Consider the following 56,026-nt stretch of genomic DNA (forward strand, 5'->3'; position numbering starts at 1 on the left):
CCGTGGAAGACGGAACCGAAGGCCGGGACGTTGGGCGAATGCAGCCCGACCACGTCGCCGACGGCGAGTCCGCGCGCTGCGAGAGCGCCTGCAACGCCGTTGATCTGTGCGATCAGCGAAGCGTATGTGGTGACTGCGCCCGAACTGCCCTCGACGAATGCCGTCTTGTCGAGGTCTGCGGGGTCGGTGTTTCCGAACAGGAAGTCGTAGACGCTGAGGTTGGGGATTTCAACGTCGGGGAACGGACTCTTGAAGCTCACTGTGCTCCTCGAAAAGTTGCGCGGCGGGGTGGTGTGACCAACTTACTGTGACTCACGGGAACAGTATTATTCCGTGACGACAGTCACAAGTAAAGGTCACTTTACGTGACACATCCGCGATGTGTCTCACCCCGCTCGATCAGCTCTGCGCGGGCTCCTCCTCGATGAGGTGCTTGAACGGTTCGAGATTCGCCAGCGACTCGCCTCGCGACACCCGCCACGCCCACTCACGCTTGATGGACGAGGAGAAGCCGAGTTCGAGGATGACGTTGAAATCGCCGTCGGCGGCTTCGAGAACCTGACCGAGCACTCGGTCGAGTTCATCGCCGGTCACGGCATGCTCCGCGATCTTGCCGACCAGGTAGATGTCCCCGACCTTGTCGAGTGTGTACGCCACCCCGTACAGACGGCGGTTGCGCTTGAGCAGGAACTTGTAGACGCCTTCGAAGTTCTCGTCCACCTTGCGGCACACGAAGGCCTCGACCCGCACACCGTGATTGCCAACGGTGAGCAGAGTCGACGTCTTGAGTTTGTGTTCACCGGGAAGTTCGACGATGAAATGCGCGTCGTCTTTTCTGGTGAAGTCGAGTTCACGCTCGGTGAGGGCCTGCTCGATGGTGTCCGAAATGCTGCTCATGTACGCACTCCCCCGGTCCGGCGCAGACGCCACAGACCCCGTGCACGGCGGGGCGAGAAGTCGCTGGGACCGGTTCCGTTGTTGTAGTTGACTGCGGCTTTGCGATAGCTCTCGAGCAAACCGTCCGCGGTGTGTTCCCACGAGAAATTTTCGGCGTGACGCGGTGCCTGCGCGGCGAGTTCGGCCAAGCGCGTCGGTGCTGTCACCAAAGATTCGAGGGCGCCGGCCCAGTCTTCGGTGCGGTGTCCTTGAACCAGCAGGCCTGTCTCCCCGTTGCGTACGGCTACTCCCAGTCCGCCGACGTCGGCGGCGATCACGGGAGTTCCGCAGGCTTGAGCTTCGATGGCGACCAATCCGAAGGACTCCGAATAGCTCGGCACCGCAACCAGATCCGAGGCACGGTAGACATCGGCGAGACGCTCAGGAGCCTGCGGCGGCAAGAACGTCACCTGCGCTGTGATGCCGAGTGAGCGTGCCAGTTCGATCAGCACGTCCGGCCGCGCGAGGCCAGTTCCGGACGGCCCGCCGACGACGAGGATGCGCAACGGCAACTCGGGGCGACGGCTGATCACTTCGGCGGCAGCACGCAGCAGAACGTCCGGCGCTTTCAGAGGTTGGATCCGGCCGACGAAAGTCACGACGACCTCGCCCGGGTCCAACCCCAACGACGCGCGGGCGGAATCGCGATCGCCCGGTCGGTAGCGGGTGAGATCGGCGCCGGGAGCCACGACGTCGATACGCGTGGGATCTGCGCCGTACAACTCGTGCAGCGCCTTGGCTTCGTCGGTGGTGTTGGCGACCAGGCGATCGGACTCGGCGACTACTTGCTGCTCGCCGATCTGACGTGCTGCCGGCTCCGGGGTGTCTCCCTCGGCAAGCGAAAGATTCTTCACCGCCGCGAGGGTGTGGGCGGTGTGTACGAGGGGCACGCCCCAGCGGTCGCGGGCCAGCCAGCCGACCTGACCGGACAACCAGTAGTGCGAGTGAATCAGGCTGTAGTACCCGGGCTCGTGGCGCGCTTCCTCCCGCAGAACTCCTGCGACGAAGGCACACAGTTGAGTCGGCAGATCCGCCTTGTCCAGCCCTTCGAAGGGACCAGCAGCAATGTTCCGAACCCGCACTCCGGGAGCGGCGTCCACCACGGGTGCGTCGGCCGAGGACGTCGCGCGGGTGAATATCTCCACCTCGACGCCACGTTTGGCGAGCTGAATGGCGGATTGCAGAACGTAGACGTTCATCCCACCCGCGTCACCGGTGCCGGGTTGCGCCAATGGCGAGGTGTGGACCGAGAGAACGGCCACCCGGCGAGGGCGCGAAATGTGCATGGGCGTCACGACTCCATACTGCCCCCTCACCGGGCGCGAACTCTAACCGAGGCTCGAGATGAACATTCGCACTTCGGACACGAATCGTGTCGGATCCTCCACGAACGGGCCGTGATTGCAGCCTTCCCAGTACGACGCCTGGGACTTGGGAATCAGTTCCTCGGCGTGCTTACCTGCACTCACGTCGACGACGGAGTCCTCGGTTCCGTGCAGAACGAGAACGGGGATATCCAGGTTGCGAAGCAACTCGTCGTGACCGACAGCACGGTTGAACAGTGCTGCGCGCACCCGCGGACGCGTCGAGAGGCTGTACCCGAACAAGGCCTGCGACGCTGCACCCTTGCCTTCGGGTGGGCCGGTGAGAGCATTGCCGAAAGCGCCGAGTGCACGGATCGCCTCGCGGGGATCTTCGGACATCGCGCCGGGAACCGCGCTACGCATCGCCGAGCCGACCTTGCCACCTTTTTCGCCGCGCCCGATGCTGGTGATCGCCCCGACCAGAACCGCACCCGCCACCGCGCCGGTTCCGTGCGCTGCCAGGTAATCGCAGATCACCAGACCGCCGTACGACCAGCCGAGCAGGATCGCGTTCTCGGTGACGCCTTCGGCCGCAAGAACAGCCGCGACGTCGCCGGCCCAGTTCGCGGAGTCGTCGTATCCGGATTCGGGCGCATCGGAGTAACCGTGGCCGCGCAGATCGACGGCGATCAGCCGATAGTCCGCGGCCAGGTCCGCGAGGACCTGCTCGCCCCAGCACTGCGAGGACTGAGCCCAGCCGTGCAGCAACACCAGCGGGGTCCCCGCCGAATTTCCGGTTACTCGATAGACGATGGACGTGCCGTCGACGCTGACGGCTTCACGAATAGACATGCCGTCACGATAGAGGCTGCGACTGCGGCGCCGACGGCGAGCATGTAGGCCGACGGGACGCCGTAGCGATCGATCAGCTGTCCGGCCAGTGCAGACCCGAGCGCCACGCCGACGCCGAGGCCGGTAACCGTCAGGGTCATTCCCTCGGTGAGCTTTTCCGGCGGGACGATCTGTTCGACCAGGGCTGTCGCGATGATGAGCGTCGGTGCGATGGTCGCGCCCGCCAGCACGTAGGCACCCGCAAGTGCGGCCACGTTTCCGACCAACAGAAGCGGGACGCTGAGAACGGCGACCGCCGAGGACGCGATCATCAACTGCCCGCGCAGCGATCGCGCCGGGTGCATCGACCCGAAGATCAGTCCCGCGATTCCCGAACCGCCGGCGAACAGCGCGAGGACCAGCGTCGCCGACCCCGGCGAATTCTGTTCCTTGGTGAACGCGATGGCGCCGACGTCGATGACGCCGAAGATCGTTCCGAGCATCACCATGATGACGATGACGATCCACATCACGTGGTTACCGAGAACCGATCGTCCGCGGCCGGGTCGACGCGGATGCACCTTCGGTTCGGTTCCGCGCTGTATGACCAGCAGCAGGGTTCCGGTGACCAGCAGGATCAACCCTGCCAGTGGTCCAGCCTCGGGGAAGAGCCCGATGCTCAGACCTACCGATATGACCGGGCCCGCCACGAAGCAGAGCTCGTCCACCACCGATTCGAAGGCGAAGGCGGTGCGCAGCTGAGGTTTTCCGACATAGATCGCCACCCACCTGGCGCGAATCATCGCGCCGATCGTCGGAGTGGCGCCGCCGGGGACGACCAGAACGAACAGCAGCCAGTCGGGAGCTTCCATCCGGACTGCGAGCAGGAGCGCCCCGATCGCGGTGACGCTCACGGCTGCGGCAATCGGCAGGACCGCTCGCTGTCCGAAGCGGTCGACCGCACGCGAGACCGCGGGCGCGATGATCGCCGACGAGAGCGCAAAAACCGCGGCGAGCGCGCCGGCGAGCGCGTAGTCACCACGAAGTTGCGAGATCATCGTCACGATTCCGATACCGATCATGGCGATCGGCAGCCTTGCGACAAATCCGGCGGCCGAGAAGGCGACCGATCCGGGGGCGGCAAAGATCTCGCGGTAGGCGCTCAGCAGGCCTTTGTTGGTGGATTCGCTCATGTCAGCTTCTCGTGCACTGAACAAGGTTCACAGAGCCGAGGCCGACTCGACAAATCGTTTTCACTGTGCGCTCGGGTTGACCTGTCGGTAACTTGCCTTACGATTGCGCGAATGAGTGTCCTGGTGTGTTTCCACGCCCATCCCGATGACGAAGTTTTCACTACGGGCGGCGTGATGAGAATGGCCGCCGACGCAGGTCACCGCGTCGTAGTCGTCACCGCTACCGACGGTGCTCTCGGTGAATTCCCCGACGGACTGTTGGACGAATACGAGACGTTGGCTCAGCGCCGCAGCCGTGAGCTCGAGGCGTCCACCGACGCGTTGGGTGCCAGTCGCGTCGTGTCCCTGCACTACCCGGATTCGGGGATGGTGGGTACGCCCGAGAACGAGAATCCGGAAGCGTTCTGCAACGTCGACGTCGAGAAGGCCGCCGAGCGTCTGGCCGAGGTTCTTCGTGAAGAGAACGCCGATGTCCTGACCATCTACGACCCCAACGGCGGATACGGCCACCCGGATCACATCCAGGTCCACCACGTCGGCGTTCGTGCTGCAGAACTCGCGGGCACGCCGTTCGTCTACGAGGCGTCCACCAACCGCGATCACATGAAGATGCTGATGCAGGCCAACCCCGAGTGGACCGAGGAGGCGCAGCCGCCGGACATCGAATCGTTCGGGCTTCCGGCTGACCAACTCACCACCGCGGTCGATGTCAGTTCGGTGATCTCGTCCAAGCGCGCGGCCATGTACGCGCACGCAACGCAGGTCGGCGATTTCGGCCCGTTCCTCGAAATGCCGACGGAGCAGCTCGCCGCGGCATTCGGCACCGAGTGGTTCCGTCGTCGCAACGCGCCGGAAGGGCTGTCGGAAACCGCCCTGCCCCTGTGAGTCACCGCCCTCGATAAACCGAAGTCCCGACGGAGGTTTCGGCGGCTCGTTAACATCGGTAGGCATGGACCTCGAACAACTTGTCGCGAGCATGCCTTTTGCAGTTCACACCGGAATTCAGTTGGACAGCGCGGCACCCGAACAGGTTGTCGGCCATCTGGATTGGGACAGCCACCGCACCACCGCCGGCAACGGAATGCACGGCGGCGCCTTGATGACGCTGGCAGACAGCGTCGGCGCCGTCTGTGCATTCCTCAATCTGCCGCCCGGCGCAAGTACGTCCACCACCAGTTCGTCGACCGTGTTCACCCGCGGGGTTCGTAAAGGCACGGTCACCGCAACTGCCCGTCCATTGCACGCGGGACGCAGCACCATCGCGGTCGTGACCGAGATTCGTGACGACGAGGGCCGCCTCGTCGCTCAGGTCACCGCATCACAGGCAGTATTGGGACCGTGAAGCGTCCCGCGTACCGCGCCTCGGGTGGCACCCTGCCGTACGGCAATCTGCTTGCCTCCCATGACGTTGCGATGGAGGGTTACTTCTGGCGATTCACGATGCCAGAGAGCGGGCGGGTGGTGATTGCGCTCGCCGGAATCAACAAGTCCGACGGCGGCAACTGGTCGACGCTCGGTCTCGCGGCACATCCAGGCGGATTCCTCCGTACTGCTGAGCACCCGAGCGGATCGGCCGATCCCCGTATCCTGGGGGCCTACGCCGACAACGCTTTCCGCGGCAATGCCGATCGACTCCAGGTCGATTTCGGCGACAGTCATCTCGACGTGCGGATCAGTAGTCAGCGATTCTGGCCGCACCGCCGCTTCGGGGGATCGAGTTACTTCCAATCAATTCCCGCACTCAATCAGTACTGGCATCCGTGGCTGCTCGGCGGCCGGGTCGAGGGAAGCGCCGTCATCGACGGGCAGAGCTGGGATCTCACCGGAGCGCAGGTGTACGGCGAGAAGAACTGGGGAAAGGGAGGATTCCCGGAATCCTGGTGGTGGGGACAGGCACAGGGGTTCACCGATCCTCGAGCCTGCGTGGCGTTTGCCGGCGGACAGGTCAGCGCCGGACCTCTGCGCACCGAAGTCACCGCCGTCGTTGCCGCGCTACCGGACGGAACGGTATTGCGGCTGGGTAATCCTCTGACGTCACAGGTGGAGACGACGGTGTCCGACGATCGCTGGACTCTTCGCGGCTACAGCCGGAAGTGGAGCGTCGACATCGACGGGACCGCGCCCATCGCCGACGCACACATCCTTCCTGTTCCGATACCTGCCGAGCGTCGAAACGTGCCAGGAGCGCTCGAGCATCTCGGTGGAACCATGTCGGTCATCGTCCGCCGGCGCGGCACCATCGTCTGGAAGGACAGGTCACGGTTGGCCGCTCTCGAGCACGGCGGATTGGATCGGGCGCAGGCCGAACTCACTCGGCGGGAACAGCTCTCGCAAGATCGATGAGAGCAGAGGCCGCCGGATTCTTGCCGCCCGACGAACGCCAGACCAATTCCAGCCGAGATCGTGCTTCCGGTTCGAGATCGATCCGATGCAACTCCCCCACTGTCGACTCCGGAAGCACGGCCATTCCCAGCCCCTGCGCTGCCAATGAAACGATGATGCCGAGGTTGCTTGCCTCGAGCGCAACCGTCGGCTTGGTGCCGGCTGCGGCGCACGCGAAGTCCAGACACGTTCTGATGCCGGTTCCCTCCGGCAGACAGATGACCGATTGCGTCGCGAGTTCGGCAAACGGCAGAGACGACACCTCGGCCAGCGGATGATCCGCCGCCACTCCGGCCACCAGTCGTTCGTCGGTGATCACCCTCGATTCGAGCCCTTCCGGCAGCTTGCCCGCCACCCCGATGACGGCTATGTCGAAGGTTCCGTCCAACACTCCGGCAAGCAAACTGCGCGAATCGTCCTCGGCCAGCGAAATGTCCAGTCCGGGGTGTTTGTTGTGCAACCGACTGAGCAGATCTGTGAGGTCGGCGGAAGCGCAGGCGGTAACCATCCCGACCGAAACGGAACCCCGAACCAGTCCGTTCAAGGCATCGACAGCGTCGCGGGTGCTCTGAACGGAAGCGAGTGCAGCGTAGGCGTGCGGGAGGACAGCTCGCCCGGCGTCGGTCAGACAAACGGTTCGACCACTACGATCGAGCAATTCCTGCCCCAACTCACGTTCCAGCCGTTTGACCTGCGCACTCACACCCGGTTGGGCTACGTGAAGCCGCTCGGCGGCGCGAGTGAAGTTGGCTTCCTCCACTACCGTGACAAAGTATTCGAGCTGCCGAAGTTCCATAACTGTTGATTCTAGCTGCGAGACAAACTAGATCTTGGACTTATCGCCGGTGCGGTAGAACGATGGAAGCATGACAACAACAGATGACGTTCAGAAGGCCGGAACCCCGGAAGACATCGCGAAGCTTTTTGTGCAGTTCGCCAACGCTGGTGACGCAGACGCCGTCGCCGCACTCTACGAGGAGGATGCGGTGATGGCCTTCCCGCCCGGATCCCTCACCGTGGGCCGCCAAGCCATCCGCGAGGTGATCTCTCAGATGCTCGCCGCAGCACCGAGATTCACCGTCGAGGAATCTCTACCGACGGTGATCAGCGGCGACCTGGCCATGACCTCGACCAAACCTTCCGACGGAACCGGCGGGCGCACGCAGGTCGCGCGCCGCCAGCCCGACGGATCATGGTTGCGAGTCTTGGATCGACCGGAACTCTGACTGCCCTCTTCGCAGTCAGACGGCCGACGCGCGGCGCATAGCCGCAGCGGGATCAGCAAACAGTGAGCTCAGTGACACGACCGTGGAAGCGTATTCCTGAACCCGATTGCCGAAACCGGTAATTCGAATGTCCTTACGCTCCAAGGAGGATGCCGTCGAGAAAGCCTCGGCGACATGGGGCACCCCGGCCGGATAGTCGGTGAATGCCTGACCACCCAGAATCACACGATCCGGGTTGAACAGGTCACGCAGCATCGCCACTGTCCGGCCGAGGACGCGTGCTCGATCAACCAGAAGCTCGTGTGCCGGAATGGAACCCGACGACGCGGCCCGGTAGACGTCCGCGATCGTGACACGCTCGCTGCCCTGGATCACGGCGCCCGAAGACAAAGCCTGCGCGACTACGGCGCGGTCACTGATCGTCGCTTCAAGGCAACCCACGGCTCCGCAGGTGCACCGTGCGGACGAACCGGTGGGGAGGTGCGCGATCGAACCGGGTCCGCTGGACGGCGTGTGCACTCGCCCTTCGAAAGTGATTGCGATGCCGGCAGTTTCACGAGCGTAGAAGTACAGGCCGGTAGTGCCCGGCGTCGGGGCTTCGGCACGGTCGGTGCTGAGCAGTAGTTCCGACGCGGCCATCGCCTCGACGTGGGCGGCTACCGATACAGGGAGATCCAAGCCGGCTCCGATGATGGACCCGACCTTGGCGCCCTTCCATCCCAGACGCGGGTGATCGACGACTCCGGTCGCTGAATCGACGCGACCGCCGATGGCCACGCCGACGGCGAGCGGACGACGCTTGTGCCACCGCGAGGCAAAGGATTTGGCCGAGCGCGCAATGGTGGCAAGCGCGACAGCAGAATTGGTGGCAGGCGTCGGAATCTCGACGGCGCCGAGCACCTTTCCACGAATGTCGCTGGCGATGATGCTGGTGACGACGGCACCGATGTGGATGCCGACTGTCAGATAAGGCTCGTGGTTGACCTCGAACGGAACTCGCGGACGCCCGATTGCTCCGGAGGCCGTCAGGTCCGCGCGTTCGCGCAGGATCCCGAGGTCCAGCAGGCTCGTGACCTGCCGGTTCACGGTGGCGATGCTCAGCCCTGATGCCTTTGCCGCAGTGTCACGTGAGAGCGGCCCACGGGATCGAGCAATGCGCAACACAGTCGCGGACGGACCGTCGGCGATGCGTAGTTCGGGCGCAACTATCTGGGTACGGGTCCGGGTTCCCGAGAGCGCGGTTCGCGATCGGATGTTCGGAATGGCGGAGATTGTGGGTGTCGACATGGCTGTCCCTTGCAGAAGGAGGAGAAGGCGCATATCTCTGTCGACCGAGAAATCAGCGTTTCCACTGGTCACACGAAGAAATAGACAGAAAAGGCGCAGAAATTAGCTGCAGAAAGAACGGCGGCGACAACACAGCTCTCGCGCCAGAGGCAGACGCGAACCAAGCGCAGCGGTCACATAGGTGACCCGCAAAGCGGCAGGCTGGTCGGTCGACATGGCTCCAAAAGTAGCAGCTTCACCGAGATTCACAAATCAGGTGCGGTAACGATCACACTGAACGCAACCCTGTCGGGGCGAAATCTCGCGTGTTTGGGTGGGCACACTCCCCACGAAAGGTGCACCATGTCTACAGCTTTCGCCAAGCCGACCCTCACGAATTCGGCATCAACGAACGGAGCGGCCGTTGACGCCGCTCGCGGCACTGTCACCACCCTCGGCGCGCATATCGGCGCCCGAATCGACGGAATCACTCTCGGCGGGCATCTCGACCCGGCGACGATTTCCCTCATCCGGCAAGCACTTCTCGAACACAAGGTGATCTTCTTTCGCGGGCAAGACCACCTCGACAACGATTCGCAGTACGAGTTCGCCCAGCTGCTGGGTACCCCGACCACTGCCCACCCCACCGTGAAGTCGCACGGCGCAAAAGTTCTGCCCATCGACTCGGACCTGGGCAAGGCCAACAGCTGGCACACCGACGTCACCTTCGTCGACCGCATCCCCAAGGCTTCGATCCTGCGCGCGGTGCAGCTACCCGAATACGGCGGTTCCACGACGTGGGCGTCGGGGGTAGCCGCCTACAACGGACTGCCGGATCCGCTCAAGGCGCTCGCGGAGAACCTCTGGGCTCGCCACACGAACGTCTACGACTATGCGGCAACCAGCGCCGAGCGGCTCACCGAAGATCGCACGGCCGCCTACCGCGAGGAGTTCCAGTCCACGTACTTCGAGACGGAACACCCGGTGGTGCGGGTCCACCCCGAAACCGGAGAACGCACGCTCGTCCTCGGACATTTTGTCAAGAACTTCGTCGGGTTGAGCACCGAACAGTCGAACGGTGTATTCAAGCTCTTGCAGGATCACGCCATCAAGCTCGAGTACACGACGCGGTGGAACTGGGAAGCGGGTGACGTCGCGATCTGGGACAACCGCGCCACCCAGCACTACGCGATCGCCGACTACGACGATCAGTACCGGCGTCTGGAGCGCATCACTCTTGCCGGCGACATCCCGGTCAATATCCACGGGGAACGAAGCCGCAGCATCGCCGGCGACGCTTCCGAATACTCGATCATCGAAGGCGCCTCGACTCTCCCATGACTTCACCGGATTCCGCCCCTCCTCCGCACGCCCGCGGATACGAAGGCTTCGAGGGTCGAATCGGCCGCACCGCAGCCGATTCGACCCCGTCGTGGCCCACCTCCACGACCCCGATTCCCGGATCACCCAACATCGTCGTGGTTCTGATCGACGACATGGGGTACAGCGACATCGGGCCGTTCGGCTCCGAGATCGAGACTCCCACCCTCGACCGCCTTGCCGCGCAGGGCATTCGGATGACCAACTATCACACGACGCCCCTCTGCTCGCCGTCGCGCGCAGCTCTTCTCACCGGCCTGAATCCGCACCGCGCCGGGTACGGCTTTGTCGCCAACGCCGATCCGGGCTACCCCGGACTGCGTCTGGAATTGGCCGACGACGTCCAGACACTCCCCGAAATCCTCCGCGGCGCGGGCTATGCGACCTATGCCGTCGGCAAGTGGCACCTCGTACGCGACGCCAACCTGGCCCCGGGACGAAGTCGTGACTCCTGGCCGACGCAGCGCGGTTTCGATCGCTACTACGGCTCACTCGAAGGCCTCAACTCCTTCTACTATCCCAATCAACTGATCTCCGACAATTCTGTGGTCGACGTGGACGAGTACCCCGAGGGGTACTACCTCACCGACGATCTGACCGACAAAGCGGTCGGGTACATCAAGGACCTCCGCGCCCACGATCAGGACAAGCCGTTCTTCCTCTACTTCGCACACGTCGCCATGCACGGACCGTTGCAGGCCAAGCCTGCCGACCAGGAAAAGTACCGCGGCCGCTACGACGAAGGGTGGGATCGAATCCGCGAGTCGCGGTTCGCCTCTCAGCTCGTGCAAGGCCTCTTTCCGGAAGGTACGCAACAAGCACCGCGAAACTCCGAACCCGGCTTCGACGTCCCCGAATGGGAATCACTCACGCCGGAAGTGCAGTCCAGGTTCGCCCGCTACATGGAGGTGTACGCGGCGATGGTCGACTCGATCGATCAGAGCGTCGGACGCATCGTCGACACCCTGGACGAACTCGGCGAGCTCGACAACACGATCATCGTCTTCACCTCCGACAACGGCGGCACCGCCGAGGGCGGTTCGGACGGGACCCGAAGCTACTTCGCACAGTTCGCGCATATTCAGGATCCGGACTGGGTGGGCGATGTCCCCCACGACGAATCCCTCATCGGCGGCCCTGAATTGGGCGTCCACTATCCACGTGGATGGGGACAGACGTCCAACACCCCGTTCCGGTTCTACAAAGGGCAATCCTTTGCCGGCGGGATCCGTGTTCCTTTTCTCCTGTCCTGGCCCGCTGGATTGAAACCCGGAGCAGACGACAACGGGATTCGCGACCAGTTCGCGTACGTCACCGACCTGACCCCTACGCTGCTCGAACTGGCCGGAATCGACGCACCCAGTGTGCGAAACGGGCTCCCGGTGAAAGAGTTCGACGGGGTGTCTTCCGCGTCCGTTCTGCGTTCGTCTGCCGCTCCGAGCACTCACACCGAGCAGTACACCGAGATGACCGGCAACCGTGGCTACTACAAGGACGGCTGGAAACAGCTGGCTCTCACCCCGGCGGACATCGACAAACCGCACTGGCAGTTGTTCGACGTCCGCACCGACCCGACCGAGCTCGACGACCTGGCATCACGGTTTCCCGACAAGGTTCGCGAACTCGCCGAGGCCTGGGACCACTCGGCGTGGGCGAACACCGTGTTTCCTCTACTCGGCAATACCGTCGGCGCGGTTCGCCGTCCGGAGGAAGGAGCACTCTCACGCCCGGTGCGACTACTTGCCGGAACGCCCCCGCTGGAGCGCTACCGCTCATCCAAGCTGATCGGGTTCCGCGACTTCGACATCACGGTCGAACTCGACGGTTACCGCGAAAGTGACGCCGGTGTCCTTGTCGCCCATGGCGATCCGCAGGGTGGGTACCTTCTCTACGTCGAGGACGGGCACCTGCATCTCGGGTACAACGCGTTCGGTTCCTACTCCGTTGTCGACGCCGGACCGCTGGCGCTCGGCACCGAACGCATCGAGCTGTCGGTGACGGTGGTACCGCGGCTGCGTTGGGATCTCCACGTCAGCGTCGACGGCATTCACGCGGGCCGGCTGCTCGGGCAAGTACAACTGGTGGGAATGGCGCCGTGGACCGGTATCTCGGTCGGTGTCGACGCCAGGGGACCTGTGTCGTGGGAGGTACGACGACGCCATGGTCCCTTCCGGTATTGCGGCGCGCTGCGCGCCGTCACCTACACACCCGGTCGGATACAAGTACCGCGTCGTCACATCGAATCCATCGAACGGGAAGCAGAGTATGCCGCCGACTAGCCCTACGATTGCATCATGACCATTTCTTCCGATGCCCGCATCGCCGTAGTCACCGGAGCCAGCTCCGGAATCGGTGAGGCCACCGCCCGCACCCTGGCAGCTCAGGGATTCCACGTCGTGATCGGTGCTCGCCGCGTCGATCGTCTCGAGAAGATCGCCGAGGAAATCGGTGGTACCGCTCTCGAACTCGACGTCACCGACGAGGATTCCGTCGACGCGTTCGCGGCCGTGGTCCCACGTGTCGACGTGTTGGTCAACAACGCGGGTGGTGCAAAGGGTCTGGCAACAGTCCTGGACGCCGATCTGGACGACTGGCGGTGGATGTGGGAGACCAATGTTCTGGGCACGTTGCGTGTGACGAAGGCACTGCTGCCCAAGCTGATCGATTCGGGTGACGGTCTGGTCGTGACCATCACCTCGGTGGCCGCGCTGGAGGCATACGACAACGGCTCGGGCTACACCACCGCCAAGCACGCTCAAGCCGTCCTTCATCGGACATTGCGTGGTGAACTGTTGGGCAAGCCCGTTCGACTGACCGAAATCGCGCCGGGAGCCGTCGAGACGGAGTTCTCACTCGTCCGGTTCGAGGGCGATCAGGACAAGGCCGACAAGGTGTACGAGGGAATCACACCGTTGGTGGCGCAGGACATCGCCGAGATCATCGGTTTTGTCGCGTCGCGGCCGTCACATGTGAACCTCGATCAGATCATCGTCAAGCCGAGGGATCAGGCAAGCCCCGGTCGGTTCCACCGCACCACCAGCTAGTTCGAATCGTTCTGACTAACCAGTGCGAATCACCCGGTGCAGGACGAGGCCGAGATTGCGTGCAATCTCGGCCTCCGTCATTTCCGTGGAAGCGCTACGGGCACTTACGGTTTCACCAGCGGTGACGATGTACCGACCATCTCCGGCATAGTCGTACCAGTGGAACGTTATTCCGTCGTCTGTCGGTCTGCTGTCCAGCGCTCCTCCCGGGTATGTGGTGACTTCACCTATCGAGGTCCGCTCTCGGCCGAAGAATCTGCTCACTTCCTCGCTCCCGCGCGCACCGGCAGCACTGCTCAGAAAGCTCGCTCTACCGGAAGTTTTCGGCCTTTCGATGCTCACACCACGCTCCGATCCAGCGGGGCAGGTCGGCAGGTGATCGACGAGCATCCGTGGAATTGCCGATGGGCGTACCACGGTGAAAACCACGTCGGAGCCACAGTCGACAGTTCTGCCGGGCAGTTGAGTCAGGAGCACCCCCAGGTCGCCGGCAACAACGCCGTGCAATCGCGTCACCGTACTCATGTTCTGCCCGTGAAAACCGGAAACCTCAACGCGAACATCAGGATTCGCAAGAGCACCGAGAACGTGATGCAGCCGATCGTCGAGCAACCAAGCCAGGTGTGCTCCCGCTCGACGTCGCTCTTCTGTCAGCTCGTTCATGGTTTCGGCCGTCGGACGAAACCGCAGCGGGTACGGGAGTCGGTCACGTCCGACCGCTTCCCAGAGAATCTGGAATTCGAGGCCGGTGAACTGCCACTGCATGGTGGTCATTCGCCCAGCACCGCCGGGGAGACCATCGGTAGGTCGCCGACCAGGGCATTGCCGTTCTCGACTGTGACGAGGTAGCCGGGGGTGTCGTGAACGTTGTCTTCGTCTTGCCCTTGCCCTCGTCCCGGTGCCATGCCGCCGACGCCACCCATCGCGCCCCGACCGCTCTGCGCGCCCGTCGCCGAGGTACCGCCAGTTCCGTTGACGCCCCCACGCCCGCCATTGGCGAGGCCGCCCACGCCGCCAGGGCCGAGGGCTCCGACTCCGGTTCCGCCTGGCCCGAAGCCTCCGGTACCGATTCCACCAGCAGGACCACCACCCGAACCGCTACCTACCAGGCCTGACGGCGTTCCGGAACCAAGCTGAGCGCCATTCGGAGTTGCACGAGCTAGGCCATCTGGCGCTGCACCGGCGGACAGTGGACCGGCATGTGCCGCCGTGGTCCCGGCCGGGTCGGAATCGGTTCCGGATCGAACTGCATCGACGTTCGGATTCCCTTGGGCATCAACGCCGCTACGGTTGTCACCATTTCCGGAATCGGTGCCGGATAGATTCTGACCGGAACCGTCTCCGGCCGGGTTTGCACCGCCGGAGTTTCCACCGTCCGCTCCCCCACCGACTCCGCCACCCGATGTAGATGGCGTGCCGAGCCCGTTTCCTGGACCCGAAAAGTTCCCGCCGTCGGCACCACCACCACCGAATGCACCGCCACTTCCAGCCCCGCCACTTCCAGCCCCTCCACCGCCGGTGACCGGATTGAATGCGGCCGGGAGGATCGGCACCTGATCGTCCGCACGCTTCATGGACGGCAGATACACGTCCTTCATCACCTGGCGCGCTTGACGTTCGGCTTCTTCCGCTTCGTATTGGGCCTGCTTCCATGTAGCCCCGGGAACCATGCTGAGAAACCTCTCGACCGTCGAGGCGCCGTCGGGTGCCGGAATCGAGCGTTTTGCCTCGTCGAGTGCGATCTTCGCCTCTTCGATCTTGTTCGAGATCAGATCGACCCGCACCTTCAGCTCACCCGCATCAGCCGAGTAGGCCAGCACTGCTTCCAGCGCAGCCGAGCCGCCGCGCCCCTGCCAGCCTTCGGTGATCGCACCGTTCACGTCGTTCTGGAACTTCCCGATGCCGGCTTCGACCCGGCCTGCAATGGCCTTCCAAGCCTCACCGATCGCACTCAGGGTTGCCGGATTCATCTCGTTGACGTGGTCGAAGATTTCGGAGTGCGACATCGCATCGAACGGATCGTCGTCCACGATTGCGTGTTCGCTGTACTCGAGCGACGACGTCTGGGCGGTGAGGGCATCGCGCTCACCCCAGGCTCGTGCGCGCTCCACATCGGCGTCGACGGTCGCAGCAGCCATCTCGTCGTCGAACGCGCCGCGGTCGTCGGTTATGGATTGCACCAGAGCAGATGTAGCGATTGCGCTCGCGATGGGAGTGCCGACAACTGGCAATGCCGCCACGCCAGGAGGCACGGCCTGCGTCGCTTCGGAGATTCTTCCCAGCACGTCTTCCAGAAATGGAATGCCCACCGCTGTCCCCCTGAAGTCGAAAACCCCCGTCGGACTCCCCCGAGCCGACAGCACTTACCTGTACAGACGCAAGCAGAGCCCGGACGGTTCCCTCATCCACGGATTTACCGCAGTACAGAGTTACGGCAGTGCCGACATCGACTTCCAGGTCGGCAGATCGATTGCCCAGTCGTAGATGTCGCCGTCCGCAGGAGACAGGTCGATCGACGTGCCGGTCACCTCGACGGGGTCACCGTAGAGGGCGGTTCCGAAGTATTCCTGCGCGTCGGATGTCGACAGGTTGATGCAACCGTTCGTGACGTTCGACGAGCCCTGCACCCCGGTGGTCTCAGGATTGGCGTGGATGAATTCGCCGTTGTTGGAGATGCGCACGGCCCAACGCTCACGCACGTTCTCGTAGAACGGCGGATTGGACATCATGAAGTCTTCGTACTTCTCCGTCACCATGTGAATGCCGCTGCGCGTGACGTTGCGAGGTTCGTTTCCCTCGCCGTAGCTGACGGGAATGTCCATGATCGTCTGACCGTCGCGCACCACCTGCATGCGGTGGCTGGGCGCATTCGCCTTCACGATCTGGCTACGACCGATCGTGAAGTCGAGCGTGAGATCCTGGTCGCCGAAGGCGCCACCGCCGTAGTTCAAGCCGTAGAGCTTGGCGTCCAGATGGACAGTCGTGCCCGGCACCCAGTAATCGGCCGGACGCCAATGGGCCCGCGATCCGCCGTTGTCGTCGGCCAGCCAAGCCCACGATCCGGCGGTGGGCGGCACGGTGGTCACGACAAGCGCCTTCTCGACGGCCGCCTTGTCGACGACGGAGTTGTCGAACTGCAACGTGATCGGTGCCGCGATGCCAACTTCTTGGCCGTCGGCGATGTTGAGGGTGGCGCCGGTGGTCGACTCCGGGGCAACCGTCGTAAAGCTCCCTTGGACTGGCACGGATTTACCGTCGGTTCCGGTTGCCGAGCCCGACCACGAATACGTGGTGCCGTAGCCGAGTGCCTCACTGACGGTGAACGATGTCTTGTCAGGCGACAATTGTCCTGCAACGGCTTTACCGGCTGCGTTGCTGAGGCTGACGTCGGACAGCGTTCCCTGGGTCACGGCTACCGAGACGGGGGCGACCGGGCTGACATCTTTGGTGCCGGGCGCCGGCGTCGACACCACGGTCGCCACCGGTGCTGGTTCGGCGGCCGCCGCGCCGCCCTGTCCGTCCTTGCCGCCGATCGTGCAGCCGACGACGGCCACCATCACAGCGAGCAATACAGCTACCAACGCAACAAGACGCGAACGACTTCTCCTACCACCCAGCTCATGCACTTCAACAGGCTACCTGCGGGCTCTGTCAGGAATCAGACGGTGCAGCCCACAGTTACCGGTTCCGGTTCCAGGTGCACACCGAACGCGGCTTCGACGCCGTCGCGCACTGTCCGCGCGAGCGAGACCACATCCGCGCTCGTTGCCGACCCTCTGTTGGTCAACGCCAAGGTGTGTTTCGTCGACAGCCTGGCCGGTGCATCTTCACCGGGATAACCCTTCGAGAATCCGGCCCGTTCGATCAACCATCCGGCCGAGAGCTTGGTTCCACCACTGCCCGGGAACTGCGGCACGGTGACGTCTCCGAGCTGTTCGGTTATTGCTCCGAGCACAGCGGGCAGCTTGTCGTCCGGCACCACGGGGTTGGTGAAGAAGGAACCCGCGCTCCAAGTGTCGTGGTCGTACGGATCGAGGACCATCGCCTTACCCGTCCGAAGACCCAGAACTGCCTCGCGGACCTGCGACGCAGGTAACCGCTCGCCTTCTTCGGCCCCGAGTGCGGTGAACAGTTCGCGGTACGCGAGCGGGGCACTCAGTCCGTCGGTCGACGCATCGAATTCGACGGCGAGAACCACTGCTGCATCGGAATGCTTGAGGACGCTCGACCGGTAACCCAATTCGAGTTTCGACGGTTCGACCCACGACACTTCGCCACTGCGTCGGTCGAGCAATTGAACCCGCCGGAGCCGCGAGCCCACCTCGACGCCGTACGCGCCGACGTTCTGCACCGGCGTCGCACCGGTCGAGCCCGGAATCCCGGACAGGCACTCGAGGCCACCCAGTTCCGCGGCGACCGATTGACCGACTACTTCGTCCCACACCGCGCCCGCTTCGGCGACGACGCGGTCCGTGTCGAGGCTCACGGTGGTGTTGGCCACACGAACGACAACTCCGTCGAATCCCGAGTCGGAGATCACGAGATTGGATCCGCCGGCGAGAATCAGCGTCGGGATCTGCTCGCGATCGAGCAGCGTCACGACGTCGATCAACGACTGCGTCGTCGGACATTCGGCGAGCAGCCGCGCCGGTCCCCCGATTCGGAGCGTCGTCAATCCCGACAAGTCAACGTTCTCGGACACGAAAGCGCCTGATTCCACGACGCGTCTGCCAATGGTTACGTCCCACACATCGATAAACGGTAGCCTCCACAATCGTGAGCCGTCGCATCGAGCATTCGTCGAAGTACACAGTCCCCGCCGAGAAGGTCCATGAGGCGGTGACCTCCGAGCAGTACTGGCGCGACCGAATCGTCGCTGTCGGTGGTCCCGGCGCAACGATCGAAGAGCTGACCGTTCGCGACGAAACCGTCGCGGTCACGATGTCGCAGATCATTGCCGCAGAGCATCTCCCCAGCATGGTGTCGAAAGTCGTCAACGGCGACATCGTCATCAAGCGCAGTGAAACGATGGCGCCTTTCAAGGACGGCAAGGCCACCGGCACCTTCTCCGCCCACGTCGACGGCGTTCCCGCCCGTGTCGAGGGCACGCAGGTGCTGACAGGTGACGAGAACTCCGCCACTCTCGAGATCGACGGTGAGGTCGAGGTCAAGATCCCGTTCCTCGGCGGAAAGATCGAAAGTGCGATTGTCGACGAGGTTGTCCGGCTCATCCAGGCCGAACAGGACTTCACCCGGGAGTGGATCGCGAAGTAAAACCCTGCGGGCGGCGGCAGTTGTGGATACAGCCGATTTGGCTTGTCACAGCGTGTAACCGGTATTCTTTTCGATCATGGCTCGCCGCATCGACTACTCCGCCCGCTATCAGCACTCCCCCGAGCAGGTCTATGCGGCGCTGGCGGACCGCTCGTACTGGGAGGCCCGTGTCGAGGAGATGCGCAAGCATTCCGAGAACCATGTGGAACATTTCGAGGTCACCGATTCCGGAATCGATCTCGTGCTCCACCACATTCTTCCGCGCACGGATTTGCCTGACATCGCTCAGACAGTGATGAAGAAGGATCTTGTCATCACTCGTAAGGAGTCGTACGGCGCCTTCGGTGACACCGTGACCGGAACGTACGAAGCGTCCATCCCGGCCGGGCCGGGGAGTTTGTCCGGCACCATGGAGTTGTTCGCGACCGATACCGGGTCCACGCTGCGAACCACGTCCGAGGCCAAGGTCTTCATACCGTTCATCGGCGCGAAGTTGGAGCAACTGATGCTCATCAACCTCGTAGATCTGTTCCGCACCGAAGCCCAGGTCACCGCGACCTGGCTCGCCGCACGCTGAACCCGGCGTGAAGAAAGCTCCACCCCCGAAGATCGAGGGGGTCATCACCCGTGGCACGACGGGAATCAACAGACTGCGACGTAGTGACCGGTGGATCGTGCACAACCGCACTATCGCGCACGCCCTGAACAACGCGACCGATCCGTTGATCGTCGACCTCGGGTACGGGGCGAGGCCGGACACCACCTTCGAGATGGCAAGCCGCCTCACCGCTGTCCGGCGGGATCGACGCGTCATCGGGCTCGAGATCGACCCCGCCCGCGTGGTCGAGAGTCGTGACGGTGTCAGCTTCGCCCGTGGTGGATTCGAACTTGCCGGTCTCACACCCGTCTTCGTACGCGCCTTCAACGTGCTCCGGCAGTATCCGGAGGAGGCTGTGGACTCTGCGTGGGCACACATTCAGTCCGGTCTCGCGCCGGGCGGGCTGCTACTCGACGGAACCTGCGACGAACTCGGGAGACGTTGCGCCTGGGTGCTTCTCGACGCTGATCGTCCATTGACCCTGACACTGGCCTGGGATCCCTTCGACATCGAGCGCCCTTCCGACATCGCGGAACGTCTCCCGAAGGCTCTCATCCACCGCAACGTTCCCGGTGAGCCGATCCACGCGTTGCTCAGCGCGGCCGATCGAGCCTGGGCCACCGCCGCGCCGCACGCCTCGTTCGGACCTCGCCATCGTTGGGCTGCCGCATTGGAAATACTTCGGGCGCAAGGAATTCCCGTGCAACCCGCGCGGCGACGTCTTCGTGACTGCATCCTGACCGTGCCCTGGCACGTCGTAGCGCCGAATCCCTGAACTCACAGACGGGAAACGCCCCGCCGCGGAGGTGTTCTCCGCAGCGAGGCGTCCGTGTGCAGGCGTCGGGCTAGGACCCGAAGATGTTTTCCAGGCTTCCCAGTGAACCGGTCGAACTGCCGCCGTTGCCCGGATCGCCGCCGTCGGACGCTGCCGTCACCTTGACGGTGACTGCGGCCTGGGTCTCGGAACCGAGATAGCCGTCAGTTCCACTGAACACCGCGGTGATTCGGCGATCTCCGAGTTCAGTGAAGGTGTGCGAGAGCGTGGCCTTACCGTTCACCACCGCAACTGGTCCACCGATCGGGGTGGTTCCGTCCATGAACTGAACCGTTCCTGCGCTGAGCGTAGGTACCACTGCCGCAACAAGATCGACCTTCGCGCCCTTGACCGCTGACGCCGGAGCGCTCACGGTGATGGACGTTTCCTGATCCTCCGCGGCCGGAGCCGTGACCGAAACCGACTGAGCAGCCGAGGTAGAGGTGAGGAATCCCGCGGCACCCGAGTACACGGCCGTGATGTCATGCGTGCCGACGCTCGCGAACTCGTGCATGATCGACGCCTTGCCCTCGACGACCGGCACCGGCGAGCCGAGATTGCCCGAGCCGTCCTTGAACTGCACTGTGCCGCCCACCGGCGTCGGCGTGACGGTTACCGACAGACCAACTGCCGTACCGGTTTTTGCATCCGCCGGAACGGTCAAGACCGTCTGGGTCTGCTGGTCGGTGGGAGCCGGCGCCTTGACGTTCACGGTCTGGGCGTTCGATGTCGAACCCAAGTAGTTACCCGAACCCGAGAACACTGCGGTGATGCTGTACTCACCCGCCACGTTGAAGGTCGGCGTGGTTGTTGCCTTACCTGAGGCATCCACGGGAACCGGGGATCCCAGATCCCTGCCACCTTCCTTGAACTGCACGGTTCCGCCTGCAGCACCGGTCGAGACGGAGGCAGTGAACGACAAGGCCTCCCCTGTCGAACCTGTCGACGGGCCGACGAGGGTAGTCGTTGTGTTCTCCTCGACCACCACCGGAGCGACTGTCAGCGCATGTGGCGCCGATGTCGAAGTCTGGTAGACACCGGAACCGGAGTACACCGCCACGATCGAATGCGCTCCGACTGCATAGGAATTCGTCAGCGAAGCCTTGCCGTTGGCATCGACGGGAACGGCGCCGCCGAGGTCGGTTGCACCGTCCTTGAACTGCACCGTGCCACCCGCCGGAGTGGGCGACACCGTAGCCTCGACGGTCACGGAATCACCTGCAACTGCACTTGCGGGACCGGTGATCGCGGTTGCAGTGCTCTTGTCCGCTTCGGACACTACGACGTCGACAGCTGACGACGTGGAAGACGCCACCTTTGCATTACCGAGATACTTGGCCGTCACGCTGTGGGTTCGGACGTCAGCCGGTGTCCAGGCAAGCGTTGCAACACCATTGGCGAGCGCGCCCGCACCGATCTTGGTGGCACCGTCGAAGAACTCCACCGAATCACCGTCGGCACCACCGGTCACCGTCGCGCTCAACGTCACCGGCTGTCCCAACTTCACGCCACTGGTCGGTGACAGCGTCGTCGTCGAGATGTTCTTCTGAACGTTGATCGACGGACCACGACCATTCGTCGTGTCGTCAACGAACACCGTCCCGTCGAAATGCACCGTCGTCGACAAATCAGTACCACGAGCACAATCCGCACCGACGCGATACTGGAATTCGAACGTCTTGACGTCACCACCCCACATCGGCCATTCCGTAGCACCCGCACTCAAACGAACAGAATCAGTAGCCACCTCGTTGACACGGAACGCACTACCGTTCACCGTCGCCGAACCATCGACATACGTCATACACGCCGGATGAAAATCGCGCACCGCATACAGATTGTGAACCGCGGCAGTTCGCTTGAACACCGTCTTCGACGTGATCACATCACCCTCGGACGGCGTCCCGTTACTGATCGTCCGAGTCACCTTGTACCCGTCGGAATTGAACTCCGCCGTCACCGGAGCCGCACCAGCAACCCCGACACCCGCAACCACCGCGAAACCCGCAGCAACAGCAAACACACTCAAACCTGCAACTGCACGGCGTGCAGAACCTACAGACATAGCTTTTCCTTCTCGAGAAGTGAGCGAAATGGGTGATGCCCCACCGCCGAACGCGGGCGGGGCATCACCAGGTGTCGGCGGCTAGGAGCCGAAGATGTTGCCGAGGCTGCCGAGCGAACCGGTGCCGTTGCCTGGTTCTTCACCGTCGACGGGTGCGGCGATCTGGACGGAGACCTGATCGGACGATGCCGTCACCGTGCCGGCGCCCGAGTACTCCGCCGCGACAACTCGCTGCCCTTGAGTTGCGGGCTTCCACGAAAGGCTGGCCTTTCCGGATGAATCGACCGTGGCCGTGCCGATGACGGTCTCGCCGTCCTTGAAGGTGACTGTGCCACCCGCATTGGCGGGGCTGATTTGAGCGGAGATCGTCTGGGCAACGCCGACCTGGCCCGCCACTACGCTGAGATCTGTTGTGGAGCTTGTTGTTCCGGCGGGCTGTTCGGCGACTGTCACATTCGCGGTGGTACTCGACCCAGTGACGCCGGATCTGCCGGAGAACACAGCCTCGACGGTCTGCGCACCGGCAACCGTCGGAACCCAGGCGTAGGTCGCTTCACCGTTGCCTGCCACCGGCACCGAAGCGAGCACCGTTCCGCCGACCTTGAACGTGACCGTTCCACCGGTGCCCGACGCGGACACAGTCGCTTTGAGATTGGTCGACTTGCCGACCTGCGCGCCCGAGATCGGCGCCAGCGTCGTACTGGACTGAGCATCGGCCTGCGAAACGTTCACGATCAGCGCTGCCGAAGCGGAACCGACGGCACGCGCCGTGTCGGCGAACTTCGCTGTGATCGAGTGGTCTCCACGGGTGGTCGGTGTCCAGGCAAGTGTTGCAACACCATTGGCGAGCGCGCCCGCACCGATCTTGGAACCGGCGTCGAAGAACTCCACCGAATCACCGTCGGCACCACCGGTCACCGTCGCGCTCAGCGTCACCGGCTGCCCCACCTGAGCGCCACTGACCGGTGACACGGCGGTCGTCGACACGTTCTTCTGAACGTTGATCGACGGACCACGACCATTTGTCGTGTCGTCAACGAACACCGTCCCGTCGAAATGCACCGTCGTCGACAAATCAGTACCACGAGCACAATCCGCACCGACGCGATACTGGAATTCGAACGTCTTGACGTCACCACCCCACATCGGCCACTCCGTAACACCCGCACTCAAACGAACAGAATCAGTAGCCACCTCGTTGACACGGAACGCACTACCGTTCACCGTCGCCGAACCATCGACATACGTCATACACGCCGGATGAAAATCGCGCACCGCATACAGATTGTGAACCCCAGCAGTTCGCTTGAACACCGTCTTCGACGTGATCACATCACCCTCGGACGGCGTCCCGTTACTGATCGTCCGAGTCACCTTGTACCCGTCGGAATTGAACTCCGCCGTCACCGGAGCCGCACCAGCAACCCCGACACCCGCAACCACCGCGAAACCCGCAGCAACAGCAAAAACACTCAACCCACCGACAACACGACGAACACCACTCACGGACATCCAGATCCCTCTCGACAACGGGGCAGACAGGCGTCCAGGACAAGCGTCCGTCTGCTTTCGATGCCGTGACGTTATCCCATTGACTGTAAAGTAACTACGCTTTTCGCAGATTTAGTTCATCGGCGACATCGCCGAACTGCAGTAACAGTGGGCTGAACGTCCCGAACCGCACATCTGGATGCGTTCTTACCTGCGCTAAAGACAAAACAGTCGCCCGAAAATAGCGATTTACAAATCTCTGATATCGGCGTCATATTCGATTTCGGGCGTGATGCCAGAAGGTCGCAGGAGCCTCGAAGATCTCTCTCGGCTACAGGCTTGCGGCCAGAGCCAACTCGACCCGAACAGCAACGTCGACGCTCGCGTTCTCACACGAGAGATACAACTCGTGCGCGTCCAGTCGGCCTATCGCGACCGCATCGGCGACTACTTCGTTGAGCAGAACTTGAGAGATTCCACCGGAAGCGAGGTCGTGCACGGTGCGCAAAGGCGTGGTGATGCGGATGGGCCCGATCTGTTCACACTCGTCGTCCGCGAGCGGCAGTCGGTGCAGTGCTACCTGGCGGGTCGGCGCCGCGAGAGGGTGCGCAACGGAGAGGTGGATGAAGCGAGGTTGCAGGTGCCCGAGGCCATGCAGATCTGCGGCACTGTAGTGCGAGACGGTGGCGCTACCGGCGAACCACGTGCACCACTTCGCGAACTCGTCCAAGGCGGTATGTCTGACGCGTTCGAGGCGAAAAAGCCCGCGGCACTCACATGTCCATGTTCCGGATTCCGTCATTTCTTCCATCAACGCCAGACCGAAACCCAGTTCGGATGCCTGGAGAGCCGTGACAAATCCGCACTGTCGCAGCGCCAGCAGCTCGAGTGATTCGTAGTCCGAAGCCATGACCACCTCCGGTGACCGTCGAAAACGCCGTTTCGAACAGACTACGGGCGAGTGTGTCGCGCATCACAGGAATGAGGAAGTGCGTATTCACAGAGTTCGTTCAGACTCGTCGGGAAGAATCTGGCGAATGACTGTCGCAGCGAACAATCCTCGTCCGCGCAACCGAGTGCTCATCATCCTTCTCGTGGTGATCGCCGTACTCGTCGCGGCGCTCGTCGGTGGAGAACTGTACGTACGCAACCAGGTGAAGACCTGCATGGCCGATCAGTTCCAGAGCGAACTGGGATCCCAGGTCGACGTCGGGTTGAGCTGGAAGCCCGTACTCCTGCAGGCAGTCGACAAGAAGGTGCCGTACATCAGCATCGACAGTGACGACTCTTCGTTCGGCCCCGCAACGGGAATGCAGGTTCACGCGAAGGTGAACGACATCAACTTGCAGCCCTCGGCGGGCAACAGCGGCACCGTCGGCAGCTCCAGCGCCGACGTCACCTGGTCTACCGCAGGCATTCTCGCCACCTTGCAGGAACAGACCTTCGGCGGGCTCGTCTCCGGCGTCACCGCCGACTCGAGCGCCGGAACACTCGCGTTCGACGTCGGTCCGGTCGGGCTCGCGAAGCTCACGGTCAAGCCCACCGTCACCAACGGTGTGGTCGACGTCCAGACCGTCGGCGCCGAGATTCTCGGATTGGGTCTGCCGACCGATCTGGTCGACGGCATCGTCCAGACACTCACCGACAGCCTGCAGACCTACCCGCTGGACATGAAGCCCACGAAGCTGACCGTCACCGACGACGCTATCCAGATCTCGTTGGAGGGCGGCGCTTACGCCATGCCCGTCGCCGACGCGAACAACCAGAACACCTCGGCGGTTCCGGACAGCTGCGGCCTGCTGACCTAGTCGGCCAGACCGTCCAATACTGCTCGACTTCCGGATAGTCCGAGGCGGGTGGCGCCGGCCGCGATCATGTCGAGCGCTGCCTGCGTCGTACGTATTCCGCCACTGGCCTTGACTCCCACGCCCGGGCCAACCGTCTGCGCCATCAGTGCGACGGCCTCGACCGTCGCTCCACCCGCGGGGTGGAAGCCGGTGGAGGTCTTGACGAAGTTCGCCCCGGCACGCACAGCTGCGCGGCAACATTCGACGATGGCCTCGTCGGACAGCGCTGCGGTTTCGAGGATCACTTTGAGGATCGCACTCTCCCCCATCGCCTCGCGGACGGTGAGGATATCGGCCAACACCGCGCTGTAGTCGCCGGCGACCGCCGCTCCTACGTCGATGACCATGTCGATCTCGGCTGCGCCTTGATCGACGGCCAGTCGCGCTTCAGCACCCTTGACCAGCGAATGATGCTTCCCCGACGGGAATCCGACGACGGCCGCCGTCACAAGTCCCTCGGCGCGAATCGGCAACATCGACGGCGAGACACAGACAGCCAGCACACCGAGGCTGCGTGCTTCGTCGATCAGGGCGGTCACATCGGCCGCGGTGGCTTCGGGTTTGAGGAGAGTGTGGTCCACCATCGCGGCAACCTGGGAACGAGTGAGTGCAGCTTCAGACATGTTGGAAAGCTTGGCACACCACCACGCGACCGTCGCTGCAGCCGCACCTGAGAGACTAGGCCGCATGACCGCTGCACCATCGATCGATGATCGTCGCTATGTTCTGTCCCTCGGCTGCCCCGACACCACGGGCATCGTCGCACGCATCTCGACCTTTCTCACCGACGTCGGTGGATGGATCGTGGAGGCCGCATACCACGCCGATGCCGACACCGGATGGTTCTTCACGCGTCAGGCGGTCCGTGCATCGTCGGTGAGCATGAGCATCGACGAGCTTCGTGAACGGTTCAAAGCTGTTGCGGCCGAGATCGGTCCGGAAACCGAGTGGACTCTTCACGACTCCGGCGCACCCAAGAAGATCGTGTTGCTCGTGAGCAAGGAAGGTCACTGCTTGCATGACCTCCTTGGCCGCGCCGCGGGCGGGGAACTCCCCGCAGAAATCAGCGCCGTCATCGGAAACCACGAAGATCTGCGCAGTGTCACCGAGCGCCACGGGATCGACTTCCACCATGTTCCGTTCGCCAAGGACCCGGCAGAACGGGGACCGTCCTTCGAGAAGGTCCGCGCCCTGGTCGACGCTCACAATCCCGACGCCGTGGTGCTTGCCCGATTCATGCAGGTGCTGCCCGAATCACTGTGCGAGCACTGGGCCGGGCGCGCGATCAACATCCACCACAGCTTCTTGCCGTCGTTCATCGGTGCCCGCCCCTATCACCAGGCGTTCGCCCGCGGCGTGAAGTTGATCGGCGCCACCTGCCACTACGTGACCGCCGAACTCGATGCCGGTCCGATCATCGAGCAGGACGTGATCCGTGTGGACCACGCCGACGATGTCGCCGACATGGTCCGTCAGGGTCGAGACATCGAAAAGCTCGTACTCTCCCGCGGACTGCGCTGGCACCTCGAGGATCGTGTGCTGGTCCACGGGCGCAAGACGGTCGTCTTCAGCTAGAGCTGCGTTGCGCTAGAGATTGCGCAGTCGCACGATTTCCTTGTCGAACTCGTCGATGTTCTCGATCGACGACATGTGACCGACGCCCGGCAACACGATCAACCGTTCGAGGTTGCCGGCGTCGTCGAGGACCTGCGCAAGCTTGCGCGCATGGACCGGCGGAGTGAGCCGATCGAGCGAACCGACGAGCACGGTGGTCGGCACTTCGAGATTGTCGAGTCCCTCGTGAATGTCGAGGGTGCTCAGCGCTGCTCCCCAACCTCCACGGATGCGGGGCTTGCACTCACGAACGATGTTCTCGCAGAACTGAATCTCGGCCTTGGTCGCGTTCGGTGACATCGAGACGTACTGGATCGCCTTCGTCATGGCGCCCGAGGAGACGAACGGAACGGGCGAACTGAGGATGGCGCGGCCCACGGGGACCGGCACGCGAGGGAAACGATTAGGCAGTGGGATGACCGTGGTCTCGGCGATCAACCTTTCGCTCGCGGTGCTCGCGAGCATGACCGCCGACGCGTACTTCTTGACCTCGTCGGGGTGACGACCCGCCCAGGCGATGATACTCATCCCGCCCATGCTGTGACCGACGATGACGGCCTTCTTGTCCTCGCGAACCGTGGCCGCCAGCACTGCAGAGAGATCGTCGGCAAGGACGTCCGGGCCGAGCGGAAGATTGCCGACGGTGCTGCGGCCGTGACCGCGCTGATCGTAGGTGATGACGCGATATTCGCCGGCAAGCGCATTGACCTGCGGGTACCAGAATTCGGTGGAGCACGTCCAGCCGTGACTGAGAACGATCGGATCGCCGTCGACGGGACCGTAAGCCCGGACATTGATGATCGCACCGTCGTCGGTGGTCAGTTCGCTGATGTCAGCTTTGAGCGTCGGAGTCTTCAGGAGTGCATTGGGCTCGACGTCGCTCGACAGAGTCAACCCTCGCGTGGATCGCCGATGACGGATCCCAGCGACGGCCGCGACGAGTGCTCCCACTCCGACGGCGCCTGCCAGTACTCGAAGCTCTGTGGTGCGCGAACGACTGGACATGCATTTACCCCTGACTGCTGCTGACGACAGACGGATGCAATCTATGTGTGACTGCCGTTAACCGACACTATCACTCGAACAACGCCCGTTGTCAGCGTTGGCGAGAAGAGTGGGGCAGCACACCATGAGCCGGGAACCACGGCTCGGAATGAGCGGGAGTGCGGCAAACTACCAGCGAGAACCGCCGTGCTGAATGTCGTCCACCCGCGGGCGAACGTCGACGAGATACACGCACACTGCAACGACCGCGATGATGCCCAGGAGCCCGACAGGGGACGTCGCCAAGAGGATCAACGCCGCGACGATCAGAATTCCCAGCCAGATCGGCTTGGTCAATTTGTTGACCGCGGTGAAAGCGTCAGGACGCTGCCTGACGGCATGAACGATCGCGTAGACAGCACCCACCAACGCGAGCACTTTGAGTGCGAGAAAGATCAGACCGACTAGCCCATCGACTTGAGTCACAACTACATCCTAAGTTCTCATCCGGTTCCCGACGAACACGAAGGCTCCCACACTCGGCTGAGTGAGGGAGCCTTCGTCAGGCGGAGCTGGGCAAATCAGGCCTTCTTGGCCGGAGCAGCCTTCTTGGCCGGAGCCGGTGCGGTGGCCTTGGCCGGAGCAGCCTTGGCGGGTGCAGCCTTGGCCGGAGCGGCCTTCTTCGCGGCGGTGGTCGCGCGCTCCTGGACGTCGGAAGCAGCAGCGGTCACGCGAGCGGCAGCTTCCTTGGAAGCCTCGTCAGCCTGGTCACCGAGGTCGAGGACCTTCAGTGCAGCCTCGTCGCCTGCGTCGGCGATCTTCTCACCGGCGTCAGAGATCTTCTCGCCGACCTCTTCTGCGGTGTCGGAGATGCGTCCGGCAGCGCGGCCGGCCAGCTTGGCAGCCTGCTCGCCCACGGCGCGCGTCTGACGAGCAACGGTTCCGAGTGCGTCTTCGGTCAGCTCGACGGCGTCGCCGAGTGCCGACTCTGCAGCAGCGATGCCTTCTTCGACTGCGGGCTGCTTGCGGATGCGCTCGACTGCGTCTTCGCCACGTTCTGCGAGGGAGTTGTACAGATCTCCGGCAACCTTGAGGTATGCCTCGGCGACCTTGCGGAGTTCCTCGGGTGAGAACTTCTCGCGCAGCTCGGCAAGCTCTTCGGGCAGCTCGGACGGCAGGCCGGCGAGACGCTCGCGCAGCGCATCGACGCTCTCGGCAACGTCACCCTGGACGGAAGCGAGCTTCTCGCGAGCACCGTCGACACGGCCGTTGACATCGCCCTGGGTGTTCTCGGCGCGCTCACGAACCTGAGCAACTACATCGGCCACGGCCTGGACAACCAGGTCGCCTGCGCCGACGGCGGCGTAGAGCGAGGTCTTGACGCTGTCGATGGCGTTCTTGTCAGTCATCTTGTTCTCCTAGTGAAGTCTCGGTGTCTGGAATTGCGGCCGATTCAGCGAAATCGGGCGCTGCGGCTGGTCTTGACGACTCGTTCTCGCGACAGAACGAGTCGTAGATTTCGAGCAGTACTTGCTTCTGCCGTTCGTTGATGGCCGTCTCGGCCAACACCGCGTCCCTGATGGGACTGTGCGGGCGTTGCTCGAGATATCCCGCTTGGACGTACAGCACTTCTGATGAGACTCGAAGGCCCTTGGCGATTTGCGCCAGTACGTCCGCCGACGGTTTGCGCAATCCGCGTTCGATCTGACTCAGATACGGATTGCTGACGCCGGCGAGTTGAGCGAGTTGGCGCATCGAAACTTGGGCGGCTTCCCGCTGTGCACGAATGAACCCCCCGATGTCGTGTGCCGCAGAGCTGACGACGCGAGCTGCCAAGTCGCTTGCTCCGGCTGCGGCACCGGATGATTCACGATCTCCGTCATCGGAGTTCGTCGACTTCGCTGGCATTGCGTCCTCCCTTTCCAGTGGACATTTCCCAGGATAGGAGAGGGTGCTAACTATTGCAAGCACTACTGCTAGCACTCGTGGTGGACGTCACATACCGGACAGCTCAGCCGAAGATGAGCGTCGAAATCGTGTAGATCAGCAGTCCGGCGATCGAGCCCACAACGGTGCCGTTGATACGGATGAACTGAAGATCTCGACCGACCTGCAACTCGATCTTCTGGCTCGCTTCGTCGGCGTCCCACCGCTCGACGGTGTCACTGATGACTCCAGTGATCTCGTCGGTGTAGTTCTCCGCGATGTACTTGGTGCCCTGCACCAGCCAGCCGTCGACCTTCTCACGCATGGACTCGTCGTCACGCAGCCTGACTCCGAAGCCGGCGACGTTCTCGGCGACCTTGGTCCGCAGGGTGCTGTTCGGATCGTCGACGGACTCCATGATGAGCCGCTTGGCAACCTGCCATGTCGACGACGCCAGACCCGTCACTTCCTCGCGACCCATGATCTCGGCCTTGATCCCCTCGGCCTTCTTGATGGTCTCCGGGTCGTTCTGCAGATCATCGGCGAAGTCGATCAGGAAGCGGTTGGCGGCGAGGCGTACCTCGTGTTCGGGGTTGGAACGGACCTTCCAGGTGAACTCGACGAGTTCCTTGTATATCTTCTCCCCCAGCATGGCGTCGACGAACTTCGGCGACCACGCGGGCGAATCGCGAACGATCACACGATCGATCGTCTCCTGGCTGCCGAGAGCCCACTGATGTGCCCGCTCGGCAAGCAATTCGATGATCGGCAGTTGCTTGTTGTCCTTGAGAAGTTCACCGAGCACTCGGCCGATCGGCGGTCCCCACATGGGCTCGGCCAGACGCTTCACGATCGTGTTGTCGATGATCTGGGCGATGTCCTCGTCGCGAAGAACCTCGACCATGCCGCGCAAGACCGTCGACGTCTCGGCGGCGACGCGAGCGGCGTTGGCAGGTTCGGCCATCCACGTGCCGAGGCGGAGCGGAATCTGCGCCTGCTGCACCTTGGCCGACACAACTTCGGGAGCCAGGAAGTTTTGACCGACGAATGAGCTCAGGCTGGCTCCGAGCTGGTCTTTCTTACGCTTGATGATGGCAGTGTGCGGGATGGGAAGGCCCATCGGATGACGGAAGAGCGCGGTGACGGCAAACCAGTCGGCAAGCGCGCCGACCATGCCTGCCTCGGACGCGGCCCGGACGTACCCGACCCACTCTCCGGCGCCGCGGGATTCCTGCCACCGGCAGAAGATGTAGACCACCGTCGCGAAGCCCAGAAGGCCAGTAGCGAAGACCTTCATCTTGCGAAGGTCCCGACGCTTGGCGGCGTCGTCGAAGGCGGAGAGGCTCAGTTGCTGCACCCTCGCCATTGTGCCGAAAGGTGTGACGCGGCGTAGCGCGAGCGACACGAAGTCCGATTCTGCAGGACCTAATCCCCCGAACTGCGGATGTGAGTGCCCGAGATAAAGGCGCGGACATTAAGCTGGACCGGAAAGTAGACCGATCGGACGTGGCTCGCACCACAGATATGAGATGACTCGTGGCCAAGAATGCCGTGCAGGACAACGAGCAGGTAGACGGCCCAGTCGTTGCTGATGCGAAGCCCGAGAAATCCGACGGTCGGAAGCGTCGTTGGCGTGAGCACAAGATCGCTCGCCGCGAGGAACTCGTCGACGGCACCATCGCCGCCATCCGCGCGCGCGGCCGTGAGATCGGCATGGACGAGATCGCGTCCGAGATCGGTGTCTCCAAGACCGTGCTCTACCGATACTTCGCCGACAAGAGCGACCTCACGACCGCCACGATGATGCGGTACGTCGAGACCATCCTGTCGCCGCGTATCTACGAAGCGATCAGTGGCGATCTCGACGATTTCGAACTCACCCAGGCGAGCATCACCGCATACGTCGAGACGGTGGCATCCGACCCCGACATCTACCTCTACGTCATGGCCAACGGCGCCGGCGCCAACCGCGACGTCGTTGCCGATTCCGAGCGCATGATCGCCGAATTGCTCTCCACGGTGTTGGGCAATCGTCTTCGCGAGATGGAGATGGATTCCGGCGGTTCGCTGCCGTGGGCGTTCGGGATCGTGGGCGGAATTCAGCTCGCGACGCACTGGTGGATCTCCAACAAGTCGATGTCCGCGGAATCGCTGATCGACTACCTCACGATGATGACGTGGGGCGGCATCACCGGCATAGCGGCGGTCAACGGATCACCGGCCAAGTTCAAGTCGGTTCCGCATCCCCTCGTCAAGCCTGCCGAGGACTGACTCGCCCGAGACCGAACTTTCGAGCCGCCGGGCGCGATCCTGTGGCACTCTTTCGGCATGGCACAAGACTCGCTGTGGGAAACACCGGCCGCCAAGACCCTGCGGGCGGAGCCCGGGTTCGAACTCGATCAACTCGATCGCAACAGCACTCCGGGATTCACCGGAAACAAAGCTGACGGCGAACGTCTGCTCGAGGAGCGCGGCGCGGTTCTGTCCGACCTGCAGGAGTTGCTGTACGCCAACGGCCGGTCAGGGGACAGTCGTTCAGTCCTGCTGGTTCTGCAAGGAATGGACACCGCAGGCAAGGGCGGCATGGTCCGACACGTGATCGGTCACGTGGATCCTTCGGGAGTTCAGCACGCGGCCTTCGGCGTCCCGACCGAAGAGGAAAAGCAACATCACTACCTTTGGCGGATCAAGAAGGAACTCCCCCGCGGCGGCTATCTCGGTGTGTTCGATCGCTCCCACTACGAGGACGTCCTGGTAGTGCGCGTCCACGATCTTGTCCCGGAGGATGTCTGGAGCAAGCGCTACGACGAGATCAACCAGTTCGAAAAGGAACTCGTCGACGCCGGAACCACTATCGTGAAAGTCGCGATGTTCGTCTCGCTCGACGAGCAGAAGAAGCGACTCGAAGAACGTCTCGACCGCCCGGACAAGTATTGGAAGTACAACCCCGGCGACGTGACCGAACGCGGTTTGTGGCCTGCATATCAACAGGCGTATCAGGCAATGCTCGACAAGACGTCGACCGAGCACGCGCCGTGGTACGTCGTGCCGTGTGATCGGAAGTGGTACAGCCGCATTGCGGTCACGGAGCTACTGATCGACGCTCTGGAAAAGCTCGATCTCGACTGGCCCCCTGCCGACTTCGACATCGAGGCGGAGAAGGCACGACTCGCACAGTCTTGATCAGAAGCAGGCCTGATCAGAACAGGTGTGGGGATTCGCGGTGCACTTTGTGGTCGTGACGCACAGTACTGGCGTACAGGGCTACCGCGAGGCCGATGCACGCGACGCCGGCGAGGCCGGCGATCAATGCCCAACCACCCTGGCCTGAACCTGCCGCCACCAGAAAACTGCCGAGGCAGACCACTGTGGCCAGCACCAGGAAATACGACGCCCACGCTGCAAAGAGATTGAGCTTCATCGTTCGCTCCTCCGGTCGGATCTCTTTCGTTTCGACCGTACGCCGGAGCATGACGGTCGACAAGACACTGCCGCCTCGAGGTTTCCCGACGTCTACGCCGGGTAGCCGAATTACATGGACATCGGAACTCTTTATCGCGGAATCGAATCCGCTCGCGGACTGGACGGTCCGTCCACTGGCCTCAGGCGCAGAATCCTCGAGATCACGGAGCGATCCGACCGATCGCGCACTGTCGCGGCACTTCTGCGCGGCGCCGCCGTCGGGCATCCCATCCATCCTGCCCTCGTGACCATTCCCGCGGGCGCGTGGACGGCTTCGTTGATCTTCGATGTTCTAGGCGATCCGCAGACTGCACGACGGCTGATCGGGCTCGGATTGGTTTCGACTCCGCCGGCTTTGCTGACGGGATGGCTGGACTGGTCCGAACGTGGCGACGTCGCACGCCGAGTGGGGCTGGTGCACGCGGCGTCGAATGCAGTGGGGATCTGGTCTTTTGCGGCGTCGTACAGGCTACGCGGAAAGGACTCACTCGCGCTGGCGCGAGTGCTGTCGGTGCTGGGGCTCACCGCGGTCGGTGTCGGTGGCGCGCTCGGTGGTCACATCGTTTTCAAGCTCATGGACGATCCGGCCGTCGAGGCTGCAGCGACTCCGGTTCTCGATCCCATCCTGGATGTAGTCAACTGAGCCGATCGGACCTCGATACTGTTCAGGCGTAAGCACTTCCGGAGTAGCTCCGCAGTTCTCGCGCGGTCTCGTCCGAATCCGCCAATGGTCTGTTCATGACCCAGTGTGGGCTGCGCGTGCCCAGTGTCGCGGCAAAATCGGCGACGGCGTCCGGGGTCGGCACTGCGTGTTCGCCCAGATATCCGAGAACGATGAGGTCCTCCCCTGATCTGGTCTCCACGGCCAGGGCCCAACCGCACGTCTCCTCCCACAGCAAAGCCACCTCGCGCCCGGGGAAACGCGGCACAGTTCGGTCCAATGCGATGTAAGCCTCCAGAGGGTGCTCGCGCCTGCAACACCACTGCTCGATGCCGGCCCCCACACCGACCGCCACCCGTTGTACGTACCGCTCGAACCCGAGTCCGACGGTTGCGTCGACCAGCATTTGTTCTGTCATCGAACCTCACTCCTCGCCATCGTGTTTGGAATGTGCCCAGCGCTGACCGCGTCGAAACCCGGTTCAGATCACGGACTCCGGGTATCCCCAGACGAACCGATCAAGTGGAGAGGGGACCCGATGAAGTACTCGCCCGCTATGGCTCCCGGACGAATGCTGAAGATCTCCATGGTGTCGGTGAACGCCGATCCACTCGCACCGGTGGGCTGCTCGGCAGCCGGTGCACAGAACCTGCACGTCGACGAACTGTCTGCCGCCTTGGTTCGTGCCGGACACGACGTCACCGTCTTCACCAGGCGTGCCCACGTCGGTGGGCCGGACCGCGTTCGCGCCCGCGCCGGGTACTCCGTCGACTATCTCGAGGCCGGCCCGACGCAGGCTCTCCCGGATGCCGATATCCTCCCTCACCTGGGAACCTTTGCCAGCATTCTGCGCGCTCAGTGGAGTACCGACCGACCCGATGTGGTGCACTCGCACTTCTGGATGTCCGGTGTGGCAACGGAACTCGCGACCCGATCGCTCGGCATCCCCGTACTTCAGACATTCCATTCCCTGGGATCTGCGGCGCACCGCCACCTCGGAGCAGCCGACGACAGCCCCTCGGAGCGGACTCACCTGGAACCGTTGATCGCCAGGGGCGCAACCCATGTCATCGCGACCAGTTCGGACGAAATCTTCGATCTGGTCCGGCAGGGATCACCACGATCACGGACCACGATGGTGCCCTCGGGCGTGGACACCGAAGCATTCACCCCGGAGGGACCCGCCGCGAAGAAAACCGCACCGCATCGATTGATCTGCGTCGGAAGACTGGTGGAGCAGAAGGGCTTCGATGTTGCCGTCGCCGCGCTGGCTTCGCTGCCGGATACGGAGTTGGTGGTGATCGGCGGGCCACCCGTCGCGCAACTGAGCACCGACGAAGTGGCGATCCGCTTGGTCAAGCTCGCCGAGCGCCTCGGCGTCGCAGATCGAGTCCAATTGTTGGGACGGGTTCCGCACCGCCAACTACCGAAACTGATGCGATCGGCCGACGCCCTCGTGTGCACCCCTCGATACGAACCGTTCGGAATCGCGGCACTGGAAGCAATGGCGTGCGGAGTTCCCGTAGTCGCGACTCCTGTTGGCGGACTGCGGGATACGGTGATCGACGGACTCACCGGGCGTCGGGTCCCGGTCAACAACCCGGTGGAAACCGCGCGCGCAGTCCGCCATCTTCTCGACGACGAGGACGAAGGCGCGGCGTTTGCACGGCAGAGCCGGGCCCGAGCGTGCGAATCGTATTCGTGGGATCACGTCGCCACCGAAGTGGTCCGCACCTACGGCCGCTGCGTCACAGCACCGCCGAGAGCCCGCCAACACAAGGGCACTCACCGAAGTGAAGTGCACTGACGCTGACGGGCTCTACGAAACTGAATTCACGAAGGTGATTTCACGAAGCTTGGACTGAAACTGCGTGATCAAGCGGGGAAACGTCGGGTCTCTTCGAGTCCGATTGCATGATCGAGCGACTCGTAGCAGGCAAACATCGACTCCTGACCAGCTGCTTTGAGCAACCTTTGCACCGGGCGGGCGCAGACGAGCGCGAGTGTGCCGCCCACGTCGCGTGATCGCGTCGACAGGACCGACAGCACGGACAAGCCGCACGTCCCCATGAATTCGAGTTCGGATAGATCGACGACCAGCGTCCGGTCCGCGGCCACGTGGTACGTCAAGAAGTCACGAAAAGCATTGGCGCTCATCAGATCGATCTCACCACGAACTTTGATCACAGCGGTGTGTGCACTGATGCGGTGCGCGTGAAACGATGCGGTCGCTGTCCCGGTCGCGGGAGGTCCGTAGTCTACCGATCCCTTCGCCGCGTTCGTAAAGCCTGAAATAGATGATCCTGGAACAACAGTCATGGTTCTCCCATCCCGCAACGGTTTACACTCTGCAAAAGAGAAGGGACCTCCGAAGGAGACGCACGATGAACGGGTCTCCAGAAATACGGATAAATCCCTCATCGGCTGTGTGCTCAACCTCGGTTTGAAACAGTACGCCAGCATGACGGACGTCACAAGTGCGTTGCGACCATTCGTTTCGGTGTTCCGAACAAAAATGTGGTTTGGTCTGCGGTTCCGCGAGGTAATCCGATGTTGCGATCGCCAACGGTCGTGAGCAGAATCGTGTCGTTTACCCCGGCACCACCATCGACCAAATTTCGTGTTCGGGGGTCACTGTGAAGGTCGGGATGGGTATCGTTCTCGGCACCAGACTTCACCGCGACCCCTGGTACGACGATCCGGAGAACTTATGGCACACCTCAGCGCACTCGAGCCCGATCAGGATCAGACTCAGCCAGTTGTGGAGTTGAGGATTCAAGCGACTCTCGATCAGCTGTCGATTTTGCGTGCACTGGCCGCCACCGTTGCCATTCAGGAAAACTTCGACCTCGACGCCATCGCCGACATCAAACTGGCCATGGACGAAATCTGTACGCATCTGATCGTTCGCGCTGCGCCTGATTCGGTTCTGGTGTGTCGGTTCGTCTTCACGCCGCCGCAATTGCACGTGTCCGTGTCCACGACGACCACGGAGTACGAGGACAGCAGTCAGCGTTCGTTCGGGTGGCACATCCTCACCGAACTCACCGATTCGATTTCGCTCGACCAGGAAGAGAACCTCGGCGGCGTCGGCTACATCACCACCATGAAGTTCACCAAGGCCCTCAGCGGGCGCCTGTGACCGCTTCCGCAGACGGCCCGTCACGCCCGCGTCGGCGGTCCACCGACGAATATCGGGACGTAATACCAGTTTTCGAGGAACTGCGGACCCTCGAGCCCCACAGCCCGGAGTACGAACGAGTGCGCACTGCACTCATCACCAGATGCCTACCGTTGGCCGAGCACATCGCCAGACGATTCGACGGTCGTGGCGAGGCACACGACGATCTGGTTCAGGTGGCGCGTCTCGGTCTGGTCAACGCCGTCGACCGTTTCGATTCCACGCGCGGATCCGATTTCGTCTCCTTCGCAGTTCCCACCGTGATGGGCGAGGTTCGACGACACTTCCGCGACACCGGTTGGGCATTGCGGGTTCCCCGCCGGATGAAGGAGTTGCACTTCCAACTCGGGCAGGCCATCAGCGAGCTGTCACAACAGCTCGGGCACGCGCCGACCGTCGACGAGTTGGCCGAGACGTTGGGGATCGAACGCGAAGAAGTTGCCCAGGCCTTGATCGCCGGCAACGCGTATCAGACGGTCTCGGTCGACGGTGCCGCGTCCAATCACACCGACGATCTCCCGCTCGTGGAAACACTCGGTGACTACGACGCAGCACTCGAGAACGTCGAGAATCACGAGGCGTTGCGTCCGCTTCTCGACAAGCTTCCCGAGCGAGAGCGGACGGTGTTGATGCTCAGATTCTTCGGAAACCTGACGCAGACACAGATCGCCGAGAAAGTCGGTGTGTCCCAGATGCACGTGTCGAGGTTGCTCGCGAAGACATTGAGTAATCTTCGCGAGCAACTCGACTGAGCTCCGCGAACAATTCGACTGAGCAGGACCGGGCGGGTCAGATCGTTGCGGTGTCGATCACGAATCGGTATCGGACGTCGCTCTTGATCACGCGCTCGTAAGCGTCGTTGATGTCGCTCGCCGGAATCAGTTCGATTTCTGCGCCGATGCCGTGCTCGGCGCAGAAGTCGAGCATCTCCTGTGTCTGCGGGATACCTCCGACCATGGAACCGGCGAGGCTACGACGGTTTGCGGCGAGCGAGAATGCTCGAACTTCGATCGGCTTCTCGGGCAGGCCGAGTTCGACGAGAGTGCCGTTGATGGCAAGCAAGGACATGTAGGCGTCGATGTCGAGGTTGACCGAGACCGTGTTGAGGATCAGGTCGAACTCGCCGCGAAGAGCCTTGAACGTCTCACGGTCGTTGGTCGCGTAGTAGTGATCGGCGCCGAGGCGAAGCCCGTCGTCTTTCTTGCCGAGCGTCTGGCTCAGGACGGTGACTTCCGCTCCGAGCGCCTTGGCGATCTTCACGCCGACGTGCCCGAGGCCGCCGAAACCGATGATGGCGACCTTCTTGCCGGGGCCGGCGTTCCAGTGCCGCAGCGGTGAGTACAAGGTGATGCCCGCGCACAGGAGCGGCGCTGCAACGTCGAGTTCGATGCCCTCCGGGATCGAGAGCACGAAGTGCTCGGTGACGACGATGTGCGTCGAGTAGCCACCCTGAGTGCGCTCGCCGTCGCGGCCGGTGGCGTTGTACGTACCCGTCACACCCTTGCGGCAGTACTGCTCTTCACCGGCGGTGCAGGCGTCGCACTCCCCGCACGAGTCGACGAAGCAGCCGACGCCCACTCGGTCGCCGACCTTGTGCCTGGTGACATCGGACCCCACGGCGGCGACGACGCCGGCGATTTCGTGTCCGGGGACGATCGGGTACTTCGCTCCGCCCCACTCGTTGCGAGCGGTGTGGATGTCGGAATGGCAGATGCCGGCAAATTTGATGTCGATGAGAATGTCCAGTGGACCGAGCTCGCGGCGTTCGACAGTGGTCTTCTCGAGGGGACCGTCAGCGGACGTCGCGGCATAAGCAGCAGCAGTAACCATGCACACATGCCTACCCGTGCATGGAGGGACCTGCAACTCGCAGGCCCCTCCATGACTTGTTCTTTACGTGACTTACCCGGCGTCGCGCTCGGCTTGCTCGGCCCGACGACGCAGGCGCCTCGCGGCCGCAACCATATTGCGCAGCGAAGGCTCGAGTTGCCACGGATGGCGGGTCTTGAGGCCGCCGTCCGGATTTGCCCACAAGCGATCGAGAGAGATCGATTCGCTTGCCTCGGTGAGCAATTCGTCGAGTTCGTCGATGTCGGGAATCCGAGCTGAGCGAGATTCGTAGACACCGGGGCCGACGCCGTGCGTGAGCGCGCCTTCCTTGAGTGCTTCGAGAACCCACGTGATGGAGCGGGTCGCGACGATAGCCGTCACATCGGCGTCCAACCGTTCGATGGCGTCGACCACCGACGACCGAGCGGAGTACGTCAGATGTGTGTGGATCTGTGTTTCCGGCTTCGCTCCACCTGTTGCCAGACGGAACGCGTCGACGGCCCACTCCAGGTAGGCCTCCCGGCCGTCCTCACGCAGTGGCAGCAGTTCACGAATTGCCGGTTCGTCCACCTGGATGATGGCGATTCCGGCAGCTTCGAGATCCGCGATTTCGTCTCGAATGACAAGTGCCAGTTGCTCTGCCGTTTCGTAGAGCGGCTGATCCTGGCGAACGAACGAACGGGCGATCATGGTGACCGGACCCGTCAGCATGCCCTTGACCGGCTTGTCGGTCAGCGACTGCGCGTACGCAATCCACTCGACCGTCATCGGCTTCGGACGTGCGATGTCGCCGTAGAGAATCGGCGGACGCGTGCACCGAGATCCGTAGGCCTGAACCCAACCGTTGTGCGTGAAGGCATAGCCCTCGAGCAGTTCGGCGAAGTACTGGACCATGTCGTTGCGCTCGTGCTCGCCGTGCACGAAAACATCGAGACCGATGTCCTCTTGCAGACGGATTGTGCGCTCGATCTCTTCCTGGATGCGCTTGTAGTAGTCGTCCCACTCCAAACGCCCCTGGCCGAGTTCGTAACGAGCCTGGCGAATCGCGTCGGTCTGCGGGAACGAACCCAGTGTCTGGGCCGGCACCAACGGCAGATTCAACCGTTCCTGCTGAGCTTTACGACGCTCCTCGTACGGTGCACGCACACGATCTTCGGGCTTGATCGCGTTCACCCGAGCACGGACAGCGTGCTTGAGCTTGAAGTGCACCTTCGTCGGACGCTTACGCCACTTGTCCGAAGGACCTTCGGTGAGCGCCTTCGCCAGTGAGACGACTTCGCCGACCTTCTGCTTCGCAAAAGCCAGACGGTCTGCGACGTCTCCCGGAATGTCGTACTCGGAGAGCACGTCGTACGGCACGTGCAGCAGCGACGACGACGTGGAGACGACGAGGTCAGGCACAACATCTTTGAGTTCGTTCAGGTACGTCAAGGTGTTGAACCGGTCGACGCGCCAGACGTTGCGACCGTCGACGACGCCCGCGTAGATGCGCTTGCGCTTGATGTTCGGCACCGCGGCCAGTTCCTCGGCCGTGATCTTGCCGTGCACCAGGTCCAGACCGAAGGCTTCGATCTTGGTGGGCGCCAAGATGTTGAGGGCTTCGCCGAACTTGCCGTACGGACCCGTCACCAACAGGCGCGGGCGCAGCGGGGCCGTCGAAAGCTTCTCGTACGCACGTCCCAGAGCGGCTAGCTCCTCGGGGGTGCGGTCCTCGGTGACCGAAGGCTCGTCCAACTGAACACAGGTCGCACCGGCCTTGGCGAGCTGCTCGAAGAGCTTCTCGTACTCGGGCAGGAGCGCGTCCAACAGGTCGAGCGGGGTGAAGTTCGGATCGGACTTCTCGGTGGCAGGTCCGACCTTCGAAAGCAGAAGCAGCGAGACGGGCCCCATGATGACGGGGCGCAATTCGATGCCGCGCGCCTTCGCACGTTCGAATTCGTCGAGAAGTGCATCCGAGTTGAGCGCGAACACAGTGTTCGCGTCGATCTCGGGCTGACGGTAGTAGTAGTTCGTACCGAAGAAGCGCACCAGCTCGAGAGGCGGGAAGTCCGGGCGGCCGCGGGCCATCGTGAAGTAGAAATCGAGCGGCTCGAGGGCGCCCTCGAGCGGCTTGAACCGCTCCGGCACTGCGCCGAAGAGCAGCGCATTGTCGAGCACGTGATCGTAGAAGGAGAAGGTGTTGCCGGGAACCTGGCTCAATCCCGTCGCAGCCAATTCGCTCCAGGTCGATTCCTGGAGTTCCTTGGCGACCGCGAGAAGTGCGTCCTTGTCCGAAGTGCCGTGCCAGTAGGACTCGAGGGCGCGCTTGAGCTCACGGCGCGGCCCGATGCGCGGATACCCCAGGACGCTGGAGCCGAATGCTGCAGTGCTGCTGGACATGCGGTCGACCTTTCTAACCGAGGGGCGCGAGCGCCCTGTGCGCCTTTGTGGTAGCCGGAACTACCAGAAAGGCGCACAGGGGCTTTGGGCCTTAGCTTGCCTGCTTGGTGGAGCGACCGTTGTCGGCGTATTCGTAGAAGCCCGCGCCGGACTTCTTGCCGGTCAATCCGGCTTCGACCATACGCAGGAGCAGCGGCGGAGCGGAGTACAGCGGCTCCTTGAACTCTTCGTACATGGAGTCGGCGATGGACTTGACGGTGTCGAGTCCGACCAGGTCCGTCAGAGCCAGCGGACCCATGGGGTGCGCGAGGCCGAGAACCGTTGCCTTGTCGATGTCTTCCTTGGTCGCGAAGCCCGACTCGACCATGCGGATCGCCGAGAGCAGGTACGGCACCAGGAGTGCGTTGACGACGAAGCCGGAGCGGTCGGCACTGCGGACGACCTGCTTGCCGAGGATGTCGCTGGCAAAAGCCTCGGCGCGCTGCGAGACGGAGGCACTGGTCTTGAGCGTCGTCACCAATTCGACGAGCGGCAGAACCGGAACCGGGTTGAAGAAGTGCATGCCGATGACTCGCTCGGGACGCTTGGTCGAGATGCCGAGCTTCATGATCGGGATCGACGACGTGTTGGACGCGAGAACCGCATCCGGGTCCGTCACGACCGCGTCGAGCTCGGCGAAGATTTCGCTCTTGATCTTCTCGTCTTCGACGACGGCCTCCACGACGAGCTGGCGGTCCGCGAAATCTCCCAGATCGGAGGTGAAACGCAGACGCCATGCGGCCTGCTCACGCTCACGTTCTGTGATCTTTCCGCTGCTCACGCCGCGGTCGAGCGAACGCAGGATGCGTGAACGCCCGGCTGCTGCAAGCTCGCGAGTCTGCTCGAAGACCAGAACATCGACATGTGCGCGGGCGCACACCTCGGCGATTCCGGCACCCATGATTCCGGCGCCGATAACGCCGACGCGCTGAATTTTTTCGCTGGTCACGTCAGCTCCTTGTTTGTCTCGTGGAGTTTGTCTGGTGAAGGTGTTGCAAAACAAGCACTTCGAACTGCGTCGACGCTGGTGGCCGACGCAATCGGAACTGCCTTGAAGACGAGAGAAAGTAGTGCGGTGATACAAGCAGGGGAGAGACCCGAAGCCGAGCCTCTCCCCCACCCGAAGTCAGTTCTTAGTGGAACTGTCCCTCTTCGGTGGAGCCCTTGAGAGCTGCCGTCGAGGTGTTGGGGTCAACGGTGGTGGCGATGGTGTCGAAGTAGCCGGCGCCAACCTCACGCTGGTGCTTGATGGCGGTGAAGCCACGCTCTTCGGCAGCCTTGAACTCGCGCTCCTGCAGGTCGACGAATGCCGTCATGCCTTCGCGGGCGTAGCCGTAGGCAAGGTCGAACATGCCGTAGTTGAGCGAGTGGAAGCCGGCCAGCGTGATGAACTGGAACTTGAAGCCCATTGCGCCGAGCTCCTTCTGGAACTTCGCGATGGTCGCGTCGTCCAGGTGCGCCTTCCAGTTGAAGGAAGGGGAGCAGTTGTAGGCCAGGAGCTGGTCCGGGAATTCGCTGCGAACGGACTCGGCGAACTTCTTTGCAACCTCGAGATCCGGCACGCCGGTCTCCATCCAGATGAGGTCTGCGTACGGTGCGTAAGCCTTGGCGCGAGCGATGCAGGGCTCGATGCCGTTCTTGACGCCGTAGAAGCCTTCAGCCGTGCGGGTTCCGTCGAGGAACGGGCGGTCACGCTCGTCTACGTCGGAGGTGATGAGGGTTGCGGCCTCAGCGTCGGTGCGGGCGATGATGACGGACGGAACGTCCGCGACGTCGGAAGCCAGGCGAGCCGAGGTCAGGGTGCGGATGTGCTGCTGCGTGGGGATGAGCACCTTGCCGCCGAGGTGGCCGCACTTCTTCTCCGAAGCGAGCTGATCCTCCCAGTGGACACCGGCAGCGCCGGCGCCGATCATGGCCTTCTGCAGCTCGTAAGCGTTGAGAGCGCCACCGAAGCCGGCTTCGGCGTCGGCAACGATCGGAGCGAGCCAGTTGCTGACGGAGGTGTCACCCTCGGTCTTGGCGATCTCGTCGGCGCGCAGCAGTGCGTTGTTGATGCGACGGACGACGGTCGGAACCGAGTTGGCCGGGTAGAGGCTCTGGTCCGGGTACGTGTGGCCCGAGAGGTTCGCATCGCCGGCAACCTGCCAACCGGAGAGGTAGATGGCCTTCAGGCCGGCGCGAACCTGCTGCACAGCCATGTTGCCGGTAAGTGCACCGAGGGAGTTGATGTAGTCCTCGTTGTTCACGAGATCCCACAGGATCTCGGATCCGCGACGAGCGAGGGTCTGCTCCTCGACGACGGTGCCCTGGAGCTTGACGACCTGATCGGCCGTGTAGTTACGAGTAACGCCCTTCCAGCGAGGGTTGGTGTCCCAATCCTGCTGGAGCTCAGCTGCGGTCTTCGGGGTGCCGGTGGTCGACATCAAGACTCCATCTCTTTGATCTGCTGGTCCGGCCTGTTGTGAGCAGTACGTGCGTACTACTTCACATACTTGCCAGGCCCTTCTTGTGTACTTACCGAGAATGGCACATCGAAAAAGTGCCGTCTACCTGTTGCTAATGCCAATCTTCGCTACCTTTTCAACACACTTTGCTAAGTCTGTGAAGATTCCTACGCGGCTGGTACTACCCAATCGGACAGGTTCCGTACTGGCGAGTAGGAAAGAAACCGCAGGCTGTGAACGAAATGCACTCAACTCTGCCGCTTGCGAATTCCGGCAGTTCGCACGCCACTCGGAACAGGCCTGTCCGCTACTTCGGAGCCAACTTCACTACCCGCGAGTGACCGCAATCACTCCTCGGCAACAGCCTTCGCTCGGGCGATTCCAGGGATCTACCCGTCAGAAAGCCACAGACAACCCATTCGCCGGCCATATGCTGTCGAACCATGACTTGTCGTTCGACGCCCCCGACCGGGCGATAAAGCGGTGCCGGACAACTATCAGCGGCCACCGAACAACCAGGCATGGTCGCAATCCGGTCCACAGCCGCCGCAGTTGGGCTACCGAGCCGCGCCGCAGTCGTATCCCCCGCCCCAGGGATTCCCGCCTGCACCGCCACGTGGAAATCCGCCGCCGCGTCGGCCCGGCTGGGTGATTCCGGTATCCGTAATCGGAGTCATCACTGTGTTGGCTCTCTTCGGCGGGCTTGCCTGGGTCCTCTGGCCGAAGGACGTCCCCAACTCGGCCGCCGGTGGCGCCGCCCACACCACCATCAGCGCCGCGAACACACCCGGCACCACGACAACCGCTCCCAGCACGACATCCCCGACGACCACACGCGCCGCGAACTTCCCGGCCGGTGCGTCCGCCTGCCCCGGCGGGCAGCCGGCCGGAAGTTACAAGGAGTCCGCGACAAGTGGGGGCAAAACTTCATGTGAGTTTGCCGAGGCGGTTCGGATCGCCTACGGGAACTCCGGTGCAACCGGTGCATCCAGCACCGTGTCCGCACGTAGTCCGGTGACCGGCAAGGAGTACACGATGGCATGCAAGGTGACCTCCGGCATCGTCACCTGTACCGGCGGAGACAACGCAGTTGTGTACTTGCGCTGACGGGCGCAATTGCGGCATCGGCAACCCGGTGCGTGTCGTTCCAGTGTCGCACTTACGGATCCTCCGATAGCGTGACCGCATGCCTCTGTACGAGTTTCGCTGTACCGGCTGCGGCCCGCTCGAGCGGTCGTTCGCGATGGCCGAAGTGCCCCAGTCGATTACTTGCCCCCAGTGCAGTCTCGAGTCCAAGCGGGTGGTCTCGTCTCCCCGGTTGAGTCACGCGTCGTCGGCCGCGATGGGTCTACTGGACAGCACTGCTCGATCGGCTCACGAGCCTGCCGTGGTCAGTGGGTCGCTACCCGGCCGCGGCCGGCAATCTCCGCCGACGACATCCAATCCGTTGCACCGCAAGCTACCTCGCCCCTGAGCGTCTTCACCGCGCGTCCTCGCCGTGAGTCCCGATCCGACACGAAAGTCCTGCCGCCACGAGTTTTCCGTTTCTTCGAGAATGAGGAGTGCATATGCCTGAACTGCTGTTTCCACTCGATTCCGCCAAGAAATTCACCGACCAGGCAATCGTCGGCCACAATCGGTGGCACCCGGACATCCCAGCGGCGGTGACGGTGAAACCCGGTGATGCGTTTCGTGTCCATTGCCGCGAATGGTTCGACGGCGCAATACACAACGACGACTCGGCCGACGACATTCTCAATGCGCCACTGACCACGGTCCACACGCTGTCCGGCCCCTTTGCCGTCGAAGGCGCGAAGCCCGGCGACCTCTTGATCGTCGACATCTTGGATATCGGGCCTATCCCCCAAGAAGATTCGGGTCCGTTGGCCGGCCAAGGCTGGGGGTACACCGGCATCTTCCCTCGGAACAACGGCGGTGGCTTCCTCACCGAACAGTTCCCCGACGCGTACAAAGCCGTCTGGGATTTCTCCGGCCAAACGGCGACGTCGCGTCACATTCCGCACGTCTCGTTCACGGGCATCGTCCACCCGGGACTCATGGGCACGGCTCCGTCGGCAGCCCTGCTCGCCAAGTGGAATGCCCGCGAGGGTGCCCTCATTGCCACCGATCCCAATCGGGTTCCCCCGCTTGCGCTTCCGCCCGAGCCCCGCGATGCAGTACTGGGAACCTTGACCGGTGACGAGTACACACGCGTGGCCGGCGAGGCGGCTCGCACCGCTCCCCCGCGTGAGAACGGCGGAAACCAGGACATCAAGAACCTCACCAAGGGCAGCCGAATCTTCTATCCGGTGTTCGTGGACGGTGCGAATCTGTCGGTCGGCGATCTCCACTTCTCCCAGGGCGACGGTGAGATCACTTTCTGCGGTGCCATCGAGATGGGCGGCTTCATCGATCTTCGTGTGGACATCATCAAGGGCGGAATGGATACCTACGGTGTTTCCGAGAACGCCATCTTCATGCCGGGCAACACGGATCCGCAGTATTCCGAGTGGCTTGCGTTCTCGGGCACTTCCGTCACGTTGGACGGCGAACAGAAGTACCTGGATTCACATCTGTCCTACCAGCGTGCGTGCTTGCATGCGATCGAGTATCTGACCAAGTTCGGGTACGCGCCAGAGCAGGCGTACCTGCTACTCGGTGCGGCGCCGATCGAGGGTCGCCTGTCGGGTGTCGTGGATATCCCCAACTCGTGTTCGACGGTCTATCTCCCGACTGCGATCTTCGACTTCCCCCTTGCACCCTCGTCGAGCGGGCCGTTCCAGATCGATCCCGGAATCGGAGCTCCGCGTTCGGAGAACAGGGTCTAGGCCTCCGGCCCCGTGAGTGGTTGAGGAGTGTGAGGACTCCTTAACCACTCACAGGGGGTACCGGTGCGAATTCTGCGAACCCACCTTTGCGAAGCCGGACTGTCACTCGTATCCTGGGAAAATGTCGAAAACCTTTGTCGGTGTCCGGCTCCGCCAACTGCGGACCGAGCGCGGGTTGAGTCAGGCTTCGCTGGCCAAGACGCTGGAGATCTCGGCAAGCTATCTCAATCAGATCGAGCACGACGTCCGGCCACTCACCGTGCCGGTCCTCCTGCGAATCAGTGAAGTCTTCGGCGTCGACACCACCTTCTTCTCCCCGCAGGACGACACGCGCCTGATCGCGGAAATGCGTGAAGTTGCCCTCGATCAGGAGATGGGCATCGACGCCGACGCCCACGAAATCGCGGAGATGGTCTCCACGCACCCGGGCCTGGCCAAGGCGATGGTCAACATGCATCGCCGCTTCCGCAACACGACGGCGCAGCTCGCCGCAGCCACGGAAGACCGTTTCTCGGACGGCAGCGGCAGCGGTTCGATCACCATGCCGCACGAGGAAGTGCGCGACTACTTCTATCAGCGGCAGAACTACATTCACGATCTCGACACCGCGGCCGAAGAACTCACTGCCCGGATGCGCTTTCATCGCGGCGACGTCGCCGGCGAGATCGCCAGACGCCTCGAAACCGTCCACGGCGTGCAGATCGTTCGACGAGTCGACCTGGGCGAGAACATACTTCATCGTTACGACCCGGATACCAGGGTCCTGGAAATCTCCGCACGGCTCTCCGGCGGGCAACAGGTCTTCAAGTTCGCGACAGAACTCGCGTACCTCGAGCACGGCGATCTGCTCGACTCGTTGGTGGCCGAAGGCAACTTCACCAGCGAAGCTTCGGTCTCTTTGGCGCGACTTGGATTGGCCAACTACTTCGCGGCGGCCACCGTGCTCCCATACAGCCAGTTCCACGACGTCGCCGAGGACTTCCGGTACGACATCGAGCGCATGTCCGCCTTCTATTCCGCGAGCTACGAGACGATCTGCCACCGCCTCTCGACTCTGCAGCGCCCCAAACTTCGCGGGGTTCCGTTCATGTTCGTGCGTGTCGACCGTGCCGGAAACATGTCGAAGCGTCAGTCCGCCACCGGATTCCACTTCTCCACCAGCGGCGGTACGTGCCCGCTGTGGAACGTCTACGAGACGTTCTCGTATCCGGGCAAGATCATGCCCCAGATCGCACAGATGCCCGACGGCCGCCGATACCTCTGGGTTGCTCGCACGGTCGAACGTCGAGCGGCTCGATACGGACAGCCCGCAAAGATCTTCGCCATCGGATTGGGATGCGAGATTCGACACGCCCACCGACTCGTCTACAGCGACGGTCTGGATCTGGACGAGTCGAATCCGGGAACGCCGATCGGCTCGGGCTGCCGCGTCTGCGAACGCCTCAACTGTCCGCAACGTGCCTTCCCGCCCTTGGGTAAAGACCTCGACATCAGCGAGCACCGAAGTTCGATTTCGCCTTACGTGATTCGCTGACCGCGCTAACGCACGTAGTTGCGCAGGAACGCGACTGTGCGATCGAACGCGACCATCCCGTCCACGGTATCGAGGTCGAACTGATATTCGTGGTCCAGCGCAGGCTCGTGATCTTCGGGGTAGAACAGTGCGTCTACTTCGACGCCCAGATCGGCGAGCCGTTCTGCCAAGGGTTTCGACTGGCTGGCGGTCAGTGGGTCGATGTTTCCGCCGGTGATGAACGTCGCTGGAAAGTCCGAGGTCACATGGCCCAGTGTCGACATCTGACCCACTGCAGTCGACCCGTCGAAGTCCCTCGTTCCGAGATACCCCCACAGCGACTGCTTGTCGACGCCCCAACCGAAGTACTTCCCCTGCGACAGCAGGGGTTTCAGATCGAAGACCCCACAGTCGAGGACAACTCCGCGTATCTGCTCGGGACGTAATGCCGGCTCCACACCCATTTCCGACGCGTAGTCAGGGCTGGTCATGACGGTCGCCAACTGACTGGACAACTGCGCGCCTGCCGAATCTCCCGCAAGAAAGAGATTGGTCGAATCGACATGCAACCTGTCCGCATTGCTCACGATAAATCGATACGCGTCGTTCAGCTGATTCACTGCGGTGGGGTAATACGCATCTGGTCCCAGTGAGTAGTCCACCGAAATCACAGTGAAGCCTTGATTTGCCAACAGTTTGTAGTAACCGTCGGCATCAGTTCTCGATCCTGATATCCAGCCACCGCCGTGCACCCAGACCACCGTGGGTAGCGCCGAAGTGGACTCCGACGGGTAGTACGCGTCGAGTTGTGCATCGTCGTCGCCGTCGCGGTACGACTGATCGAGAATCGAGACGATTCCTGACGGTGCATGCCTGTCGAGTTGTGCGTGAGTCGATTCGGAGCCACCCGCCGACATCCACCGTACGAGGAGAACTCCTGGCCACGGACTGACGAGTGCCGCGGTTACCCCGGACAGCAGAATGACGACGAATACCGCCGCGGTTCCGACAATGCGCCTTCGCCGTCTGTCGGGGGAAGGCGCGCGCACAACAACTCCTGGGGTCGGATCGGATTCACCCAGGCTAGACCAAAAGGACTAGTTGAGAATTCCCTGGCAACGCACCCGCGGAGCCTTGTCCAAAATGACCATTTTCGCAGTGGTTCACCACAATCCGACATTTAGCCGGTATGAGCCTCAAGAAACTGAACCGTGCGATCGAGCGCAGTGAGACCGTCGGCATTGTCCAGATCGAACTGATACTCGTGACCGAGCGCCGGAACGTGATCGGCCGGATAGAACAGTGTGTCGACCGCAACTCCCAACCCGGTCAATTTGTCAGCCATCGGTTTCGACTGAGAATCCGTCAACGGATCGGCGTTGCCGCCGCTGATGTAGGCAGGCGGAAATCGATCGGTGACGTAGTTCAAGGTCGACATCTGATCCGCTGCGTCGGTACTCATGAAGTCACGCACGCCGGTATACGCCCAGAGGGACCGATCAACTCCCCAACCGATGATGCCGGGTCCGCCGACCATGTTCCCGACGTCGTAGATTCCACAGTTCAGTATTACTCCACGTAACTGATCCGGCCGCAGCGACGGGACCACGCCCACACGGTTCGCATAGGCGGGATCAGTGATGAGAGTGGCGAGCTGACTCGAGAGTTGCGCTCCCGCAGAATCACCGGCCAGAACGACCGTCGTCGGATCAACATGCAGCCGTTCCGCATTCGCGACGACGTACGCGTGAGCGTCGTTGAGCTGCCGCACTGCCGTCGGATAGTGGTGCTCAGGTCCGAGTGAGTAGTCCAGGGACACAACGGTGTAGCCACGAGAGGCCAGCAACTCGTAGTACGGCGCGTAGTTGGACTTGCTTCCCGAGATCCAGGCACCGCCATGAGTCCAGATCACCGTAGGCAATGCGGTCGTCGTCGCTGCGGGAAAGTAGACATCCAGGTATGCGTCGTCGTCATCGGCGCGGTACTGCTGGTCCTTGATCGAGTCGACGCCTTCGGGCGCGTGCTTCTCGAGCGCCTCGGTGACTTTCACCGCATCACGATCGAAGACCCATCGCACGGTGAGTGCGCCAGGTCTCGGGCTCAGAACGAAGGCCAGAACCACGGCTCCGACCAGAACGAACACAATTGCCAGAGCCCACAGCAAGCGCCTGCGCCACCGATGCGGTGAAGGGTTCGTCATCGGGTTTCCTTCACTCTCGGCACAATGTCCGGATCAGCGTAACGCGAAGCCGGTACCGCCAAGTGCGATCAGCCGAGTTCAGCGATCCGCCTCTGCGCGAGTGCCTTGACTTCACCCTTGGCTACTTTGCCGCCTGCCGCCATCGGCAATTCGGCGACCGTCATCACGTACTCGGGTATGTACTCGCGGGTCACTCCTCGGCTCTGCAGCCAGGCGGTCAGATCCTCCGAACTCAGATCGTCATCGGCGGACACGACGACCGCACAGACCTTCTCACCAAACAGCGGATCGTCGACCCCGACCACGGCGACCAACTCCACCGAAGGGTGCGCGCGCACGTACTCCTCGACTTCGACCGCGGAGATGTTCTTGCCGCCACGAATGATGATGTCGGCTTTGCGCCCGACCACACGCACCCGTCCTGTCTCGTCGATCTCGACGATGTCGCCGAGAAGCATCCAACCGTCGTCGGTGTACAACTCGTCGTTCGCATCGGTGTCCCCCCAATAGCCCTGACACATCAGCGGTCCGTTCACCCCAGGCTGACCGCGGCGGACGGAGCCGGTCATTTCCTTTGCCGCATCGTCGAATACACGAACTTGCATGCGATCGATGACGTGGCCGCACGTCTTCAGTCGGGTATCGGAACCGTCCGAAACCGTCGTCACCGAGACGGCGCCGGTTTCGTTCGATCCGTAGAACTGCAGGACAGCCGCTCCGGTACGTTGTTCGAATGCCAGCGCCTCCGAATAGGGCACGGCTTCACCACCGGTGAACATGAAACGAAGTGACGAGAGATCGGCCGATTCCGCGGCCTCCGAACGCAACAGCATCTTGAATTGTGTACTCACACAATTCAAAGCAGTCACCCGTTCGCGCTCGATCAACTCGATCATCACCGAAACGTCGAAGCGTTCCATGACGACATTGCGAGCACCGAGTAGTGCCGGCAGGAAATGCGAAGTCCAGAGGCCGAATCCGAAAGGTGCTGGAACCGCGCCGAGGAACACCTCATCCGAACCGATCGCCGCCGCCTCGGCGGCAATCTCGGAGAAACCAACCCAACGATCCTCGGTTTGTGTGACCAGTTTGGGTAGGCCCGTTGTGCCGGAGGTCGAGTTCAGCATCGAAACGGCTGACGTGACAAAACACGGACTGGTTGCGGGGAACTGCTTTAGCTCGACCGGCAACGAGGTGAGTTCGCCGTTTGCGCTCACGCGTTCGAAACTCACGTCGGCGCGTTCGTCGGCGAAGACGACGTCCAGTCCGGGATGCTCTGCCCGCAGACTCGCCACGAGTTCGGCGGTATCGACGCCGCGCAGCGTGCGAGTGGTGACGAGTACGGAGGCTTCCGAGCGGGCGATCAGATGAGAGATCTCGCGAATGCCCGAGCGCGAACCGATTCCGACGGCGACGCGGCCGGTACGAAATGCTGCGCAGAGAGCCGCATGGAATACAGCGGTGTCGGGGAGCAACACGGCTACATGTCCGTATCCCTCACCAGCTAGATCCAGCGCCGACGCGATCGCATCGGCAGCCGCGTCGTACTGTTTCCACGACACCCTCGATTCCGGAGTGACAAAGGCGGTTTCGTCCGGGATGGTCTCAGACCAATGCCTGACCATTTCGCTGATGCTGACGCCGGCGAACCGGTCCGGATTCGTGGCGAATTCACCGACGGTGAAGTCGAGTGTCTTCGTTTCCAGCATGATCGTCGATCATCTCCCGTCGGCGCTGAGTACGCCCATCGATTGTTTGTACGCGTTGTCCAGTGTCGCTGCGGAATCGCATTCGCGGACGAGTTCGCCGCGCTGCATGACATATCCGCGGTCGACAACCGATTTCAGTGCAGTAAGTGCCGGTTCCGTCACGATGACGGTCACACCCTCGGCGGCCAGACCCCCGACCAATGCTCGCAGCTCCGCGACGATTTTCGGTGCCAGTCCTGTCATCATCTCGTCGAGGAGCAACACCTTCGGGGTTTCCAGAAGGGCCCGCCCCAGAACCAACATCTGCTGCTCACCACCGCTGAGGACCCCGGCATAACTCTCCGAGCGTTCACGCAGGATCGGGAACCTCTCGAAAGCTGTTTCCACGGCTTCGGCTTTCAATCCCAGCAGGTCTGCGCCGACGCGTAGGTTCTCGCGAACGGACATTCGCATGAACAGTTGCCTGCCTTGGGGAACGTAGGCAAATCCGCTGCGGACACGATCCAGTGCCGATAATTTCTGGATCTCTCGACCATCGAATTTGATTGTCCCGGTGGCGGGAACCGAGCCGTAGATGGATCCCGCCAAGCTGGTCTTGCCCGCACCGTTCGGCCCGACGATGGCTGTCACTTCACCGGCGGGAGCGGCAAGGGAGACTTCCCGGACGGCGACAGCGGATCCGTATCGAACTGTGACTCTGTCGAGTTCGAGCATGTCAGGCGCCTTCCTCGTATTCGGAACCGAAATAGACTTCTCGCATCGCGTCGCTGGCCAAGCACTCCTGCGGTGGTCCGTAGAACGCCACTGATCCGAAATTGAGCAGCACGATCTTGGTTGCGAGCGCCGCGATGAGATCGACGTTGTGATCAACCAGGACTACTCCTTTGCCCTGCGCGGCAATCGATCGCACGGCACCGGAGATGGCAGCGATGCCGTCGTGATCCGCGCCGGCAAACGGTTCGTCCAACAGGAGGACTTCGGGTTCGGTCGCCATCGCCCGCGCCACCTCGACCAGACGCTGCGCCCCCAAACTGAGATCCCCGCAAGCACTCTCGACGTCGGTGACCGAGTATCGCGCAGCAATCTCCCGGGCCCGCTGTGCTGTCCGGTCCCAGTTCTCGAAAGGTCCTTTGATCGCCCACCACAGCGAGTGCAGAGGTGAGGTGATCTTGTGCCCGTACAGTCCCGGGATGATGTTGTCGACGGCGTCGAGTTCCGCCGCGAGCTGCGGATGTTGAAACGTGCGCGAGAGCCCTTGCCGTGCACGGCGCTCCGACGGCCCGGTCAAGGGAGCACCCGCGAGCGCGACGGTTCCGGAGTCTGCTTGCTGAGTGCCGAAGATGCAGTCCACCAGTGTGGTCTTGCCTGCCCCGTTCGGGCCGACCAGTCCGATCACCTCTCCCGGTCCGACGCTGAACGAGACATCGTCGACAGCGCGGACGCCTCCGTAGGACTTGTGGAGCCCGCTCACTTCGAGTAGCCGAGTCATCGATTGCCACGCTCCTTGTACAGACGGTTCATTCGACCCAGAACGTTCTGACTCCACCCGATCACCCCACCAGGCGCGACGATGAGGATCACCAGGACGGCTCCGGCAAGCAGGAGTTCGCCACTTCCCTGGTACCCGGGCATATTCAGCGTCACGATCACCACGATCAATGCACCGAGCGGAGCACCCCACGCCGAACCGCGACCGCCGATGATCGGCATGAAGATTGCGAGGAAAACAATACTGAGAGTGAAGGTTTCAGGAGTGACAGCCTGCACCGACACGGTGAACAGCGATCCGCCGGTCGACGCGATCGCAGCACCGATCGCCAGCGCCACGACGGTCAGGTGCGCAGGATTGACGCCGGAAGACCGTGCGACATTACGATTGTCGCGGGCAGCTTGCAACATCAGCCCCCACACCGATTTCCGGAGTCGATCCACAGCGACCGCGATCAGACACACGAACAAGATCGCGAACACGACCAACAAATAGCGCGGTGGCTCCCAGCCGAACATCGTCACAGTCTCGACACCCGAGATCCCGGCCGACCCGCCGGTGAAACTCGGCCCGTCGATCAACCAGTGCTCGAAAGCGATACCGAACAACAAGGTCACCGCGGCAAGGTAGAAGCCGGAGAGTTTCTGTGTTGCCAAGCTGAGGAGTACTGCAACCGCTGCAGCGGCGAGGGCGCCGAGAATCCATCCCCACCACATCGACAACCCGGTCCGAACCGAGATCAGCGCAACGGCATACGCGCCGATCGCCGCATACGCGCTGTACGCCATCGACAGTGATCCCGCGAGCACGAATGGCACGTACATGCCGAGTGCGATCAGCGAATACGTCGCAGCGAGGAACACCAGATCCTGCCGGTACAGACTCGGCCCCATCCACAGCAGCACGGCAGCAACCACGACCACGGTGATCAGCGCTTCTCGTGACAGGGCGAGCATCCTCGTCCGGGAACGGCCGGATGTAGTGGGCGGATTTGACGTCAGCGGACTGGTAGAAAGCGAGGCCATCAGACGCGAACCTTCCTCGAGAGCAAGCCTTCCGGACGGAAAGCGAAGAACACCAGGGCAATCAACAGAATCGCGGTTTGCGCAGCACTCGCACCGAAGTAGTACGGGGCGAATACCTGGACGACGCCCAACACCATTCCGCCGATCAGCGGAGCCCAACTTCGGCCGGTACCACCGATGACGAGTGCGATGAATGCCGTCAGCGTCCATGACAGACCGCTCGTGAACTGAACACCGGCCTTGGGAGCGAACAGAAGTCCGGCGACGGCGGCGATCACACCCGCGAGGGTGAACGCGATGAGGCGTACCCGATCCACCGGCAAGCCCAGGACGCGGGCGGCATCCGGACTGTCGCCGACGGCGCGTAGCAGACGGCCCGAGGTGGACCGGTTCAGCCACAGTCCGATACCGACGAAGATCACGGCAGTTCCGACGACGAGTACAACGGTCGAACTGTCGACGGTGGCACCGAGCACCGATATCGGATCGAAGTCGAAGATCTTCTGTCCGGGAAGTGGTGTTCGGCCGAAGACCGTGCCGGCGAGCTGCTGGATCCCGAACAGTACTGCGGTCACCGCCACCAACGCCGGTAGTTCCCCACGACCCGAACGCTTCTGAACCTGTTTGACCACAAGCTTTTCCGTCAGGATCGACAGCGCCACCGCTACCGCGATCCCCAGCGGCATGGCAATCCAGAGAGCGAGCCCGTAATTGATCGCGACCCAACTCGACGCCATGGCCGCAGCCATCGCGTACGGGCCCATCGCAAAGTTGAAGAAATCGGCGCCGACCACCACGAGATACATTCCGAGGGCTATCAGCGAGAAGAAGGCACCGATCTCGATGGCTGCGAGCCACAGTTGTGCGTCTGTCATGTCAATGCTCCTCGGTTATCCGCACGGGGGCTGGTAGGAATCCCACGGACGGGCAGGCTTGTTGTCCTCACCGAATTCGACGAGTACCAGGCCGCAGAGGCTGTCCGGAGCCAGGTGATCCTGCGAGGAGAACGACAGTGTCAATCCGTCCTGGCCGAAGCTGGCGGGAAGTGCCGAAACCTGTTGAAGAGCATCACGAACGGCCGTCCGATCTCG

General features: G+C 62.6%; 56 protein-coding genes and 1 pseudogene (1 of these 57 only partly in view). 22 read left to right on the forward strand and 35 right to left on the reverse strand.

Annotation, left to right across the window (positions count from 1 at the left end; genetic code table 11):
• From G9U53_RS29035 to G9U53_RS29055, 5 genes are all read right to left on the reverse strand, one after another.
• A protein-coding gene (locus G9U53_RS29035) for an AMP-binding protein (RefSeq protein ID WP_029254834.1) crosses the window boundary here: on the reverse strand, positions 1-260 show its beginning. Its footprint begins 1,342 nt before the window's first position; the window shows 260 of its 1,602 coding nt (coding positions 1-260); the start codon lies at positions 258-260; the stop codon falls past the left edge of the window.
• A gap of 139 nt (positions 261-399) precedes the next feature.
• Complete coding sequence (locus G9U53_RS29040; protein WP_047268888.1) at positions 400-897, reverse strand: YbjN domain-containing protein; 498 nt, start codon at positions 895-897, stop codon at positions 400-402.
• Positions 894-2,222: a D-inositol-3-phosphate glycosyltransferase gene (gene mshA, locus G9U53_RS29045; protein ID WP_003941843.1), complete on the reverse strand. Its 1,329-nt coding sequence runs from the start codon at positions 2,220-2,222 to the stop codon at positions 894-896. Before mshA ends, G9U53_RS29040 begins: the two co-directional genes overlap by 4 nt.
• A gap of 42 nt (positions 2,223-2,264) precedes the next feature.
• Positions 2,265-3,092, reverse strand: coding sequence for an alpha/beta hydrolase (locus tag G9U53_RS29050; protein ID WP_165639690.1), 828 nt, complete (start codon positions 3,090-3,092; stop codon positions 2,265-2,267).
• Positions 3,038-4,264 carry an MFS transporter gene (locus tag G9U53_RS29055; protein ID WP_003942019.1) on the reverse strand — a complete coding sequence of 409 codons (1,227 nt, stop codon included), beginning with the start codon at positions 4,262-4,264 and terminating at the stop codon, positions 3,038-3,040. The genes G9U53_RS29050 and G9U53_RS29055 overlap by 55 nt, the downstream gene beginning before the upstream one ends.
• A gap of 111 nt (positions 4,265-4,375) precedes the next feature.
• Between G9U53_RS29055 and G9U53_RS29060 the strand changes: the two genes are divergently transcribed.
• The 3 genes from G9U53_RS29060 (at position 4,376) to G9U53_RS29070 (ending at position 6,607) form a co-directional block, all read left to right on the forward strand.
• Positions 4,376-5,149 (forward strand): PIG-L family deacetylase, encoded by a 774-nt coding sequence (locus G9U53_RS29060; protein WP_003942001.1) that lies wholly within the window; start codon positions 4,376-4,378, stop codon positions 5,147-5,149.
• Between the two features lie 64 nt (positions 5,150-5,213).
• Positions 5,214-5,606, forward strand: coding sequence for a PaaI family thioesterase (locus G9U53_RS29065; RefSeq protein WP_042452984.1), 393 nt, complete (start codon positions 5,214-5,216; stop codon positions 5,604-5,606).
• On the forward strand, positions 5,603-6,607 hold the full coding sequence (locus G9U53_RS29070; RefSeq protein ID WP_165639691.1) for a tocopherol cyclase family protein: 1,005 nt from the start codon (positions 5,603-5,605) through the stop codon (positions 6,605-6,607). Before G9U53_RS29065 ends, G9U53_RS29070 begins: the two co-directional genes overlap by 4 nt.
• Here the strand turns inward: G9U53_RS29070 and G9U53_RS29075 are convergent.
• Positions 6,573-7,442, reverse strand: a complete 870-nt coding sequence (locus G9U53_RS29075) for a LysR family transcriptional regulator (protein ID WP_029254832.1) — start codon at positions 7,440-7,442, stop codon at positions 6,573-6,575. The genes G9U53_RS29070 and G9U53_RS29075 overlap by 35 nt on opposite strands.
• A 70-nt stretch (positions 7,443-7,512) precedes the next feature.
• Between G9U53_RS29075 and G9U53_RS29080 the strand changes: the two genes are divergently transcribed.
• Positions 7,513-7,872, forward strand: a complete 360-nt coding sequence (locus tag G9U53_RS29080; protein WP_054187841.1) for a nuclear transport factor 2 family protein — start codon at positions 7,513-7,515, stop codon at positions 7,870-7,872.
• 15 nt (positions 7,873-7,887) lie between these two features.
• Here the strand turns inward: G9U53_RS29080 and G9U53_RS29085 are convergent, their stop codons facing one another.
• Positions 7,888-9,159, reverse strand: a complete 1,272-nt coding sequence (locus tag G9U53_RS29085) for an ROK family protein (RefSeq protein ID WP_074447122.1) — start codon at positions 9,157-9,159, stop codon at positions 7,888-7,890.
• A gap of 342 nt (positions 9,160-9,501) precedes the next feature.
• On the opposite strand from G9U53_RS29085, the gene G9U53_RS29090 reads away from it, so the two are divergent.
• Genes G9U53_RS29090 through G9U53_RS29100 form a run of 3 tightly spaced genes read left to right on the forward strand, consistent with a single transcriptional unit; the run spans position 9,502 to position 13,562 of the window.
• The gene (locus G9U53_RS29090; RefSeq protein ID WP_042452972.1) at positions 9,502-10,479 is read left to right on the forward strand and encodes a TauD/TfdA family dioxygenase; all 978 of its coding nucleotides are present in this window, start codon (positions 9,502-9,504) and stop codon (positions 10,477-10,479) included.
• Positions 10,476-12,797, forward strand: coding sequence for an arylsulfatase (locus tag G9U53_RS29095; protein WP_165639692.1), 2,322 nt, complete (start codon positions 10,476-10,478; stop codon positions 12,795-12,797). Before G9U53_RS29090 ends, G9U53_RS29095 begins: the two co-directional genes overlap by 4 nt.
• A 15-nt stretch (positions 12,798-12,812) precedes the next feature.
• The gene (locus G9U53_RS29100) at positions 12,813-13,562 is read left to right on the forward strand and encodes an SDR family oxidoreductase (RefSeq protein ID WP_003942076.1); all 750 of its coding nucleotides are present in this window, start codon (positions 12,813-12,815) and stop codon (positions 13,560-13,562) included.
• A gap of 15 nt (positions 13,563-13,577) precedes the next feature.
• Here the strand turns inward: G9U53_RS29100 and G9U53_RS29105 are convergent, their stop codons facing one another.
• The 4 genes from G9U53_RS29105 to G9U53_RS29120 all read right to left on the reverse strand — a co-directional run bounded on the left by G9U53_RS29105 (position 13,578) and on the right by G9U53_RS29120 (position 18,264).
• The gene (locus G9U53_RS29105) at positions 13,578-14,336 is read right to left on the reverse strand and encodes an ESX secretion-associated protein EspG (protein ID WP_165639693.1); all 759 of its coding nucleotides are present in this window, start codon (positions 14,334-14,336) and stop codon (positions 13,578-13,580) included.
• Positions 14,333-15,871 (reverse strand): glycosyltransferase family 1 protein, encoded by a 1,539-nt coding sequence (locus G9U53_RS29110; protein WP_165639694.1) that lies wholly within the window; start codon positions 15,869-15,871, stop codon positions 14,333-14,335. The genes G9U53_RS29105 and G9U53_RS29110 overlap by 4 nt, the downstream gene beginning before the upstream one ends.
• Positions 15,872-15,991: 120 nt before the next feature.
• The gene (locus tag G9U53_RS29115) at positions 15,992-17,188 is read right to left on the reverse strand and encodes an Ig-like domain-containing protein (RefSeq protein WP_042452959.1); all 1,197 of its coding nucleotides are present in this window, start codon (positions 17,186-17,188) and stop codon (positions 15,992-15,994) included.
• Positions 17,189-17,220: 32 nt separating this feature from the next.
• The gene (locus G9U53_RS29120) at positions 17,221-18,264 is read right to left on the reverse strand and encodes a UDP-N-acetylmuramate dehydrogenase (RefSeq protein ID WP_051649640.1); all 1,044 of its coding nucleotides are present in this window, start codon (positions 18,262-18,264) and stop codon (positions 17,221-17,223) included.
• Positions 18,265-18,338: 74 nt separating this feature from the next.
• Between G9U53_RS29120 and G9U53_RS29125 the strand changes: the two genes are divergently transcribed.
• The 3 genes from G9U53_RS29125 (at position 18,339) to G9U53_RS29135 (ending at position 20,209) form a co-directional block, all read left to right on the forward strand.
• On the forward strand, positions 18,339-18,836 hold the full coding sequence (locus G9U53_RS29125; RefSeq protein WP_003942023.1) for a DUF2505 domain-containing protein: 498 nt from the start codon (positions 18,339-18,341) through the stop codon (positions 18,834-18,836).
• A gap of 76 nt (positions 18,837-18,912) precedes the next feature.
• Positions 18,913-19,413: a DUF2505 domain-containing protein gene (locus G9U53_RS29130; RefSeq protein ID WP_007735352.1), complete on the forward strand. Its 501-nt coding sequence runs from the start codon at positions 18,913-18,915 to the stop codon at positions 19,411-19,413.
• Between the two features lie 7 nt (positions 19,414-19,420).
• Complete coding sequence (locus G9U53_RS29135) at positions 19,421-20,209, forward strand: hypothetical protein (RefSeq protein WP_007735354.1); 789 nt, start codon at positions 19,421-19,423, stop codon at positions 20,207-20,209.
• A gap of 70 nt (positions 20,210-20,279) precedes the next feature.
• Here the strand turns inward: G9U53_RS29135 and G9U53_RS29140 are convergent, their stop codons facing one another.
• The 3 genes from G9U53_RS29140 to G9U53_RS29150 all read right to left on the reverse strand — a co-directional run bounded on the left by G9U53_RS29140 (position 20,280) and on the right by G9U53_RS29150 (position 24,714).
• Positions 20,280-22,313 (reverse strand): Ig-like domain-containing protein, encoded by a 2,034-nt coding sequence (locus tag G9U53_RS29140; protein ID WP_064074207.1) that lies wholly within the window; start codon positions 22,311-22,313, stop codon positions 20,280-20,282.
• 81 nt (positions 22,314-22,394) lie between these two features.
• Positions 22,395-23,825: an Ig-like domain-containing protein gene (locus tag G9U53_RS29145; RefSeq protein ID WP_064074208.1), complete on the reverse strand. Its 1,431-nt coding sequence runs from the start codon at positions 23,823-23,825 to the stop codon at positions 22,395-22,397.
• Positions 23,826-24,135: 310 nt separating this feature from the next.
• The gene (locus G9U53_RS29150) at positions 24,136-24,714 is read right to left on the reverse strand and encodes a hypothetical protein (RefSeq protein WP_003941523.1); all 579 of its coding nucleotides are present in this window, start codon (positions 24,712-24,714) and stop codon (positions 24,136-24,138) included.
• A 127-nt stretch (positions 24,715-24,841) separates the two neighbouring features.
• Here G9U53_RS29150 and G9U53_RS29155 point away from each other — a divergent pair, with 127 nt between their 5' ends.
• Positions 24,842-25,612, forward strand: a complete 771-nt coding sequence (locus G9U53_RS29155) for a DUF2993 domain-containing protein (RefSeq protein ID WP_058227464.1) — start codon at positions 24,842-24,844, stop codon at positions 25,610-25,612.
• Here G9U53_RS29155 and deoC read toward each other — a convergent pair.
• On the reverse strand, positions 25,609-26,274 hold the full coding sequence (gene deoC / locus G9U53_RS29160) for a deoxyribose-phosphate aldolase (RefSeq protein ID WP_047268935.1): 666 nt from the start codon (positions 26,272-26,274) through the stop codon (positions 25,609-25,611). The two genes, G9U53_RS29155 and deoC, sit on opposite strands and share 4 nt — an antisense overlap.
• Before the next feature lie 64 nt (positions 26,275-26,338).
• Here deoC and purU point away from each other — a divergent pair, with 64 nt between their 5' ends.
• The gene (gene purU / locus G9U53_RS29165) at positions 26,339-27,226 is read left to right on the forward strand and encodes a formyltetrahydrofolate deformylase (protein WP_003941509.1); all 888 of its coding nucleotides are present in this window, start codon (positions 26,339-26,341) and stop codon (positions 27,224-27,226) included.
• A 12-nt stretch (positions 27,227-27,238) separates the two neighbouring features.
• Here the strand turns inward: purU and G9U53_RS29170 are convergent, their stop codons facing one another.
• The 5 genes from G9U53_RS29170 to G9U53_RS29190 all read right to left on the reverse strand — a co-directional run bounded on the left by G9U53_RS29170 (position 27,239) and on the right by G9U53_RS29190 (position 31,541).
• The gene (locus tag G9U53_RS29170; protein ID WP_021333908.1) at positions 27,239-28,270 is read right to left on the reverse strand and encodes an alpha/beta hydrolase; all 1,032 of its coding nucleotides are present in this window, start codon (positions 28,268-28,270) and stop codon (positions 27,239-27,241) included.
• 168 nt (positions 28,271-28,438) lie between these two features.
• Positions 28,439-28,735 carry a DUF2516 family protein gene (locus tag G9U53_RS29175; RefSeq protein WP_003941505.1) on the reverse strand — a complete coding sequence of 99 codons (297 nt, stop codon included), beginning with the start codon at positions 28,733-28,735 and terminating at the stop codon, positions 28,439-28,441.
• Between the two features lie 95 nt (positions 28,736-28,830).
• Positions 28,831-29,658 (reverse strand): heparin-binding hemagglutinin, encoded by an 828-nt coding sequence (locus G9U53_RS29180; RefSeq protein ID WP_003941552.1) that lies wholly within the window; start codon positions 29,656-29,658, stop codon positions 28,831-28,833.
• A complete protein-coding gene (locus G9U53_RS29185) occupies positions 29,651-30,157 on the reverse strand; it encodes a helix-turn-helix transcriptional regulator (protein WP_003941483.1) in 507 nt (168 codons plus the stop codon). The genes G9U53_RS29180 and G9U53_RS29185 overlap by 8 nt, the downstream gene beginning before the upstream one ends.
• Before the next feature lie 103 nt (positions 30,158-30,260).
• The gene (locus tag G9U53_RS29190) at positions 30,261-31,541 is read right to left on the reverse strand and encodes a DUF445 domain-containing protein (protein WP_020968906.1); all 1,281 of its coding nucleotides are present in this window, start codon (positions 31,539-31,541) and stop codon (positions 30,261-30,263) included.
• A 185-nt stretch (positions 31,542-31,726) separates the two neighbouring features.
• Between G9U53_RS29190 and G9U53_RS29195 the strand changes: the two genes are divergently transcribed.
• On the forward strand, positions 31,727-32,446 hold the full coding sequence (locus G9U53_RS29195; protein WP_020906745.1) for a TetR/AcrR family transcriptional regulator: 720 nt from the start codon (positions 31,727-31,729) through the stop codon (positions 32,444-32,446).
• A 57-nt stretch (positions 32,447-32,503) separates the two neighbouring features.
• A complete protein-coding gene (locus tag G9U53_RS29200) occupies positions 32,504-33,358 on the forward strand; it encodes a polyphosphate kinase 2 family protein (protein ID WP_054827968.1) in 855 nt (284 codons plus the stop codon).
• Positions 33,359-33,374: 16 nt separating this feature from the next.
• Here the strand turns inward: G9U53_RS29200 and G9U53_RS29205 are convergent, their stop codons facing one another.
• Positions 33,375-33,596, reverse strand: coding sequence for a hypothetical protein (locus G9U53_RS29205; RefSeq protein WP_039973486.1), 222 nt, complete (start codon positions 33,594-33,596; stop codon positions 33,375-33,377).
• Positions 33,597-33,710: 114 nt separating this feature from the next.
• On the opposite strand from G9U53_RS29205, the gene G9U53_RS29210 reads away from it, so the two are divergent.
• Positions 33,711-34,280: a DUF2231 domain-containing protein gene (locus G9U53_RS29210; RefSeq protein ID WP_007735369.1), complete on the forward strand. Its 570-nt coding sequence runs from the start codon at positions 33,711-33,713 to the stop codon at positions 34,278-34,280.
• 22 nt (positions 34,281-34,302) lie between these two features.
• On the opposite strand, the gene G9U53_RS29215 is transcribed toward G9U53_RS29210, so the two are convergent.
• Positions 34,303-34,716 carry a DUF6292 family protein gene (locus tag G9U53_RS29215; protein ID WP_003941464.1) on the reverse strand — a complete coding sequence of 138 codons (414 nt, stop codon included), beginning with the start codon at positions 34,714-34,716 and terminating at the stop codon, positions 34,303-34,305.
• Positions 34,717-34,836: 120 nt separating this feature from the next.
• Between G9U53_RS29215 and G9U53_RS29220 the strand changes: the two genes are divergently transcribed.
• Complete coding sequence (locus G9U53_RS29220; protein WP_003941555.1) at positions 34,837-36,105, forward strand: glycosyltransferase; 1,269 nt, start codon at positions 34,837-34,839, stop codon at positions 36,103-36,105.
• A gap of 68 nt (positions 36,106-36,173) precedes the next feature.
• On the opposite strand, the gene G9U53_RS34100 is transcribed toward G9U53_RS29220, so the two are convergent.
• Positions 36,174-36,761, reverse strand: a complete 588-nt coding sequence (locus G9U53_RS34100; protein ID WP_308216553.1) for an STAS domain-containing protein — start codon at positions 36,759-36,761, stop codon at positions 36,174-36,176.
• Between the two features lie 247 nt (positions 36,762-37,008).
• On the opposite strand from G9U53_RS34100, the gene G9U53_RS29235 reads away from it, so the two are divergent.
• Positions 37,009-37,440 (forward strand): ATP-binding protein, encoded by a 432-nt coding sequence (locus G9U53_RS29235; protein ID WP_003941553.1) that lies wholly within the window; start codon positions 37,009-37,011, stop codon positions 37,438-37,440.
• The gene (locus G9U53_RS29240) at positions 37,437-38,231 is read left to right on the forward strand and encodes an RNA polymerase sigma factor SigF (RefSeq protein WP_003941515.1); all 795 of its coding nucleotides are present in this window, start codon (positions 37,437-37,439) and stop codon (positions 38,229-38,231) included. The genes G9U53_RS29235 and G9U53_RS29240 overlap by 4 nt, the downstream gene beginning before the upstream one ends.
• A 37-nt stretch (positions 38,232-38,268) precedes the next feature.
• On the opposite strand, the gene G9U53_RS29245 is transcribed toward G9U53_RS29240, so the two are convergent.
• The 4 genes from G9U53_RS29245 to aceA form a co-directional block, all read right to left on the reverse strand.
• The gene (locus tag G9U53_RS29245; protein ID WP_165639695.1) at positions 38,269-39,309 is read right to left on the reverse strand and encodes an NAD(P)-dependent alcohol dehydrogenase; all 1,041 of its coding nucleotides are present in this window, start codon (positions 39,307-39,309) and stop codon (positions 38,269-38,271) included.
• Between the two features lie 72 nt (positions 39,310-39,381).
• Positions 39,382-41,688, reverse strand: a complete 2,307-nt coding sequence (gene metE / locus G9U53_RS29250; protein ID WP_058038167.1) for a 5-methyltetrahydropteroyltriglutamate--homocysteine S-methyltransferase — start codon at positions 41,686-41,688, stop codon at positions 39,382-39,384.
• 91 nt (positions 41,689-41,779) lie between these two features.
• Positions 41,780-42,676: a 3-hydroxybutyryl-CoA dehydrogenase gene (locus G9U53_RS29255; RefSeq protein WP_003941541.1), complete on the reverse strand. Its 897-nt coding sequence runs from the start codon at positions 42,674-42,676 to the stop codon at positions 41,780-41,782.
• Positions 42,677-42,860: 184 nt separating this feature from the next.
• The gene (gene aceA / locus G9U53_RS29260; RefSeq protein WP_003941533.1) at positions 42,861-44,150 is read right to left on the reverse strand and encodes an isocitrate lyase; all 1,290 of its coding nucleotides are present in this window, start codon (positions 44,148-44,150) and stop codon (positions 42,861-42,863) included.
• Between the two features lie 504 nt (positions 44,151-44,654).
• On the opposite strand from aceA, the gene G9U53_RS29265 reads away from it, so the two are divergent.
• From G9U53_RS29265 to ramB, 4 genes are all read left to right on the forward strand, one after another.
• Positions 44,655-45,278 carry a serine/threonine protein kinase gene (locus tag G9U53_RS29265; protein ID WP_223304378.1) on the forward strand — a complete coding sequence of 208 codons (624 nt, stop codon included), beginning with the start codon at positions 44,655-44,657 and terminating at the stop codon, positions 45,276-45,278.
• A 79-nt stretch (positions 45,279-45,357) separates the two neighbouring features.
• Positions 45,358-45,645: an FmdB family zinc ribbon protein gene (locus tag G9U53_RS29270; RefSeq protein WP_082893160.1), complete on the forward strand. Its 288-nt coding sequence runs from the start codon at positions 45,358-45,360 to the stop codon at positions 45,643-45,645.
• Between the two features lie 94 nt (positions 45,646-45,739).
• The gene (gene fmdA / locus G9U53_RS29275) at positions 45,740-46,999 is read left to right on the forward strand and encodes a formamidase (RefSeq protein ID WP_042923284.1); all 1,260 of its coding nucleotides are present in this window, start codon (positions 45,740-45,742) and stop codon (positions 46,997-46,999) included.
• Between the two features lie 121 nt (positions 47,000-47,120).
• On the forward strand, positions 47,121-48,533 hold the full coding sequence (gene ramB / locus G9U53_RS29280; protein WP_019744436.1) for an acetate metabolism transcriptional regulator RamB: 1,413 nt from the start codon (positions 47,121-47,123) through the stop codon (positions 48,531-48,533).
• A 5-nt stretch (positions 48,534-48,538) separates the two neighbouring features.
• Here ramB and G9U53_RS29285 read toward each other — a convergent pair whose 3' ends face one another.
• The 8 genes and pseudogenes from G9U53_RS29285 to G9U53_RS29320 form a co-directional block, all read right to left on the reverse strand.
• Positions 48,539-49,561: an alpha/beta hydrolase gene (locus G9U53_RS29285; protein ID WP_064074213.1), complete on the reverse strand. Its 1,023-nt coding sequence runs from the start codon at positions 49,559-49,561 to the stop codon at positions 48,539-48,541.
• A gap of 131 nt (positions 49,562-49,692) precedes the next feature.
• Positions 49,693-50,712 carry an alpha/beta hydrolase gene (locus G9U53_RS29290; protein WP_064074214.1) on the reverse strand — a complete coding sequence of 340 codons (1,020 nt, stop codon included), beginning with the start codon at positions 50,710-50,712 and terminating at the stop codon, positions 49,693-49,695.
• A gap of 68 nt (positions 50,713-50,780) precedes the next feature.
• The gene (locus tag G9U53_RS29295) at positions 50,781-52,421 is read right to left on the reverse strand and encodes a class I adenylate-forming enzyme family protein (RefSeq protein ID WP_003941478.1); all 1,641 of its coding nucleotides are present in this window, start codon (positions 52,419-52,421) and stop codon (positions 50,781-50,783) included.
• Between the two features lie 9 nt (positions 52,422-52,430).
• The gene (locus G9U53_RS29300) at positions 52,431-53,135 is read right to left on the reverse strand and encodes an ATP-binding cassette domain-containing protein (protein ID WP_007735382.1); all 705 of its coding nucleotides are present in this window, start codon (positions 53,133-53,135) and stop codon (positions 52,431-52,433) included.
• A gap of 1 nt (position 53,136) precedes the next feature.
• The gene (locus G9U53_RS29305; protein WP_007735383.1) at positions 53,137-53,910 is read right to left on the reverse strand and encodes an ATP-binding cassette domain-containing protein; all 774 of its coding nucleotides are present in this window, start codon (positions 53,908-53,910) and stop codon (positions 53,137-53,139) included.
• Positions 53,907-54,935 (reverse strand): branched-chain amino acid ABC transporter permease, encoded by a 1,029-nt coding sequence (locus G9U53_RS29310; RefSeq protein ID WP_064074215.1) that lies wholly within the window; start codon positions 54,933-54,935, stop codon positions 53,907-53,909. The genes G9U53_RS29305 and G9U53_RS29310 overlap by 4 nt, the downstream gene beginning before the upstream one ends.
• Positions 54,935-55,810, reverse strand: a complete 876-nt coding sequence (locus G9U53_RS29315; protein ID WP_020906730.1) for a branched-chain amino acid ABC transporter permease — start codon at positions 55,808-55,810, stop codon at positions 54,935-54,937. Before G9U53_RS29315 ends, G9U53_RS29310 begins: the two co-directional genes overlap by 1 nt.
• Positions 55,811-55,825: 15 nt before the next feature.
• Positions 55,826-56,026 (reverse strand): annotated as a pseudogene (locus G9U53_RS29320) (ABC transporter substrate-binding protein); the annotation flags it as partial.

Origin of the sequence: Rhodococcus sp. D-46 (genome assembly GCF_011290655.1) — a bacterium.
Taxonomy (GTDB): domain Bacteria; phylum Actinomycetota; class Actinomycetes; order Mycobacteriales; family Mycobacteriaceae; genus Rhodococcus_F; species Rhodococcus_F qingshengii.

What these genes read in the sequence shown, in the direction of transcription:
- G9U53_RS29170 (WP_021333908.1), bottom strand. Translation starts at nt 28,270, where the DNA reads ATGTCCAGTCGTTCGCGCACCACAGAGCTTCGAGTACTGGCAGGCGCC.
- G9U53_RS29290 (WP_064074214.1), bottom strand. Translation starts at nt 50,712, where the DNA reads ATGACGAACCCTTCACCGCATCGGTGGCGCAGGCGCTTGCTGTGGGCT.
- G9U53_RS29080 (WP_054187841.1), top strand. Translation starts at nt 7,513, where the DNA reads ATGACAACAACAGATGACGTTCAGAAGGCCGGAACCCCGGAAGACATC.
- fmdA (WP_042923284.1), top strand. Translation starts at nt 45,740, where the DNA reads ATGCCTGAACTGCTGTTTCCACTCGATTCCGCCAAGAAATTCACCGAC.
- mshA (WP_003941843.1), bottom strand. Translation starts at nt 2,222, where the DNA reads ATGCACATTTCGCGCCCTCGCCGGGTGGCCGTTCTCTCGGTCCACACC.
- G9U53_RS29085 (WP_074447122.1), bottom strand. Translation starts at nt 9,159, where the DNA reads ATGTCGACACCCACAATCTCCGCCATTCCGAACATCCGATCGCGAACC.
- G9U53_RS29185 (WP_003941483.1), bottom strand. Translation starts at nt 30,157, where the DNA reads ATGCCAGCGAAGTCGACGAACTCCGATGACGGAGATCGTGAATCATCC.
- G9U53_RS29270 (WP_082893160.1), top strand. Translation starts at nt 45,358, where the DNA reads ATGCCTCTGTACGAGTTTCGCTGTACCGGCTGCGGCCCGCTCGAGCGG.
- G9U53_RS29105 (WP_165639693.1), bottom strand. Translation starts at nt 14,336, where the DNA reads ATGACCACCATGCAGTGGCAGTTCACCGGCCTCGAATTCCAGATTCTC.
- G9U53_RS29090 (WP_042452972.1), top strand. Translation starts at nt 9,502, where the DNA reads ATGTCTACAGCTTTCGCCAAGCCGACCCTCACGAATTCGGCATCAACG.
- G9U53_RS29190 (WP_020968906.1), bottom strand. Translation starts at nt 31,541, where the DNA reads ATGGCGAGGGTGCAGCAACTGAGCCTCTCCGCCTTCGACGACGCCGCC.
- G9U53_RS29235 (WP_003941553.1), top strand. Translation starts at nt 37,009, where the DNA reads ATGGCACACCTCAGCGCACTCGAGCCCGATCAGGATCAGACTCAGCCA.
- G9U53_RS29060 (WP_003942001.1), top strand. Translation starts at nt 4,376, where the DNA reads ATGAGTGTCCTGGTGTGTTTCCACGCCCATCCCGATGACGAAGTTTTC.
- G9U53_RS29200 (WP_054827968.1), top strand. Translation starts at nt 32,504, where the DNA reads ATGGCACAAGACTCGCTGTGGGAAACACCGGCCGCCAAGACCCTGCGG.
- G9U53_RS29145 (WP_064074208.1), bottom strand. Translation starts at nt 23,825, where the DNA reads ATGTCCGTGAGTGGTGTTCGTCGTGTTGTCGGTGGGTTGAGTGTTTTT.
- G9U53_RS29245 (WP_165639695.1), bottom strand. Translation starts at nt 39,309, where the DNA reads ATGGTTACTGCTGCTGCTTATGCCGCGACGTCCGCTGACGGTCCCCTC.
- G9U53_RS29295 (WP_003941478.1), bottom strand. Translation starts at nt 52,421, where the DNA reads ATGCTGGAAACGAAGACACTCGACTTCACCGTCGGTGAATTCGCCACG.
- G9U53_RS29055 (WP_003942019.1), bottom strand. Translation starts at nt 4,264, where the DNA reads ATGAGCGAATCCACCAACAAAGGCCTGCTGAGCGCCTACCGCGAGATC.
- G9U53_RS29150 (WP_003941523.1), bottom strand. Translation starts at nt 24,714, where the DNA reads ATGGCTTCGGACTACGAATCACTCGAGCTGCTGGCGCTGCGACAGTGC.
- G9U53_RS29300 (WP_007735382.1), bottom strand. Translation starts at nt 53,135, where the DNA reads ATGCTCGAACTCGACAGAGTCACAGTTCGATACGGATCCGCTGTCGCC.
- G9U53_RS29075 (WP_029254832.1), bottom strand. Translation starts at nt 7,442, where the DNA reads ATGGAACTTCGGCAGCTCGAATACTTTGTCACGGTAGTGGAGGAAGCC.
- G9U53_RS29220 (WP_003941555.1), top strand. Translation starts at nt 34,837, where the DNA reads ATGAAGTACTCGCCCGCTATGGCTCCCGGACGAATGCTGAAGATCTCC.
- G9U53_RS34100 (WP_308216553.1), bottom strand. Translation starts at nt 36,761, where the DNA reads ATGCTGGCGTACTGTTTCAAACCGAGGTTGAGCACACAGCCGATGAGG.
- purU (WP_003941509.1), top strand. Translation starts at nt 26,339, where the DNA reads ATGACCGCTGCACCATCGATCGATGATCGTCGCTATGTTCTGTCCCTC.
- G9U53_RS29315 (WP_020906730.1), bottom strand. Translation starts at nt 55,810, where the DNA reads ATGACAGACGCACAACTGTGGCTCGCAGCCATCGAGATCGGTGCCTTC.
- aceA (WP_003941533.1), bottom strand. Translation starts at nt 44,150, where the DNA reads ATGTCGACCACCGGCACCCCGAAGACCGCAGCTGAGCTCCAGCAGGAT.
- G9U53_RS29065 (WP_042452984.1), top strand. Translation starts at nt 5,214, where the DNA reads ATGGACCTCGAACAACTTGTCGCGAGCATGCCTTTTGCAGTTCACACC.
- G9U53_RS29140 (WP_064074207.1), bottom strand. Translation starts at nt 22,313, where the DNA reads ATGTCTGTAGGTTCTGCACGCCGTGCAGTTGCAGGTTTGAGTGTGTTT.
- G9U53_RS29215 (WP_003941464.1), bottom strand. Translation starts at nt 34,716, where the DNA reads ATGACAGAACAAATGCTGGTCGACGCAACCGTCGGACTCGGGTTCGAG.
- ramB (WP_019744436.1), top strand. Translation starts at nt 47,121, where the DNA reads ATGTCGAAAACCTTTGTCGGTGTCCGGCTCCGCCAACTGCGGACCGAG.
- deoC (WP_047268935.1), bottom strand. Translation starts at nt 26,274, where the DNA reads ATGTCTGAAGCTGCACTCACTCGTTCCCAGGTTGCCGCGATGGTGGAC.
- G9U53_RS29305 (WP_007735383.1), bottom strand. Translation starts at nt 53,910, where the DNA reads ATGACTCGGCTACTCGAAGTGAGCGGGCTCCACAAGTCCTACGGAGGC.
- G9U53_RS29050 (WP_165639690.1), bottom strand. Translation starts at nt 3,092, where the DNA reads ATGTCTATTCGTGAAGCCGTCAGCGTCGACGGCACGTCCATCGTCTAT.
- G9U53_RS29095 (WP_165639692.1), top strand. Translation starts at nt 10,476, where the DNA reads ATGACTTCACCGGATTCCGCCCCTCCTCCGCACGCCCGCGGATACGAA.
- G9U53_RS29100 (WP_003942076.1), top strand. Translation starts at nt 12,813, where the DNA reads ATGACCATTTCTTCCGATGCCCGCATCGCCGTAGTCACCGGAGCCAGC.
- G9U53_RS29040 (WP_047268888.1), bottom strand. Translation starts at nt 897, where the DNA reads ATGAGCAGCATTTCGGACACCATCGAGCAGGCCCTCACCGAGCGTGAA.
- G9U53_RS29180 (WP_003941552.1), bottom strand. Translation starts at nt 29,658, where the DNA reads ATGACTGACAAGAACGCCATCGACAGCGTCAAGACCTCGCTCTACGCC.
- metE (WP_058038167.1), bottom strand. Translation starts at nt 41,688, where the DNA reads ATGTCCAGCAGCACTGCAGCATTCGGCTCCAGCGTCCTGGGGTATCCG.
- G9U53_RS29210 (WP_007735369.1), top strand. Translation starts at nt 33,711, where the DNA reads ATGGACATCGGAACTCTTTATCGCGGAATCGAATCCGCTCGCGGACTG.
- G9U53_RS29155 (WP_058227464.1), top strand. Translation starts at nt 24,842, where the DNA reads ATGACTGTCGCAGCGAACAATCCTCGTCCGCGCAACCGAGTGCTCATC.
- G9U53_RS29130 (WP_007735352.1), top strand. Translation starts at nt 18,913, where the DNA reads ATGGCTCGCCGCATCGACTACTCCGCCCGCTATCAGCACTCCCCCGAG.
- G9U53_RS29205 (WP_039973486.1), bottom strand. Translation starts at nt 33,596, where the DNA reads ATGAAGCTCAATCTCTTTGCAGCGTGGGCGTCGTATTTCCTGGTGCTG.
- G9U53_RS29310 (WP_064074215.1), bottom strand. Translation starts at nt 54,935, where the DNA reads ATGGCCTCGCTTTCTACCAGTCCGCTGACGTCAAATCCGCCCACTACA.